Source organism: Bradyrhizobium sp. MI1.7, from assembly GCF_055811795.1.
The window spans coordinates 1-56400 of sequence record NZ_JBVVPO010000056.1 but is presented as its reverse complement, the minus strand read 5'-3'; the positions used below and the strand labels follow the sequence as shown (position 1 = coordinate 56400).

Below are 56400 nucleotides of genomic sequence, written 5' to 3'. Positions count from 1 at the left end.
GTGACGATGACAGCCTTGCCCTTGATCAGCGCTTCGAGCCGCGCATAGTCGATCTTTTCGCTCGGCCGCAGCAGGAGATCCTCGACCGCGACGGCAGTGAGGCGCGGCGCGTCGCCGCTCTCCAGCGAGGGCATGCGGTTGACGATCACGCCCAGCTTGCGCGCGCGCATCAGGATCGATTCCGGATGAGCGTCCGGCTCGAACGCGGACGGCGTCATCACCAGGCGTGCGATCGGCTTGTCGCGTTTGGCGAAGTCGCCGACGACGTCCTCGATGTCGTCGAAGTCGCCCAGCACCGGCACGTTGCGGATGAACTGGCCGCGATCGGATCTCGACGGCGACAGCACGCCCACCGGCCAGATGCGCTTGATCGCCCCGCTCTCGATGCCGCGCAGCAGCACCTCGGCATCCGCGGCACGGCCGATAAGCAGCGTCGGCGCGGCATCCTCGCCCCTCGCATGCCGCCGCACCCGCGTATAGCGGAAATAGCGATAGGCCATGCGCAACGCGCTGAGGGAGGCGATCTCGAGGAACCAGTAGAGGACGATCGTCACCTTGCCGAGGAAGAAGGCGCCGCGGACGTTGGGGGCGACGAAGATGTAGTCGAGCGCCAGGAGGGCAACCGTCAGCACGGTCGCGACCCGGATGATGTTCAGCGCGTCAGGCAGCGAGATGAAGCGCCATTTCGTCGTGGTCAGGTTGAAGACGAAGAACACGACCACGCTGAAGGCGAGGAAGTAGGGCAGGATCTGGAACAGCAGCGGCAGGCGGTCGAAGAAGCCGTCGCCGCCTTCGAAACGCAGGTAGAAGGCCGCGAACAGCGCCGCCGTGGTCGCCAGCAGGTCGTGGAGCGCGATCAGGAAATTGCGCAAGGTGAGATGCGAAAGACGCGTCATCCGCCGACCGATGAAATCCCAGTTAGGTGCAACCTGACTGCGCTGATAGCCCATCTCGACAAGACTTGCCAGTACGACAAGACTTGCCAGCACGACAAGACTTGCCAGTACAAGGCTTGCCAGCCGCGCGGCCGTTCAGGAACCGGCTTCCCCCACCTTCGCCTCGGCGTGTCGGGCCCGGATCACCATGCCGCCGGCAACGCCGACGCCGATGACATACATCCAGCCCTCGTGGAAATCGAACAGATGGGAGTTGAACAGCGAAGTGAAGACGTTCTGCACCACGACCAGCAGGCCAATCCAATGGGCCAGCCCGTCGCCGCGGAACAACAGGAGATGCAGGATCCAGATCGCGTAGAGAACGACGATGCCGATGACGCCCCATTGCACGGCGACATTCAGCGTCTGGTTATGCGGATTCCCGATCACCTCGGCAGAGGCCTGGTAGTGGCCGCTGGGCGTCGCGACCGCTTCGAACAATCCGCGCGTCGAGCCGGTGCCGTGCCCCTTGATCGGCGCCTCCGCGAAGAAGCCGAGCGATTTCCGCCAGAATTCGAGCCGCAGGCCCAGCGAGGTCGGCTCGCCCTTTTCGACATAGCGCGTGTAGTCGCTGACAAAGGTGTCGGCGGTCTTGCGCAATTGCGGCGAGGCCTGCCAGGCGAGAGCGGCGCCGGCGAGCAGAGCGGCCGAGATGATCGCGATGCTGCGCCATCTCAGATGCAGCAACGCCAACACGCCGAACATGACCGGAATCGTGACGAGCGCGGTGCGCGACACCACCACGAAGGCCATGTTGACGAAGAAGCTGAGCGCCAGCGCGGTCAGCAATCCGGCGAGCCAATAGCGCTTCTGGCGCAGCAGCATCACGATGGGATAAGCGAGCGCGACCGCGCACAGGGTGAATTCCTGGCTCTGGTCGATGTAGTTCTTGACGAAGATACCGCGTTCGAGGTGGTCGGGCTTGAGCGTCAGGTTGGGATAGAAGGCGACCAGCCACGACATCACCGAGAGCAGCGCGCAGGACACCAGGAACGCGATGAAGATCCAGTGCCCGCGCGACGAGCGCTCGAAATGATAGAGGAAGACCGGCAGCACGAGCAGCTTGACGGTCGGATTGACCGCATAGAGACGCGCGCCCCAGGCCGCATCCGACCACAGCGTGCCCACCAGCGCGAGCAGGACCAGCGCGATCGGCACGGCTGCGATCGGGCGCTTCAGCGATAGCAGGAATGCGCGGACGTCGAGAAACGGCACCATGCAGAGCAGGAACGCAACGTTGAAGATCGCCGCGAGCGAGGTCGACCAGGGCAGTGACGCCACAGTCAAGATGGCAAACAGGTCGACCGCCTCGCACCACGCCGCCGGGCTGCGAAAGCGCCGCCGCAGCATCTGGCCGGTCGTCTCCCGGGCGAGCGTCGTCGCTTGGTCCGTCACTTGCCCCCTCCCCGCGCGCGATGGACCAGCGCGGTCGTGCTGAAGCCCGGGAGGATGTCGACCAGCACGACGGTTCCGCCGGCGGCTTCGACGACCTCATGGCCGACCACCTGCTCGCGGGTGTAGTCGCCGCCCTTGACCAGCGCGCTGGGCTTGATCCGGGTGATCAAATCGATCGGCGTATCCTCCTCGAAGATAACGACGAGATCGACGGCTTCGAGCGCCGCGAGCACTTCCGCACGCGCCCGCTCGTCCTGAACCGGGCGATCGGCGCCCTTCAGCCGCCGCACCGAGGCATCGCTGTTGAGGCCGACGATCAGGCGATCGCAGGCTCTGCGCGCCGCGGTCAACACCTTGACGTGGCCGGGATGCAGGATGTCGAAGCAGCCATTGGTGAAGCCGACGCGCAGGTCCTGCCTCTTCCACTCGGCGAGCTGCGCCTCGAGCGCGCCCGGCGCGAGCAAGATCTTCTCCTCCGCCGCAAGATAGGCATGTGGCAGGATCTTTCGGCGCAGCTCGGCCGCGCTCACGCTGGCCGTGCCCTGCTTGCCCACGGCGACGGCAGCGGCGGCATTGGCCATGCGCAGGGCCGTGTCCCAGTCCGCGCCTGCGGCGAGCGAGACCGCAAGGGCTGCTGCGACCGTGTCACCCGCGCCGGAGACGTCGCGCACCTTCACGGGGACTGCCGGAACGTGAACGGCTTCGCCATTGCGCGGCACCAGCGTCATGCCGTGCTCGCCTTGCGTGACCAGGATCGCCTCGCAATCGGCGAGCCGCATCACGTCCTCGCTGGCATCGACGATGCTTTGCGGCGTGTCGGCGCGGCTGCGGGTCGCCTCCGAAAATTCCTTGCGATTGGGCGTGAGCAGCGTGGCGCCGCGATAGATCGCCCAGTTCAGGCTCTTGGGATCGACGATCACGGGCTTGCCGAGCGTTCGCGCGGCGTCGATCGTGTGGCGGATCACGCGCGCGGTCAGCACGCCCTTGGCGTAGTCGGAGAGCAGCACGATGTCGGCGCGCGCGATCTGCGGTAGGATTGCGTCGATCAGCCTGGTCTCGATGTCGTCGGAGGCAGGCACCGCCTGCTCCCAATCCGCGCGCAGCATATGCGTGGAAAAATGCTCGGAGACGAATCGGACTTTTCGCGTGGTGGGCCGCGACGGATCGCACACCAGCGCGCTTTCGATGCCGGCATGCTCCGCAAGTGCCGCTTCGAGCCGCTTGCCCGCATCGTCCTGGCCGACGAGGCCGATGAAGATGCAGCGCGCCCCGAGGGACGCGATATTGCGCGCGACGTTGCCGGCGCCGCCGATATGGATCTCGCTGCGCTGGGCGGCGATGACAGGCGCCGGCGCTTCCGGCGAGATCCGCGACACCTCGCCATAGACGAACTCGTCCAGCATGATGTCGCCGATGCACAGCACCGTACGGCCTGAGATGGCTTGCGCGAGAGCGTCGAAATCGAGAATGGGCGTCGGCATGGTCCTTGAAGCCTCAGCGGAAGCGGTCTGGCCGGTCGAGATAATCGCCGACATAGGCTTTCACCGCATCCTCGAGCGTCGTGAAGCCGCCGTTATAGCCGGCGCGGTGCAGGCGATCGACCTCGCTCTGGGTGAAGTATTGATAGCTGCCGCGGATCTGCTCGGGCATGTCGACATATTCGATGTTGGGCCTGGTGCCGAGCGCGGCATAGGCAGCGAGCATCAGGTCCCTGAAGCTGCGCGCCTTGCCGGTACCGACGTTGAAGAGGCCGGACACCGACGGCGTCGCCAGCAGCCACATGACGACGCGCACGACGTCGTCGACATAGATGAAATCGCGGCGCTGATCGCCGTCGGCGATGCCCTCGCGATGCGACTTGAACAATTGCACGACACGGCCCGCCCTCACATCGTCGAAGCGGCGCGCCAGCACGCTCATCATCGAGCCCTTGTGGTATTCGTTGGGGCCGAACACGTTGAAGAATTTCAGCCCCACCCATTGCGGCGGCAGCTCGTCGCCGCGCACGACGCGCTCGGCGACGGCGAGATCGAACAGGTGCTTGCTCCAGCCGTAGAGATTCATCGGCCGCAGTTTCTTCAGCGCGGGCAGTGAGGCGTCGTCGCCAAAGCCGTCGGCACCATCGCCATAGGTCGCGGCCGAGGAGGCGTAGATCAACGGCACCGCAGCCGCCGTGCACCAGTCCAGCAGGCGCATCGACAGGCGAAAATTGGTCTCGATCACGAGATCGCCGTCGGTCGCGGTGGTCTCGGAAATCGCCCCGAGATGGATCACGGCGTCGAGCTTGCGGCCCTTCAGCCAGTCGAGCAGCTCGGCCGGCGGGACGATATCCACAAGCTGGCGCTTGGCGAGGTTTCGCCACTTGCCCTCGGTCCCGAGGAGATCACAGACGACGACATCGCTGCGACCGGCCTCGTTCAGCGCGGCGACGACATTCGATCCGATAAAACCGGCCCCGCCGGTCACCAGCAACATTCCACCTACCCTGCCAGGTTTTGCCCTGCCCGATTTTCACGGCCAGGTCCTGCCCTAGCGCATGATCCGCCAAAGTGTAAGCGGTTTTGGGGTCGGCGCTGTCCCGGCTTTACCTGCAGGTCCGGAGCGGGTAACCGAACTGCCACATCAGCGCGTTCCCGGTCCTATTAACGAATGAACCAAGATTCGCAATTTAGCCGAGATGCAGATCGGAGCGACACCCGCCCGATCTTGATCATCCCCTATATGTGGATCGGCGATTTCGTCCGGAATCACACCGTTGTTCGGGTCCTGAACGAGCGCTGGCCCAACCGGCCGGTCGATCTCCTCACCACCTCCCTCTGCGCCCCCTTGGTCGATTACATGCCCGGCGTGCGCGATGGGCTCGTCTGGGACCTGCCGCGCAGCCGGCTGGCAGTAGGCCGCCAGTTCGGCCTGGCGAAGCTCCTGCGCGAGCGGAACTACGGGACAGCCCTGGTGCTGCCCCGGACCTGGAAGGCGGCCATCGCGCCCGCCCTGGCCGGGATTCCGGAAAGGGTCGGCTTCGTCGGCGAGTTCCGGTTCGGCCTGCTCAACCGCTGGCGCTGGGGTGAGAAGAAGCTGCCCCGCTTTATCGACAAAAACGCCGCACTGGCCCAGCCCGATGGCGCCCCCCTGCCCCCGGAATGGCCGGTGCCCCAATTGCGGGTCCCGGCCGAGGACATCGTCCGCTGGCGGCAGGCCAATGGCCTCAGCGCCGGAGCGGCGGTCGCGCTGGCTCCTGGCTCAGTCGGCGTCTCAAAGCGCTGGACCTACTATCCGGAGGCCGCCCGTTTGCTGGCCGAGCGCGGTCTGGAGGTCTGGGTGGTCGGCGGCCCCGCCGAAAAGGGCCTTGCCCAGGAGATCGTCGCCGCGGGCGGCCCGGGAGTGCGGGACCTCACCGGCAACGATCTGCGCAACGGCGTGCTGGCCATGGCCGCGGCCGGCGTCGCCATCTCCAATGATTCCGGCCTGATGCACATCGCAGCCGCCTTAGGCACGCCCACCATGGGCATCTTCGGCCCGACCAGCCCCTACCTCTGGGCCCCCCTCAACGGCCTCGCCGCGACCGTAGTCCAGGACAAGAGCGTGCTCTCATGCCAGCCCTGCCAGAGTACGATCTGCCGCATGAACGACCACCGCTGCATGCGGGACATCGCGGCTTCCGAGGTCGTGGCGATCGCGCAGCGGGTGCTCGGAGTGTGAACTCATTGACGCCATGCGTTGGTCGGGCAACTGGCAGCGAATCCAACAGCAGGTCTTTCCGTCCGCCAGCTTTAGTCAGTGACGTTGCGCTTTGCCTCAAGCAGACGAGTGCTCTGCAGAGCCTATTGACTTAGATCAACAACAGCTTCGCCAGTTCGCCGCACCCAAATACTGCTCAAGACCGATACGTAGGGCCGCGTCTTGCTGCGCCCCCATCGGCGTCGAAGAGGCTGATTTGGCGATATTGACCATTTAGTCGGAGAGTTTCATGAGGACCTTCAATCCTTTGGTGACGTTGGTACTTCTCGTGACGCAATCGGCCTCGATTCAGGCTGCGGATTTGAACGGAGCTTGGACAATCGACGCCTCGGCCTGTGGCCAAATATTCACCAAAGAGAACAACAGGCTTGCCTTCAAGAAAGATGCTGATCTCCACGCGGGCGGTTTAATCGTCCAAGGAAGGCAAGTAACCGGCACATTTGAAAAATGCACCGTCAAATCGTTGCGCGATGACGGGCCGAATATGCGAATAATCGCGTCGTGCTCGGACGGCGTCTCGATTTCAGACGTCGCATTCGACCTGACATTCTCCGGGGAGAATAATATCACACTCAGCTCCAAGGAGCCGGTGCCAGTGCAAATGCCGTATGTGCGCTGCCCAATGTGAAGTCGACCGCGACGGCCGTCGAGGCTGTGCCGATGATGACACCATGCCGGTGTTTTGCCCGACGAGTCAAATTGTTTTCGTAAAATCAGAATAAGATCATCGCCGGCCGCCAAGCCATTGATTCTGCTGGCACCGGCTACTGTGCATGGGGTTGTCTTCGCGGTTTTGCTTTGCGGCCCTGGAAACGATGCTTCAGAGCAGCGGACGATAGACCTCGCCGATCCGCGCCGCTTCGGCATCGAGGCTGAACTTCTCAAGCACGCGCGACCGGCCGCGCTCACCCATCACCGTTGAAGAGGCCACGTCGCGCATCAGCGGCTCGAGCGCCACGGTGAGCGCGCCGGCATCACCTGTCGGGATCAGCACGCCGGTGACGCCATCCTCGACCACGAGCTCGGCAGCCCCGGCACGCGCGGCGACGAGCGCGCTGCCGGCGGCCATCGCCTCGATCAGCGTCAGGCCAAATCCCTCGTTGCGCGAGGTGAAGGCATAGATCGTCAGCCGCTGGTACCAGCGCTGCACCGCTTCGATCGGCAGCTCGCCGGTGATGACGATGCGCGATTGCAGGTTGGCTGCCTCGATGCGTTTCTTCAGGTCGTTCGCGAAAGGAGTCTGCTCAGGCGTGACCTGTCCGACGATGACTGCGGTGAAGTCAGGATAGCGTGGCAGCAGCCGGCACATCGCATCGACGAACACATCGGTGCCCTTCTGCGCGCGCACCCGGCCGAAGCAGCCGATCGCGTAGCGGCCTGGCAGCGCGGCTTCCGCGAAGGCAGCGGCGCGATCTGGCGGCGGCGCATAAACGTCGGTGTCGACGCCGTGCGGGATCACCGTCGCCTTCACTTTCAGGAACGAGGCCGAGATGTCTGATGTCGCGATGATCGCGTCCATGCGCCGGATCAGCCAGCGCGTGATCCAGCTGTGATGCCGCTGCGCGGCCGACGTGAACACGAGTTTGAGCGGCCAGCCGAGCGCGCGCAGGAGCACGCCTGCGATCATCTCGTTGTTGCGCCGCGCATGCCAGATCAATGCCGTCTTGCGGCCCCATAGCCTGAGGAAATCGGCAGCGCCCAACCGCGAAATCCCCTCGGGCGCGTCCGAGCCGAACCATGCGGCGCGATAGAGCTTCGCCAGCCGCGGCGCCACCATCCGGTTGGTCGCGGTGACCCCGGAATAGCGCCTGTGCAGATTTGGCACGATCACTTCGAGATCGCCGGGGGAATTCGCCACGTCATGCTCCGTTACGGAAGCCCCCTATACGCAACATTAAGCATAGTGACCAGTTCAGGGCTGCCGAAACCCCCTCTTCACCGCGCAAACGTTAACTTGGCGCGTTGATCGAAGACGGGTGAGATCATGACTGTGCTAGTCACCGGCGGCGCCGGCTATATCGGAAGTCACACGGTCCTGGCGCTGGCGGAAGCCGGCGAGGACGTCGTCGTGATCGACGATCTCTCCACCGGTTTCTCCGCCTATCTGCCCGAGGGCGTGCCGCTGTTCATTGGCGACGCCGGCGACGAGAACCTGGTCGAGGGCGTGATCGCCCAGCACAACATCGAGAGCATCATCCATTTCGCGGGCTCCGTCGTCGTGCCGGACTCGATGCGCGATCCGCTCGGCTACTACCGCAACAACTTCATGACCGCGCGCAATTTGCTCAACGTCGCCGTCAAGCGCGGCATTAGCCGCTTCATCTTCTCCTCGACCGCAGCTGTCTACGGCAATCCGGACCTGGTGCCGGTGCCGGAGCACGCGCCGACGCGACCGCTGTCGCCCTACGGCTCGTCGAAGCTGATGACCGAGATCATGCTGCACGACGTCGCCGCCGCCTACGGCATGCAATACGTGACCTTGCGCTATTTCAACGTCGCCGGTGCCGATCCGCAGGCGCGCATCGGGCTGGCCACCGTCGGCGCCACGCATCTGCTCAAGATCGCCGTCGAGGCCGCGACCGGCCAGCGCGCCAAGATCGACGTGTTCGGCACCGACTATCCGACCCAGGACGGCAGCTGCATCCGCGACTTCATCCACGTCTCGGACCTCTCGCAGGCGCATCGCTCCGCACTCGCTCACCTGCGCAACGGCGGCGCCTCGACCACGCTCAATTGCGGCTATGGCCGCGGCTATTCGGTGCTGGAGACCATCGACGCGGTGCGCCGGGTTTCGGGGCGCAGCTTCGCCGTGCAATACGCCCCGCGCCGGCCCGGCGACATCATGACTATGGTCGCCGACACCAGCCGCATCCGCGGCCTGCTCGACTGGAAGCCGCAATACGACGACCTCGAGACCATCGCGGCCCACGCGCTGGCCTGGGAGGACAAGCTGTTCCGCGAGCGCCATGGCGAGCTCCGCCACGCCGTCTCGGCCTAGATTCCATCCCAGCGCAAGCCCTTAATTGGGCTTGAAAAGCGCGGCTTTAGCGGGCACAGAGGCCCTTCGATCCCTGACGCGCGGGCAGGCCTTTCCTTGCCCCGTCAATGGACACCGGATGGCCCAGTTTCCAAAGAAAATCACCGACGATCCCTATACGGCGGCAATCCTGATTCGCCGCCTGGTCACGGAACAAGGGGTCATCTACTGGCGGCGCTACCTCGTCGCCTTCGCGCTGATGGCGCTTGCCGCCGGATCGACCGCGGGCGCGACCTACGTGCTCGGCCAGGTCATCAACCAGGCCTATGTCGACAAGAACATCCCGGGCATCGCGATGTTCTCGGGCATCACGGTGATCCTGCTGTTCATCAAGGGTGTGGCGACCTACGGCCACATGGTGATCCTGACCAAGATCAGCAACGCGATCCTCGCCACCAATCAGCGCCAGCTGTTCGCCAAGCTGATGCGCGAGAGCGTTGGCTTCTTCTCCGAACGGCATTCGTCTGAATTCCTGGCGCGGCTGACCGCCGGCGCCAAATCCATCACCGACGTGCTCAACATGCTGGTCAACGCCGTCGGGCGCGACCTGTTGATGCTGCTCGCCATGATCGGCGTGATGGTGTGGCAAGACCCGGTGATGTCGATCATCGGCCTCGTCGTGGTGCCGCCGGCAATGCTGGTGCTGCGCAAGCTGGTCAAGCGCATCAAGGGCCTCGCCTTCAACCAGTTCACCGGCACCGCCGACATCTTGGAGACGATGCAGGAATCGCTCCAGGGCATCCGCACGGTGAAGGCATTCACGCTCGAAGACACCATGCAGAAGCGCATCGACGAGAACATCGCGATCGTCGAGCGCAATGCCAACAAGATGGCCCGCGTCGCCAACCGTTCCAACCCGCTGATGGAGATGCTGGGCGGCTTCGCGGTCGCCGGCTGCCTGCTCTACGGCGGCTACAGCGTGGTCGCGCTCAACGCCACGCCCGGCGCGTTCTTCTCCTTCATGACCGCGTTCCTGATGGCAACCGAGCCGGCCAAGCGGCTGGCGCGGCTCAACATCGATCTGAACAGCCAGCTCGTTGGCGCGCGCATGCTGCTCGAAGTGGTCGACAGCCCGGCGAGCGAACATTCCGACGACGACAAGCCGGCGCTGAAGCTGTCCGAAGCGAAGATCGAGATGCGCGACGTCAGCTTCTCTTACCGGACTGGCGAGAACGTCCTCAACCGCATGAGCTTCGTGGCCGAGCCCGGAAAAGTCACCGCGCTGGTCGGCCCCTCCGGCGGCGGCAAATCGACCGTGCTGGGGCTGCTGCTGCGCTTCTACGAGGTGACGCAAGGCGACATCGTGATCGACGGCCAGTCGATCGGCGCGGTCTCGCGCAAATCGCTGCGCGCGCAGACCGCCTATGTCGGCCAGGACGTGTATCTGTTCCGCGACACCATCCGCAGCAACATCGCCTTCGGCAAGCCCGGCGCGACCGAAGAGCAAATCATTGATGCCGCGAAAGCCGCCTGCGCGCATGATTTCATCATGAGCTTCCCGCTCGGCTACGACACCCCGGTCGGCGAGCACGGCACGCAGCTTTCGGGCGGCCAGCGCCAGCGCATTGCGGTGGCGCGCGCGCTGATCAAGAACGCGCCGATCATCCTGTTGGACGAGGCCACCGCCGCGCTCGATTCCGAGTCCGAGCGGCAGGTGCAGGAGGCGATCGAGCATCTCTGCCAGAACCGCACCACCATCGTGATCGCGCACCGCCTGCACACCATCATGCACGCCGACGCGATCCTGGTGGTCGAGGGCGGCGAGATCGTCGAGCAGGGCCGCCACGACGATCTGCTGCGCCGTTCCGGCCGCTATGCCTCGTTCTTCCGCCTCCAGCATCACGACGCCGGCGCTCTGGCGCCGATCAGCGCAACCGCATAGAGTTCCTCATCAACCTCAAGAGCAGCGAGATCGCTCCATGAACGCCGCCTCCTACGTCATCCCGCTTCCGCCACAGGCTTCGCTTCCCGTCGTCGGAGAGAGCGGCCGTTACCCGGTGCGCCGCATCTGGTGCGTCGGCCGCAACTACCTCGAGCACATCCGCGAGATGGGCAACGACGAGCGCGCCCCGCCGTTCTTCTTCGCCAAGCACGCCGACATGCTGGTGCCCGACGGCGCCACCATTCCCTATCCGCCGCTGACCAAGGATCTGCATCACGAGGTCGAGCTGATCGTCGCGATGAAGAGCGGCGGCCTCAACATCCCCGCCGACAAGGCGCTCGACCATGTCTACGGCTATGCCGTCGGCATCGACCTCACCCGCCGCGACCTCCAGATCGCCTCGCGCAAGAAGGAGCGTCCGTGGGAGATCGGCAAGTCGTTCGACGGCTCGGCCCCCTGCTCCGCAGTGCAGCCGGCCTCGAAGATCGGCCATCCCGCCAAGGGCAAGATCTGGCTGACCGTCAACGGCAAGGAAGCCCAGAAGGGCGATCTCACCGAGCTGATCTGGAACGTGCCCGAGATCATCTGGCAGCTCTCCCAGCAGGTAAAGCTCGCCGCCGGCGACATCATCATGACGGGCACACCGGCCGGCGTGTCGCAGCTCCAGCCGGGCGACAAGCTCGAATGCGGCGTCGACGGCGTCGGCATGCTGAAGGTCTCGATCGGCCAGCCGGAATAGCAAACGTGGGTTCGTAGGGTGGATTAGCGAAAGCGTAATCCACCGCTTTCGACCTTTGCCAAGATGGTGGATTACGCTGCGCTAATCCACCCTACGCACTGCAAATCGAGGCCCCGGTCGCATCCGGGGTCTTTTGCATTTCTACCAGGCCTTCACCGGCCGGTTGGCGTGGCTCGCCTGCGGCACACCGCGATTGAGCGACATGTGGGAATGCACGCACAGCCAGCCATCGCCGTTTTTCGAAAACACCATCGTTGCCCGGCCGGGCCGCGGAAACGCGCTGCCATCGGGATGATAGCCGGTGCTCGTCCACGGCGCGACCACCGTCGCCATCGTGCCGTCGGGGGCTGCCAGGACCGAGACCTGGTCAAGGACGAAGCGGAAATCGGTCGTCTTCGGCCAGACGTTATTCCATTGGGACGAGACCCATTGGTCGAGGCCGGGGATGACATCGTTATGCGTGCCGAAGGCCACCACGTCCGGGTGGAAGAGCGGCCGAGCCGACGCGTAGTCGACCTCGCGGACATAGCCTGAGAAGGTATCCAACCACTCGCGGAACAATTGCACGATCTCGGTGTTCGCAAGTGGCAACGGGGCCATTGCCTGCTCCATGTTTGGCGCTTGATCAAGGCAATGTTGTTGCCATGGGGCGAACCGTCCAGCAAGATATGTACTGAGAGCACCGGTGGCGATCGGTCGACGAACCGGTGATTTCATGGAGCCAGACTCATGAGACGCCTCTTTCTACTTGCGGCCACCGTCTTCGTCATGTGTGACGCTGCCAACGCGCAATCCAGCCAGCCCTATGCTGGCCTCGAGCAGCGCCCCATCAAGGCGCTGTCGCACCAGCAGATCGACGATCTCCAGACAGGACGCGGCATGGGCTTGGCGCTCGCCGCCGAACTCAATGGATATCCCGGCCCGAGCCATGTTCTTGAGCTCGGTGATCGCCTCGACTTGACCCCGGATCAACGCATCCGCGTTCAGGGTCTCTTCGAAGCGATGAAGCAAGAGACGGTCCCGCTGGGTAACAAGCTTGTCGAGCAAGAGAGGGAGCTGGACCGTCTTTTCTCAGCCGGCGTCGTGACGTCGGAGTCGCTCAAGGCGACCATCGCTGCCATTTCCGAAACTCAGGCACAGCTCCGTGAGAGCCACCTCAAGTACCACCTGACGACCGCTGCCTTGCTCGACCAGAGTCAACTGCAGCGATATGCCGAGGTGCGAGGTTACCAGCGCCCCGACAGCTCCAAGGGACACAAGCATCATCATTAGAAAATGCTGACGGCGTTCTTCGCTGCGGTTTCTCTTCTCTACGCGACAGTAGGTCAAGCTGGAGGAACGGCATTTCTTGCCTTGATGGCCTTTGCCTCGTTTCCTCCAAGCGAAATGCGGCCAACGGCGTTGCTGCTGAATATCGTCGCCGCCACGTATTCCACGTGGCTGTTCAATCGCGGCAGCCATATCGATTGGGCAAAGTTGAAGCCGTTTCTTATCGCCTCACTGCCGACCACCCTGGCCGGCGCATCCATTGTTCTGGCCGATGACATCTACCACACGGTGACGGGGCTTGTGCTCATCGTCGCCGCTGTCGTCCTGATGATCGGACGGAGCAACCGTGATGCGCCGGATCGCGTTACCCCGCGCTGGGCAGCGATATCCACGGGCGCAGGTGTCGGCTTCATCTCGGGGCTCACCGGCGTCGGCGGAGGCGTTTTCCTCGCTCCCATTCTGGTTGGGATGCGCTGGGCGTCACCCAGGCAGACCGCGGCGCTTTCCGCGCCATTCATCCTGGGAAATTCGGCAGTCGGTTTGATCGGCGCGCTTCACGCGGGGCAGGCACCGTCACCCCAAACGTGGCTGTATGCCTTGGGTGCGCTAGCCGGCGCGACCGTCGGAACCACGATTGGTCTGCGACGGCTTTCGCAAGCAACGACACGCTACATTCTCGCAGCGATCCTTGGCTCTGCCGGCGTTCAACTCGTAGCCTTCGCTGCCAGATGAAGCCGGAATCCTATGGCGGATTACGCTTCCGCCTTCGCTCTGCGAGCTACGGCGGACAAGTCGCCAATCCACCCTACGCACCCTGCTTCACCGCAGCGCCGACATCACGATGAGACCGAGGATCAGCGCCGTCAGCGAGTATTTCAGCGTGTAGTAGACGTTGCGGTTCCACTCCTTGACCTTGCGGCTGCCGAGATGGATCTCGTAGAGCTTGCCGAACACCTTGTTGAGCACGCCGACGCTCTCGCCATCCACGTTCTGGGTCGCCGACGCCTTGACGATGTGATGGCTGACCCAGCGGTTGATCGCGGTCATGAAACCGTACTTCATCGGGCGCTCGACGTCGCAGAACAGGATGATGCGGTTGACGTCGGTCGCATTCTCCGCGCTGTGGATGAAGGTCTCGTCGAACATGAAGGCCTCGCCGTCGCGCCAGACGCATTCGACGCCGTCGACCAGGATGCGGCACTTGTTCGAGTTCGGCGTGACGAGGCCGAGGTGATAGCGCAGCGAGCCGGCGAATGGATCGCGGTGCGCCCCTAACTTGCCGCCGGGCGGCAGCATCGCGAACATCGCACCGTGCACGCTCGGGATCGATTTGAGCAGCTCCACCGTCTTCGGGCACAGCGTGTTCGCCGACGGCAGGAAGTCGTCGTACCATTTCAGGTAAAACCGCTTCCAGCCGCTCTTGAAGAACGAGTAGAAGCCCCAGTCGTTGTTCTTCGCCGCGGCCCGAATGAAGCCTTCGTCGAACAGGCGCACCGCCTCGTCGCGAATGGTCTCCCAATTCTCGCTGAGGGGTTTAAGCTCCGGAAACTGCTCGACCGGGATCACCGGCTTGTTCGGCACGGCGGAGCCTGCGTACATCAGTACGTTGTACGGTGCGAGATAGGTCGAGTGATCGCCGAGCTGGCGCGCGAAGCGCAGTCGCTGCTTGCCGCGGAAGTGAACGTAAATGGTCGAAGCCGCGAACACATAGAGAATGACAAGTTGCGGCGCAAAAAGCTGTTTCAGCATTTCCCCAAATCCCGAGTGACCCAGCCGGGGACGTGATCTACTCCGACCCGGCCCGAGCTGCAAGATATTGGCGTGCACGCTGAGGCTGTTCCGCAGGTTGTGATTGGGACGGTCCCAAGCCGTGCCGCACAATTTGAAATCGTAGCTGACCCGCCGCCAATCCCGGCGTTGCGGTCGGTTTGCGGCATGCTATCCTGGCTCCAGGGTTGGAAAATCGGGGTGCGTCTTGGGGATGTGGCGGTCGTTGGCGGGCTCCTCGCTCGCGCTGGTTCTGCTTGGAATATTCGCACCCGTGGACGGCCAAGGCCCTTCGCCGTCACCCAAAAGCGGCAAGCCTCCGGATCCGGAGTTGCGCGGCCAGTGGCTACGGGTGGGGCAGACATTCGCCTGCAAGGTCGAAGCCGGTAAGCGCATCACCCCGCCCGATCCCGACGTGCTTAGCTTTGCCTGCCAGCGCATGGGCGCGCTCGGCGTCGGCATCTCGGAGGCCTCGCTCAAGGCCGTGCTCGGCGAGCCGCACCGCAAGCTGCCGCCGGCCGACAACGCCACGAACTATGTGTACTTCCTCGGCAAGCCAGACCAACCTCCTTACCTCGCCGCGACCGTGAAGGCGAACCGTGTCGTCGCACTTCAGGTCAGCGGGCCGGCGCCGGTCGCCACCTACAGCTTCAACCAGGTCAATCTCGGCGACAGCACCGAAAAACTGATGGCGCAGTTCGGCGGCCCATTCCACGTCGGGCCGAGCGGGCTGGAGAAGACCGAGCTCTGGACTTACGAGCCATGGCCCTTCTCATTCGAGGTGAGGCAGGACCGCGTCACCTCGATCCGGATCAGCGATCCGACCATCAAGTCGATTCGATTGCGTCCGATCAAGCCCGGGACAGCGCCTGCAGGCCTTTGAAGGTGAGGCGCTTGGGGTCGGTGACGCCGGCGAGATAGAGCCGGCGGATGAAGGCGATGACGGCGTCGCGGTCGTAATCGGTCAGCGCGACGACGGCGTCGACCGCAATCTTCTGGGCTTCCATTGGGCTCACCTCGGCCTTGCGAGTAACCCCGGCCGAGACAGGCTAGGACTCATCCGTTAAATCGGCGTTAACCGTTCTGGAACCATCGCCGATTCAGCCCGGCGGCCGTATACGCAAAACAACGCATCGGCCGTCGCCGCGCGGCCGCAATGTCTTAGCGTGCACCAAGGCTCTTCTTGAGCTGCGCAAAGTGCTTCTTCAGCCGGGGCACGGCGAAGTCGGTGAAGGCCCGTACCTTGGGCACCGAGAGCCGGCCCTGCGGGCAGATCAAATGCGCGGGCATCTCCGGATCCTCATCGCCGGCCAGCACGATCTCGAGCTCGCCGCGCCCGACCTGCTCGGCCACCTGGTACGAATACATCCGCGCCACGCCGCGCCCGGCAACCGCTGACGCCACCGCCGCATAGGTGCTGTTGACGACGAGGCGCGGCGTGAACTGGACTGTCCTGGCTGCCGATGAGCCGGCCTGTGGCGCAAAGGTCCAGGAATTGGGAAGGTGCGCCATCGCCACGATCTGGTGCTTGGCGAGATCGCCGGGTTCAGCGATGCGCGGGTGCTGCTTCAGGTAGCGGGGCGCTGCCACAACGACGCGGCTGATCTCGCCGACCCGCATCGCCACCATCGCCGAATCCGCGAGAGGGCCGATGCGAAGCGCGATGTCGACGCCCTCCTCGATCAGATTGACCGAACGGTCGAACAGCAGGAGCTTCGCCGACACCGTCGGATAGGCATCGAGAAATGCATCGAGGATCGGCCGCAACACCATCTCGCCCGACACCACGGGGGCAGTTATCGTGAGCAGGCCCCGGGGTGCCGTGCGCGGTCCGGCCGCGATGTCGTCGGCCTCCTCCAGCTCGGTGAGCACGCGGCGGCAGATCGTAACGTAGCGCTCGCCCTCCTCGCTCAGCTTGATCGATCGCGTCGTCCGGTGCAGCAGCTCGGCGCCGACCCGCTCCTCCAGGAAGGCGATGGCGCGGCTGACCGCCGCCGGCGAACGGCCGAGCTTGCGCCCTGCGGCGGCCAAGCTGCCCTCGTCCACCGCAAGGACGAACACCTTCATCGCATCCAGACGATCCATGCCTACCCGTCACCCCATCAAATTCCAGTGACAAGCTAGGCGTTCGCCCCCGCCGCGACAACCGTCGCCAAAGGCCGGTCCGGCATTCGTTCGCGCCACGTAACAGTGTCTGCCGGACAACGTGTATTCGCAGCCGGGCCGCTGCGGCGTACCTCACCACGCAAGCCAGCCGCTGCTGGCGCAGGTTCTGAAAGCAACAACAGGAGTCCGTCATGGGTATCGAGCAGAAGGTCGCCATCATCACGGGTGCATCGCAGGGCATCGGCGCCGCCCTGGTCCAGGGCTTTCGCGATCGCAACTATCGCGTTGTCGCAACGGCGCGGTCCATCAAGCCGTCGGGCGACGATGACATCCTCGCCGTTCCCGGCGACATCGCCGACCGGGCCACCGCGGAACGCGTGGTCTCGCAGGCCGTCGCGCGCTTCGGCCGCGTCGACACGCTGGTCAACAATGCGGGCATCTTCGTCGCAAAGCCGTTCACGCAATATACTGCCGAAGATTATGCGGCGGTAATGGGGACCAACGTCGCCGGCTTCTTCAACATCACGCAGCTCGCCATCGCCGAGATGGAGAAGCAGGGCTCTGGCCATGTCGTCCAGATCACGACCACGCTGGTCGATCAAGCGAACTCGAACGTGCCCTCGGTGCTGGCCTCGCTGAGCAAGGGCGGGCTGAACGCCGCGACCAAGTCGCTCGCGATCGAATACGCAAAGCGCGGCATCCGCGTGAACGCGGTGGCGCCCGGCATCATCAAGTCGCCGATGCATCCCGTTGCGACGCATGCCCAGCTCGGCGCGCTGCATCCGGTCGGCCACATGGGCGAGATGTCCGACATCGTTGGCGCCGTGCTCTATCTCGAGAGTGCCTCCTTCGTCACCGGTGAGATCCTGCACGTCGACGGCGGCCAGAGCGCCGGCCACTGAGCGCGGAGAAACACGATGCCGATCGTCACGATTCAAGTGACCCGCGAAGCAGCGACGCCGGGAGCGGCGTCGCTCACGGCCGAGGAGAAGGCCGCGCTGATCAAGGGATCGAGCCAGTTGCTGCTCGACGTGCTCGGCAAGCCGCTCGAGTCCACCTTCGTGGTGATCGAGGAAGTCGACACCGACAATTGGGGTTGGGGCGGCCTTCCCGTGCAGGACTTCCGGCGCCGCCGCGCCGCAAAGACAGGATGATCCGCGCGCGACCGCGCGCAGGAGGATGACATGACCGAACTCAACGCAAACACTGGGCACCACGCCCGGCCGCATCAGCGGCCGGGATCGGAATCGCAATCGACTTCGCGGCAAGCTTGGCGATACGCCGTGGCGGGATTGTCCGCATCACTGGTCGGGCTTGGCCTCGCCCGCTTTTCCTATACGCCGCTGATCCCGGCGCTGATCGCCGCAAGATGGTTCAGCGCATCCGACGTCGTTTATCTCGGCGCCGCCAATCTCGCCGGTTACCTCGCCGGCGCGCTCGCGGCACGCACCTTGGCCACCCGCATCGGCGCAGTCCGCGCGCTGCGGGCGATGATGCTGCTTGCAACGCTCGCCTTCTTCGCGAGCTCTACCCCGGTGTCATTTGCCTGGTTTTTCGCCTGGCGCTTTCTGTCGGGCCTCACCGGCGGAATCATCATGGTGCTGGCGGCCTCCGTCATTCTGCCGCACGTATCGGCCGCGAGGCGCGGCATTGTCGGCGGCGTGATCTTTGCCGGCGTCGGCCTTGGCGTCGCCGCGTCGGGCACGCTGGTGCCGTTGCTCCTTCAACAGGGCTTGCAGCAGAGCTGGTGCGGCCTCGGCGTGCTCTCCGCCGTGCTCACGCTCGCGAGCTGGTGGAACTGGCCTGCGGAGGCCAGGAGCGATGCCGCGCCTTCGCATCACGCGAAGTCCCATCAGGCCTCGCCCGCCGTCCGCGCGCTGCTGGTCCAGTATGGCCTCAACGCGGTGGCCCTGGTGCCGCACATGGTCTTCATTGTCGACTTCGTGGCGCGTGGCCTCGGCCAGGGCATTGCCGCGGGCTCGCGCTACTGGGTGCTGTACGGTCTCGGCGCCATCGTCGGCCCGCTCGTCACCGGCCATCTCGGTGACCGCTCGGGATTTGGACCGGCCTTGCGCGCCGCGTTCCTGATCGAGGCGGCCGCGGTGCTGCTGCCGACCGTCAGCACCGCACCTCTCTCGCTGATCGTGTCGAGCGTGGTGGTCGGCGGCTTCACACCCGGTATCGTGCCGCTGGTGCTCGGACGCATTCACGAGCTCGTGCCGCACTCGACCGAGCAGCAGCGCGCGACATGGAGCCACGCCACCACCAGCTTCGCGCTGTTCCAGGCGGCGGCAGCCTACGGCTTCTCCTGGATCTACGCGCAGACCGGCGGCGATTATCTGGTCCTGTTCGGACTTGGCGGCGCCGCCGTGGTGCTCGCGCTTGCGATCGATCTTGGGCTCGCGCTCACCACGCGCAAGGCATAAAGCGGGCGGCGGCGTGATCAGGAATACTGCATCACGCCGTCGTCGATCTTGCCGAAGCGCAAGGAGACGATGTCGAGCGCGTAGTTCTGGTACAGCCGCCATGGCTGCTTCGAGCCCTGCTTCGGCATCTTCGCGACCGAGCGCTGCACATAGCCCGAGGTGAAATCGAGCGACGGCTGCGCGGTGATTTCAGGGTCGTCATTGTGCGGCATGCACTGGCGGAAATTGTGCCGGTCCATGTAGTTGATGAGCCGGCAGACGTATTCGCAGGTGAGGTCGCATTTCAGCGTCCAGGACGCGTTTGTGTAGCCGAAGGCCGACGCCATGTTCGGCACGTCGGCATACATCATGCCCTTGTAGGTCAGCGTGTTGGCGAAATCGACGGCGCGGCCGTCGACGCTGATTTCGAGACCGCCAACGGCCTGAAGCACCAGCCCCGTCGCGGTGACGATGATGTCGGCCGCGAGTTCGCTGCCGTCCTTCAAGCGAATGCCGTCGCGCGTAAAGGTGTCGATCTCGTTGGTGACGACGGCGGCACGCTGCTCGCGGATCGCCTTGAACAGGTCGCCGTCCGGCACGAGGCACAGCCGCTGGTCCCAGGGATTATAGCGCGGCGTGAAATGGGTCGCGACGTCGTAGTCGGGGCCGAGCGCCATCTGCACGCCCTTGAGCACCAGCTCCTTGACCTTGGCAGGCCGGCGCCGGCTGAGCTGGAAGAAGAACATCCCCCACATCACGTTGCGCCAGCGGATGACATGATAGGCAAGCCGCGTCGGCAGATTGCGGCGCAATTTGTTGGCGACGGGGTCCTGCGCCGGACGCGACACCACGTAGGTCGGCGAGCGCTGGAGCATGGTGACCTGCGCCGCCTTCTTGGCGAGCTCCGGCACCAGCGTCACTGCGGTTGCGCCCGAGCCGATCACGACGACGCGTTTTCCCGCGTAGTCGATGTCCTCGGTCCATTTCTGCGGATGCACGATGCGGCCGGCGAAATCCGCCACGCCCGCAAACTCCGGCGTATAGCCCGCCTCGTATTTGTAATAGCCCGAGCACATGAACAGGAAATTGCAGGTGAAGCGCACGAGCTCGGTTGCGCCCTCGCCCGACATACGTTCCACCTCGATGGTCCAGCGCGCTTCACTCGTCGACCAGGACGCGCGCTTGACGCGATGGCGAAAGCGGATGTGCTTCTCGATGCCGTTCTCGGCTGCTGTCTCGCGTACGTAGTTCAGGATCTGCGGCCCGTCGGCGATCGCCTTCGGATCGGTCCACGGCTTGAAGGAATAGCCGAGCGTAAACATGTCGCTGTCGGAGCGGACACCGGGATAGCGAAACAGGTCCCAGGTCCCGCCAATGCAGTCGCGCCCCTCGAGAATGACGTAGCTCTTGCCCGGGCACTTGCTCTGAAGATGATAGCCCGCGCCGATACCGGACAGGCCGGCACCGACGATGAGGACGTCGAAATGTTCTTTGGCTTCGGTCATGGCGTTCTTCCCCCGGCACAGGATGGGCGGCGCCGCGCCGAATTGCAACCGTCAGGCGGTGGCGGCGTCATAGACAAGGGCTGTGTCGAAGTACTCGTAAAATTCGATCGCCTTGCCGTCCTTGAAGCGCCAGAAATCGACCTTCGGGGTCTCAACGACCTTCCCGGTCCTCTTGTTGGTCCAGGCAGTTGAGCCGCGCGCGAAAACAGCATCGCCCTGGGCGACGTATTCATTCATGGTGTAGTGCTGCATGCTCCAGTCAGCCAGCAGACCGTCGAAATAGCCACGCAGCTGGGCGCGGTCGTCATAACACTTGGCAAAGGGCACCGCCGGAGCCGCCTGCGGAAGCGAGTCGAATTTGATCTGCGCGCCGATGACGCTGTCGAACCAATAGTCGACGCTGCCGCCCTTGCTGTCGTTCCACCGACGATAGGCTTCCTTGAGCAACTGAACGTTGGCTTCGCTGGACATCGCATTCCCTCCATATGCATTTGACAATGAACGTGGGAAACGCGGCCACCCGCTTCAGAAGTGGCGGGCTTGTTCTGGCTCTACCTCCGAGCGTAGCACAACGAGGCTGCAAAAAAAGCCCCGGATCGCTCCGGGGCCTTCGTGTCGCAGCTGGTTGCGATCTCAGTAGCGGTAATGGTCCGACTGCTTCAGCCGACCTGGGTGAGCCGCGCACGGCTTGCGCTTCCCGGGACTCCGTGGGTCAGATACAATTCTGCCTGCGAGCATCGACGTCTGAGCGGAAGGGTATTCTTTGCGAACAACACTCCATTTGGGGCTGATGCTCGTGTTTGCGCTTTTGTGGAGATCGTCTCTCGCATTTGCCGGCGAAGCCCCATCTTTTGATTGCGCGAAGGCGCAACACGCCTTCGAAACTACAATCTGCAACAATCATTACCTCGCCGCACTGGACGTCGAGCTCGACCAGCTCTATCGAAACTCCCGAGCGAATAGCCCGGAACGGCGCGCGCACCGCGTGTGGAACGGCCTCCGCGACGATTGTGGATTCAATGTTGACTGCATCTTCGATCTCCAGATGCGTTCATATTCCTGGATGCATGGAAACCCGAAACCGGAGCCATGGCTGCGGGAGGCGGCGAAAGCGTTCAAGCGGCCAAGCGGCCAGAGCCGCGGCGGCGGCGATCTCGGATGGGGGCTACATTTACCAAAGACGGAAGGCGCCTGCACGCGCACATCATTCGCGGTCATCAGCGACCGCTTCGGCGAAGATCCGAAGGTCCCGAATGCCGCAGGGACATCCGCCTTGTTCAACAACGGCGGCTATGTCGTGACCTACGATAGCGACAAGGTGCTTATTGAAAGCCATGCCGGCGATGCCGTTGAAATGTGCCTCGCGTCCATCCCTGCTGGTTGCCCACGAGGCGATGAACGTGGTCGCGAATACAACATCACGAACTTGCGGACGCACGCTCATACTCGGCTTCCTGACGCCCAACACAGGTGCGGCGGCGCCTGACCTGGAATCCGAAGCAGATGTGCAAAAGCCCCGGATCGCTCCGGGGCTTTTGATTCGTATCGATAGATGCGCCGATCAGTAGCGGTAATGGTCCGACTTGTACGGACCTTCCTGCTTCACGCCGATGTAGTCGGCCTGGTCCTTGCGCAGCTCGGTGAGCTTGACGCCGATCTTGGCGAGGTGCAGGCGCGCGACCTTCTCGTCGAGCGACTTCGGCAGCACGTAGACTTCCTTCTTGTACTTGCCGTCCTTGTTGTTGGCGAAAAGCTCGATCTGCGCCAGCGTCTGGTTGGTGAAGGAGGCCGACATCACGAAGGACGGATGGCCCATCGCGTTGCCGAGGTTCACGAGGCGGCCTTCCGACAGCATGATGATGCGGTGCTTGTCGGGGAATTCGATCTCGTCGACCTGCGGCTTGATGTTGGTCCACTTCAGGTTACGCAGACCCGCGATCTGGATCTCGTTGTCGAAGTGGCCGATGTTGCAGACGATGGCGCGATCCTTCATCGCACGCATGTGCTCGATCGTGATGATGTCCTTGTTGCCGGTCGCGGTGACGAAGATGTCGGCGCGGGGCGCGGCGTCTTCCATGGTCACGACCTCGTAGCCTTCCATCGCGGCCTGCAGCGCGCAGATCGGATCGACTTCGGAGACCATCACGCGGCAGCCGGCCTGGCGCAGCGACGCGGCCGAGCCCTTGCCGACGTCGCCGAAGCCCGCGACCATCGCGACCTTGCCCGACATCATCACGTCGGTGCCGCGACGGATGCCGTCGACCAGCGATTCACGGCAGCCATAGAGGTTGTCGAACTTCGACTTGGTGACGCTGTCGTTGACGTTGATCGCCGGCCACAGCAGCGTGCCGGCCTTCTGCATGTCATAGAGACGATGCACGCCCGTGGTGGTCTCTTCGGAAACGCCCTTGATGCTCTTGGCGATCTCGGCGAAGTAGCCCTTCGGCTTTTCCTTGAGTTGCTTCTTCAGGAGCGCGAAGAAGACTTCCTCTTCCTCGGAGCCGGGCTTGTCGAGGAAGGCGGTGTCGCCGTTCTCGGCGCGCAGACCGAGATGGACGTACATGGTGGCGTCGCCGCCGTCATCGAGGATCATGTTCGGGTGACCGCCGCCGTGCCAGTCGAACAGTTTTGCGGTGTAGTCCCAGTATTCGGCCAGCGTCTCGCCCTTGACCGCGAACACCGGAATGCCGGCAGCCGCGATCGCAGCCGCGGCGTGGTCCTGCGTCGAATAGATGTTGCAGGAGACCCAGCGAATGTCGGCGCCGAGGGCTGCCAGCGTCTCGATCAGCACGCCGGTCTGGATCGTCATGTGCAGCGAGCCGGCGATGCGCGCGCCCTTCAGCGGCTGCTTCGGGCCGAACTCCTCGCGGGTGGCCATCAGGCCGGGCATCTCGGTCTCGGCCAGCGAGAGTTCCTTGCGGCCGAAGTCGGCGAGCGAAATGTCCTTGACGATGTAGTCGGTGAAGCCGGGCTTCGCATTCATAGCGGAGGTCCTGTTGTTGAATTGGTCGTTCCGGGTCGCCCTGGAAAGGCGAACCCGGAATCTCGACATGATGGATAAGGATCCCGGGTTCGCCGCTGTCGCGGCGCCCCGGAATGACGTTGGTACTTAGACTGCGCGCTTGAGCGCTTCGACCAGGTCGGTCTTCTCCCAGGAGAAGCCGCCCTCGTTGTCGGGCGTGCGGCCGAAATGGCCGTAGGCCGAGGTGCGCGCGTAGATCGGGCGGTTGAGGTCGAGATGGCTGCGGATGCCGCGCGGGGTGAGATCCATCGCCTTGGCAGCGGCCTTCTCGAGCTGGTCCTCCGACACCTTACCGGTGCCGTGGGTGTCGATGTAGATCGACAGCGGACGTGCGACGCCGATGGCGTAGGCGAGCTGGAGGGTGCAGCGATCGGCGAGACCGGCAGCAACGATGTTCTTGGCGACGTAGCGCGCCGCGTAAGCCGCCGAACGGTCGACCTTGGTCGGATCCTTGCCGGAGAACGCACCGCCGCCATGCGGGGCCGCGCCACCATAGGTGTCGACGATGATCTTGCGGCCGGTCAGGCCGGAATCGCCGTCGGGACCGCCGATGTAGAACTTGCCGGTCGGGTTGATGTGCCAGATGGTCTTCGGCGTGATCCAGTCCTTCGGCAGCGCCTCGCGGACATAGGGCTCGACGATGTCGCGGATCTGCTTCGACGAGATGTCCTCGACCAGATGCTGGTGCGACACGACGATCTCGCGCACGCCGACCGGCTTGCCGTTCTCGTACTGCACGGTGACCTGGCTCTTGGAGTCCGGACCCAGCACCTTCTCGCGGCCGGAGTGACGCGCTTCCGAGATGAGGCGCAGGATCTTGTGGGCGTAGAAGATCGGCGCCGGCATCAGATCAGGCGTCTCGTTGGTGGCGTAACCGAACATGATGCCCTGGTCGCCCGCGCCCTCTTCCTTGACTTCGCCCGGCTGCAGCGCATCGACGCCCTGCGCGATGTCGGCCGACTGCGGGTGCAGCAGGATCTCGATGTCGGCCTTCTCCCAGTGGAAGCCGTCCTGCTCGTAGCCGATGTCCTTGATCGCGGCGCGCACGACGCCTTCGATCTGCTCGTTGGTGACGGACGCGGGGCCGCGGGTCTCGCCGGCGATCACCACCTTGTTGGTGGTCGCGAGCGTCTCGCAAGCCGCGCGGATCTGCCACGGATCGATGCCGGCTTTCGGCCCTTCGCGGTAGAACAGATCGACGATTTCATCGGAGATCCGGTCACAGACCTTGTCGGGATGGCCCTCGGACACGGACTCGCTGGTGAAGAGATAGGACGCGCGCATCAGTAACCCCTTGTTCCGCCGTTAACCTGGCGGGCGTTTGCGATGTTTAACCTTGGATTATGTCAATCACGCCGTCGCGAGATGACGTAGGACTCGTCGAGAAACCAGAGCCCGTTGTACTTCCGCAGCACGTCCCGGGCGGCATCCAGAGTGCGGCCGTTTTGAGTCATTTCTGTCAATCGGTCGTCCTCGATCTGCGCCACATACACCGCCGCATTCCACGCTGCAAAGGCCGTCGAGGTTCCGATGGTACCCGTCACCTCGTTGGGCAGCGCTTCCATATCATACCTGAAGATCGAACGGTTGTCCGCATAGGCATTAAAATTTAGGTCGCGGCCCAACGATCCGAGCTCGTACTTCACCGCGCGCAATAGCTCATGACGGCTGACCGAGAAAGGATTTTCTCCAGGCCAGATCGCCTGGATCATTTCCATGCCGGGATCGTGACCATGGGAGTGAATACCGATCAGGCGCCCGCCCGGCCGAAGCGCCCGCGCCAGCGGTGCAATGATCCGCTTTGCCCGGAAATTGACCGAGGACAGGGCGCGGTAGGGCTGGGATGCAATGACCAGGTCGAAATTGGCCTCGGTCTGGCCCGGCCGCGGAATGGTCGAATCCAGCAGGAACCTGTGGTCCTCTCGGTACAGCACCAGGACGACGGGCCGCTCGTAGAGCGGCATGGCCGTCCGCGGGCTGATCGCGGCGCGCCAGTTCTGCTCCAGGAACGGCCTCAACTCGGCGATCTGCTGCTCGAACTCGCCCGACGAGGCGCCCCGTAGTGGAACCTCGTGCCAGACGGTGGCCGCCGCCGCCGCAGGCGATGCCGGCGTGAGCCAGGGCGCCTCGGAGTAGAACATGTTGGTGAAGACGAACACCGACGCCGGATGCTCGAAAATGCGGTCCGGGACCCTCTCCAGCGTCAGCCGCAGGTCCTCGAGGCTGAGCTCCTTGCCGGCCACGTAGAACGGCATGTGCGGGTAGCGCTGGTGCGTTGCGCGCAGCACCCTGGCCAGCACCGTGCCGTCGCCGACCCCCGCGTCGAAGATGCGTAGCGCTGGCGGGCGCGGATGGATGCTGGCGAGCTCCAGCGCGACGCGCTCGGCGACCACCCGCTTCTCGCTGCAGGTATGGACGAACAGCAGGTATTTTTGCCGGTTCTCGAAGAAACGGAAATTGCCGCGCGGATCGCGTTTTTCCGGGGGCACCTGGAGCCCCCGCGGCGGCGGCAGGCCGCCCGTCGTCGATGCGGCGATATAGGCCTGGATCCGATCCAGCGTGTCGATCGTGATGCGCTTTCCCTCGCGCAGGCGATGGACCAGCTTCCCATCGTTCACCGCGCGCCGGCCAAACGTCGATTCCGCCATGTCCGCCTTGCGGCAGAACTCGGTGATTTGGCTCAGGATTTCGTCGTTTTTCATGAGTGGGAAGGTGGTGGGCAGGAATATTGGGACCAGCGTCGTAGCAAAATCTGCCCACTGAGGGAATACCCTCCCCCGCTTTACCCCACGTCCAATGACGAGCGCGTGAACCCCGGCGCACCGCCGGGCAACAAACAAGCGCTTCTCCTTCAAGGGACCACCGCCATGCGCCGCCTGCTCGTCGCACTCTGCCTGCTCACAGCAGCCCTGTGGGCCGCGCCCGCCTTCGCGCAGGCGCGCAGCCAGCTCGGGCCGCTCTGCACGACCGACACCACCCCGCCAGACCAGATGATCGATGCCTGCAACAAGATCGTCGCGCTGAAGGTGTTTCGGGGCGAGCAGCTCGCGACGATCTATTTCTGGCGCGCGGTGGGCTGGAACAAGAGGGGCGACTATTCGAAGGTCATCGCCGACACCACAGAGGCGATCCGGCTCCAGCCGAGCCAGGCGGTCTACAATCTCAGGGGATCGGCCTATTACGACAAAGGCGATTACGACATCGCAATCGCCGATTTCGACGATGCGCTGAAGCTCGGACCGCCTGATGGCACTATCTTCCACAATCGCGGCAACGCCTGGCGCGGCAAGGGCGACTACGCCAAGGCGATTGCCGACTACGATGCCACGATCAAGCTGCAGCCCAAATCGACGTTCTCGTTCCAGAACCGCGGCATCGCGAAGGAGGCGCTCGGCGATCTCGACGGCGCGCTGGCCGACATCAACCAGGCGATCCGGCTCGATCCGACGCTGCCGCAGCCGCTGATCAATCGCACCGCGATCTGGCGCGTGCGGGGCGATCTCGATCGCGCCATTGCCGATGGCAGCGAGGCGATCCGGCTTGCGAAGGAGAAGCCGCCCGTCAACATCATGACGCCGCCGAACAGCGTGCTGATCTCCGGCTATGTCCACCGCGCGCTGACCTATGAGGCGAAGGGCGACTACGCGCATGCGCGCGACGACTACAAGGCGACGCTGGCGATCGTGGCTTCCGATGCCGGCAGCAAGGCCAACCAGGCCACCGCCAAGGTGCGGCTGTCGCTGGTGACGGATGCGCTCACACCCATCCCGCGCGATGCACCGTCACCGGTGCCGCAACCGGCCCCACAGCAAACGGGCGCGGCACCTGCGCCCTCGGCTGCCCCGGTGACGCCTGGCAAGCGCCTGGCACTGGTGATCGGCAATGGCGCCTATGCGCATGTGAAAGCGCTGCCCAATCCGGCCAACGATGCGCGCGCCGTCGCCAGGAGCCTGAGCGACATCGGCTTCACGGTGTCGGAGGGCATCGATCTCGACCGCGCAGCGATGCAGAAGGTAACGCGCGACTTCCTGCGCGAGGCGGCGCGGACGCAGGTCGCGTTGGTGTACTATGCCGGCCACGGCGTGCAGGTCGACGGCCGCAACTATCTCATTCCCGTCGACGTCGAGCTCAAGCCGGGCGCGGGCATGACGGAGGCGATGATCGACATGGATACGATCATGGCCGGCCTCGACGACCAGGTCCGCACCAACATTTTGATCTTCGATGCCTGCCGCAACAATCCGATGGCGCAGCAGGTCGCAGCCGCCGGCACCAACCGAGGCATCGAGGGCGCTGCGGGCCTCGCAGCTCCAACGAGCCTGGGCGCCGGTGCAACGCTAGGCGCGGGCACGCTGATCGCGTTCGCCACCGCGCCGGGCCAGGTCGCGCTCGATGGCGAAGGCGCCAACTCGCCGTTCTCCGCCGCCCTCTCCCGGCATCTCGGCACGCCGGGGCTGGAGGTGCAGCAGATGCTGACGCGGGTGCGGGCGGAAGTGGTCTCGAGCACGAAGAACAAGCAGGTGCCGTGGTCGAACTCGTCGCTGCTGGGCGAGGTTTACCTGGCGGAGAAGTGAGGGTCGGTGAGCGCACTGGTTTTCAAGGGTGCGACGCTGCCCGCCACTCACTCGGTGTCATCGCCCGACTTGATCGGGCGATCCAGTAATCCGAGACGCCAGTGATTCCCCGAGAAGACGCGGCGTACTGGATTCCCCGCTTTCGCGGGGAATGACAGCGGCCACGTGGCAAACCTAGTTGCCCCACACTTCCTTGGCGATCTCGACGGCAAGGCCGAGCTTGGCCCACTGCTCTTCCTCGGAGAGGATGTTGCCTTCCTCGGTCGAGGCAAAGCCGCACTGCGGGGACAGCGCGAGCTGCTCCAGCGGCGCGAATTTGGCGGCCTCTTCGAGGCGACGCTTGATGTCGTCCTTTTTCTCGAGCTCGCCGAACTTCGAGGTGATGACGCCGACCACGACGACCTTGTTGCCCTTGGGCAGGAAGCGCAGCGGCTCGAAGCCACCGGCGCGGTCAGAGTCGTATTCGAGGAAGTAACCGTCGTAATTGGTGCCGGCGAGCATGGTCTCGGCCACGGGCTCGTAGCCGCCCGAAGAAATCCAGGTCGAGCGGAAATTGCCGCGGCAGACATGCGTCGTCACCACCATGTCGGCCGGCTTCTCGGCCAGCGCGTAGTTGATGACGCGCGCATAGATCTGCTGGAGACCCTCGGGATTGTCGCCGCGCTCGCGCGCCTTCTGCAACTCGTCCTGCGAGCAGAGATAGGCCCACACGGTGTCGTCGAACTGAAGATAGCGGCAGCCGGCATTGTAAAACGCCTTCACGGCCTTGCGGTAGGTCTTGCCGAGGTCTTCGTAGAAGGCGTCGAGATCGGGATAGACGTCCTTGGAGATTGCCTTGCGGCCGCCGCGGAAGTGCAGCACCGCCGGCGAGGGGATCGTCATCTTGGCGGTGACGTGAGCCTGGTCGGCGGACTTCTTCAGGAAGCGGAAGTGATCCAGCATCGGATGGTCGTCGGGGAAATCGAGCTTGCCGATCACGCGGACCGCCTCATGCCGCGTCTCGACGCCTGCGAACTGGATGCCCGTGTCCGGGTGAAACATTTCGCAGCCGGTGAGCTTGGCCAGGAAATCGAAATGCCACCAGGAGCGGCGGAATTCGCCGTCGGTCGCGAGCTTCAAGCCGATCGAGGCCTGCTTGTGCACGACCTTTTCGATCTCCAAGTCCTCGATCTTGCGCAGATCGTCAACCGAGATCTCGCCCTTCTCGAGCCTGGCGCGGGCTTCCTTGATCTTCGCGGGACGCAAGAGGCTGCCGACCTCGTCGGCGCGGAAGGGGGCTTTGGTTCGCTGCATTTTCTACTCCCGGGATATTTTAGTGGGCCGCCGCCCCTGCGACGCCGAGGTGGCGCTCCAGGACCGACGGGTCGGCCTTCAGCGCGGCGCTCGGGGCGTCGTGGACGATCGTTCCGCGCTCCAATATCACAACACGGTCGGCGAGCCCCAGAATCTTTTGCGCGTTCTGCTCGACGATGATCGAGCAGATGCCGCCCGCCCGGGTGATGGCCCCGATCGCCTTCAGAAGCTCCTCGACGATGATGGGGGCGAGGCCCTCCGTCGGCTCGTCCAGCAGCAGGACCTTCGGGTTGAGGGTCAGCGCCCGGCCGATCGCCAGCATCTGCTGCTCGCCGCCGGAGAGCTGGTTGCCAAAATTGCTCCGCCGCTCCTTCAGCCGCGGGAACATCTCGTAGACCCTCTCGACCGTCCAGGGGCCGGGCTGCGCCACCGCGGTCATGTTCTCTTCCACCGTCAGCGAGCGGAAGATATTGCGCTCCTGCGGCACCCAGCCAATGCCGGCCCGCGCCCGCTGATCGGGCCGCAAGCTCGTGACATCGGTGCCGGCGAGCGCGACCGAGCCGGAAAAGCGGCGGGTCACGCCGACGATGGAGTTGATCAGCGTGGTCTTGCCGGTCCCGTTGCGGCCCAGCAGCGCAAGCACCTGCCCCTCGGCGAGGCGCAGGGACATGTTGGGCAGCACCACCGCCTCGCCATAGCCCGCGCGAAGTGCGTCGATCGCGAGCAGGTCAGACATTGACCGCCTCCTCGCCGAGATAGACGGCCTTGACCTGCGGGTCGCGCGCGACCACGTCGGGCGGACCTTCGGTGAGCAGCGCGCCCGAGACCAATACCGAGATGCGGTCGGCGAAGGAGAAAACGAGGTCCATGTCGTGCTCGATCAGGAGCACGGTGACGTCGCGCGGCAGGCTGCCTACGACGGCGAGAATGTCGTGGCGTTCGCTCTCGGGCACGCCGGCGGCGGGCTCGTCGAGCAGCAGCACGCGGGGCTTGGCGGCGATCGCGACCGCGATCTCGAGCAGACGTTGCTTGCCGTAAGGCAGCGTCACGGTCTCTTCGTTCATGACGTCGAGCAGATGGAAGCGCCTCAGGAGATCGGCGATCTCGCCATTGACGTCGCTCCGCGTGCCCATCCGCCGCCACCAGTCGCCGCCATGGCCGAGGCGTTCGGAGACGGCGAGGCCGATGGTCTCGAGCGGGGTCAGGTCGGGATAGAGCTGGTTGATCTGGAAGGTGCGCGACAGGCCGCGCAGCACGCGCTTGTGCACGGGCAAATCCGTGATGTCCTGGCCTTCGAGCAGGATACGGCCCGAGTTCGGCTTGAGCACGCCGGTGAGCTGGTTGATGACGGTGGTCTTGCCGGCGCCGTTCGGGCCGATCAGCGCGTGGCGGGCGCCCTGCTCGATCTTGAGCGACAGGTCCCGCGTCACGCGCAGCCCGCCGAACTGCTTTTCGAGATTTTGGGTTTCGAGCGCGATGGTCATGCGTCGCTCTCCGGCACGGCAACGACGGCCTTGCGTCCGGCAACCTGTTTGATGACCAGGTTCGGCACGTACAGCACCCAGCGATGCAGGCGCTGACGGCCGACCAGCACGATCACGACCAGCACGAGACCGATCCAGAACTGCCAGTATTGCGGGGTGATGGTAGAAAACACTTCCTGGAGCATGCGGAAGATTACCGCGCCGACCAGCCCGCCATAGAGATAGCCGGTGCCACCGATCACGAGCACCAGCATCAGGTCAGCGGAGCGCTCAAAGGCGAAGACGTCGAGGGAGGCGATCGCGGTGGTCTGCGTGAACAGGGCGCCGGCGATGCCAGCATAGAACGCCGCGAGCGTGTAGATCGCGATCAGGCGGCGGTTGACGGGGATGCCGATGGCAGCTGCGCGCAGCGGATTGTTCTTGATCGCGCGCAGCGACAGCCCGAACGGCGAATGCACGACGCGGCGAGCGAACAGGAACAACAGGAACAGCACCGCCAGCGAGTAGAAGAAGCCGGTCTTGCCGAACATGTCGAACGCAATCTCGCCGAAGATCGGCTGCATCTCGATGCCCTGAAGGCCGTCGGTACCGCCGGTGATGTTGGAGAAGCGCTCGGCGAGTGCCTCGAGCAGCAGCGCGATGCCGAGCGTGACCATCAGCCGGGTCAGGTCTACGCCGCGGATCACGAGGAAGCTGGTGGCAAAGCCGAGCACCATCGCGGCCAACCCTGCGGCGATCAGCGCCAGCACCGGCTCATTGATGATCCCATGCAAGGCGAGAAGCCCCGCAGCGTAGGCGCCGACGCCGAAGAATGCGGCGTGGCCGAGCGAGACGATGCCGGCATAACCGAGGATGAGATCGAGCGACATCGCAAACAGCGCCAGCCGCAGGATGTCCGTCATGATCAGATAGCGCGTGGGAAAAACGAAGCCGCAGGCCAGCACGACGAGCCAGAAGGCGACTTCGCCATAGCGCCAGCGCGCCTGGCGCTGGGCGTGATAACCGACGTCGGAGGAAGCGCTCATCGGCGGCCTCAACGCGCGGCCGTACGGCCGAACAGGCCGTTCGGGCGCCAGATCAGGATCACGATCATCATGGTGTAGATCACGAAGGGGCCCATCTTCGGCACGTAATATTTGCCGGCGACGTCACCGATGCCGAGCAGGAGCGAGGCCAGGAACGGCCCGGTGATCGAGGACGAGCCGCCGACGGTGACGACGATCAGGAAGTAGATCATGAACTTCAGAGGGAAATACGGATCGAGGCCGAGGATCTCGGCGCTCAGCGCACCGCCGAGGCCGGCAAGCCCGCAACCGAAAGCGAAGGTGAAGGCGAACACCTGCGGCACGTTGATGCCGAGGCCGCTCGCGGCACGGGGATCATCGACCGCGGCGCGCAGCCGGCTGCCGAACCGGGTCTTGGCCAGCACCATCTGGAGACCAATCGTGAGCAGGCCGCAGATCACGATGATCATCAACCGGTAGCGGCCGATGCCGACGCCGAACACGTCGAACTGGCCCTGGAGCGCAGCCGGCAAATTGATGAACACGCGCGACGAGCCCTGGATGTAGTCGACGGCCGCGACCGACATGAACGTGAGACCGATCGTGAACAGCACCTGGTCGAGATGGCTGCGCGCATAGAGATGGCGGTAGAGCGTTCGCTCGAGCACGATGCCGATCGCAGCCGACGAGACGAAAGCGAGCGGCAGTGCTGCGAAGAACGGCCAGCCCATCCGGTTGACCAGGACCATGCAGACATAGCCGCCGGCCATGGCGAAGGCGCCGTGGGCGAGGTTGACGAAGTTCATCAGGCCGAGCGTGACCGCAAGCCCGCAAGCGAGCACGAACAGCAGCATGCCGTAGGCAACGCCATCGAACAGGTTGGTGAGGATCGAGGTCATCGGAAGCGGGTGAACCCTGGTAATCACTCGTCATTCCGGGGCAGCGCGCAGCGCTGAACCCGGAATCTCGTTTCAACAATTTTGAGATCCCGGGTTCGCGCTAATGCGCGCCCCGGGATGCCCCGCTTTCGCGGGTCACTTCTTCGTCTTGCCGAGATCCTTGACGGCTTCGAAGGTCGCGAACTCGACATTGTAGAGCTCGCCGTCGACCTTCTCGACCTTGCGGATGTAGATGTTCTGCACGATGTCACGGGTCTCGGGATCGATCGAGATCGGGCCGCGCGGGCTTTCCCACTTCTGGCCCTTCATGGCTTCGACCAGCTTGGTGCCATCGGTGTCGCCATTGGTCTTCTTCAGCGCCTCGTAGATGAGGTGGATGCCGTCATAGCCGCTCACGGCCATGAAGCCCGGACGGTTACCGAAGGCTTTCTTGTAGGCCGCGACGAAATCCTTGTTCATCTGCGAGGGATGCGCCGCGGAATACAGATGCGCGGTGACCGTGCCGAGCACGGCGTCGCCCATGTTGTTGAGGAGGTCGTCGTCGGTGACGTCGCCCGGTCCGATCACCTTGATGCCGGCCTTGTCGAGGCCGCGCTCGGCATACTGCTTCATGAAGTTGCCGCCCTGGCCGGCCGGCACGAACACGAAGATCGCGTCGGGCTTGGCGTCCTTCATGCGCTGCAGGAACGGCGCGAAGTCGGGGTTGGCGAGCGGCGTCTTCACCTCTTCGACCACCTCACCGCCGCCGGCGGTGAAATTCTGCTTGAAGAAGTTCAGCGCGTCGTTGCCCGGCGCGTAGTCGGAGGTGAGCGTCGCCACCTTCTTGATGCCGTTCTTCACTGCCCAGTCGGCGATGATGGTCGAGGACTGCGCCAGCGTGAAGCTGGTGCGCACGATGTAGGGCGAGCGCTCGGTGATGATGGAGGTGCCGGCCGCCATCACGACTTCCGGGATCTTGGCCTGGGTTGCGAGCGGCGCGGCCGCGAGCGCGGCTGGCGTCACGCCGAAGCCGGCGATGAAATTGACCTTGTCGTTGACAATCAGCTCCTGCGCGGCCGTCTTGGTCTTGTCCGGAATCGCGGCGTCGTCCTTGAGGATGATCTCGATCTTCTTGCCGGCGACAGTGTCGCCCTTCTGCTGCATGTAGAGCTTGATCGCGTTCTCGATCTGCTTGCCGGTCGAGGCCTGGCCGCCGGTCATCGGCAGGATCAGGCCGACCTTGACGGTGTCCTCGGCCTTGGCCGGCACGACGGCCGCAAGGCCGGCGATAGCGGCCGCTGCTGCGGTCCAAGAGACCTTGTAAGAAAACGTCTTCCGTTCGAACATCAGATGTCCCTCCCCTTCATTCCTGACCTCTTGTGCGCCGGACCGAGTGCCCGGTCCTTGGCTCAACCCCTCACGCATGCGCGATGTCGCGCCACATGGCGTCTTTCGCGCCCTTATTGTCAATCGGACGTTTGGCGACCATTCGGCGCAAGCCGCGCGTCCCGATTGCCGACGACGGGAGCGATGCCGTGGTTACGTCGGGGTAACCCGAGCATCCCCATCCTGGCCGCTCCTATTTGTACGATTGTACAAATAAAATGGACATGTCAACGAAAAAGCCCTGCCGCCGACCAAGCCAGTTTGTCGCGTGCCCCTTGCCACAGTCTAGAAAGCGACCGGCCGCGTGGATGGAGGATTTCGTCTTTCTTTTGCAGAATTCGGACACTGGCGAGGCTTCCGTGCAGCGCAAATCGGTAACTAATTACCCACCTCGAATAAGTCTATTTTACCTTGTTGAAGACTACTCTTCCCGCGCCAGCCTAACCCGGCGTCCAACCTGACCGAATTCGCGCGCGCACAATGCTCAAGCCCTTCCGCTCCGTCCTCACCCTCGTTGCGCTCGCCGCGGGGCTGTCCGGCTGCGGCACCGTCAACGAAAAGCTGTCCGCCGGCATGGGCGACTACGTCCCGCAATGGGCCGGTGGCCTGCCGGCCGACGCACCGCCGCGGCCCGGCACGCCGCAATACGATGCCTACATGAAAGAGCGCGAACGCAAGCGGCTGCTGCCGGCGGCGGATCGCGAGAAGGAAGAGCAGGCGCGGAAGGGTGCGACGGGGTCCACGTCGGGCGGCGCGGTGCGCTGAGGGAGCGAATGGCGAATAGGGAGTGGCGAATATCGCCACCCTTTTCTATTCGCTACTCGCCATTCGCTAGTCCACAAACACCACGGTCTTGCGGCCGTTGAGGATGACGCGGTCGTCGAGGTGGTAGCGGATCGCGCGGGCCAGCACGCGCCGCTCGATATCGCGGCCCTTGCGGACGAGATCCTCCGGCGTGTCGCGGTGGCTGATGCGCTCGACGTCCTGATCGACGATCGGACCTTCGTCGAGGTCGCGCGTGACGTAATGGGCGGTGGCGCCGATCAGCTTGACGCCGCGCTCATGGGCCTGGTGATAGGGCTTTGCGCCCTTGAAGCCGGGCAGGAACGAGTGGTGGATGTTGATGCAGCGGCCGGAAAGCTTGGCAGAAAGATCGTCCGACAGGATCTGCATGTAGCGGGCGAGCACGACGAGATCGGTTCCGGTCTCGGCGACGAGATCGAGGATCTGCGCCTCCTGCTCGCGCTTGGTCTCCTTGGTGACAGGCAGATGGTGGAACGGGATGCCGCCGAAATCGAGCCCAGCATAGACCTCGCGCGGATGGTTGGAGACGATTGCGGTCGGGACCATCGGCAGCTCGCCGGTGCGCCAGCGATAGAGGATGTCGACCAGGCAATGGTCGGACTTCGACACCAGCAGCATCACCTTGCGATGCGCGGCACGGTCGCGCATCTGCCACTCCATGCCGAAACGCTCCGCGATCGCGGCAAAGCCGGTCTGGAGCGCCGACAGCTCCACGGCGAGATCGGCCGCGGTGAACACCACCCGCATGAAGAACTTCTTGGTCTCGACGTCGTCGAACTGCTGGGCATCGAGAATGTTCTGTCCGTTATGGGCCAGAAAGGTCGACACCGCCGAGACGATGCCGGGACGATCCGGACAGGACAGGGTCAGGACATATTGATGATCGGGCATGGCTCTTGATGAAGGTTTGGGCAGCGACTGCGGAACGATCCGCGATTTGCGCCCTGCTCTATCACCGACCCCGCCCTTGCGCCAATCCCGACCGCGGAGTCAGGATGAACAGACGATTGCGAATTTTGACCGGAGCATCCCCATGGCCGACCGCTTGAACGGCTACCGCATCCTGATCCTGGAAACCCGCGAGGAGGCGCAGTTTTCAAAGCTTTTGGCCGAGCAAGGTGCCAATGTCGTGCAGTGCCCGATGTTCACCATTCACGACGCGCCCGATCCCGCCCCGGTCGAGGCCTGGATCCGCCGCGCCATCGACCAGCCCTTTGACGACCTCGTGCTGATGACGGGCGAAGGCCTGCGGCGGATCATGAAGCTCGCGCGGACCCGTGGTCTCGACCAGGCTCTGGTCGCAGCCCTCGCCAAATCGCGAAAATTCACCCGCGGCCCGAAGCCCGGCAAGGCGTTGCGCGAGATCTCCCTCGATGCGCAGCAGACCGCGGAGAAGCCGACCACCGAGGGCGTGATCGAAATGCTGGGCAGGCTCGACCTGAAGGGGCGACGCGTCGGCCTTCAGCTTTATCCTGACAAGGACCATAGCGTCCTAACCGGCGCACTTGCCGCGCAAGGCGCCGATGTCGATGCCGTGCTGCCTTATGCCTACGATTCCAAGGCAGCGGATGCCAACATCGTCGCCGCCATCGACGACATGGCCGAGGGGCGGATCGATTCCATCGCGCTGACCAATCTTGGCCAGGTCCGCCGCCTCGTGGAAGCCGCGAAGGCACATGGCAGTGAGGCGAAGTTGCGCGCAGGGTTGGAGCGGACGCTGATTGCGTCAGTGGGCCCCGCGGTGTCGGGAGAGCTCGCCGCGCACGGCCTGCGCACGGACATCGCGCCGGCGGAAGATCACTATTTCATGCGCCCGCTGATCTCGGCGATGGCGGCAGCGCTCGCCGAGAAACGGCCGAAGGTGGCGGGTTAGTCACCAGCCGACGATGCCTAGCTTGCCACCTGCGAGGCGGCCGACATCAACTCCTGAGGGTTCGGAGCCCCGAACATGCGGTGGCCGCCTTCAGGAACCTCGGTAAAGGTCCAGCGCACGATCCCCTCGCGATCGAGCAGGAACTGGCCGAACAGCTGGCCCTGGCCGGTTGCCGCCATGCGCTGATCGGCCTCCATCATCTCGTAGCCGTCCTTGTTGTTGAGGTACTCGGCAGCCGCCAACCGATTCATCGACCCCGACGTTTCGCCGGGCACATCCACCTGCATGCTCTTGACGACGTCCATACCCACCTTACGCGGCCACTCGGTTTCGTTCTCCGTAAACTCGATAGTGGGCAGGCCGAACGCGCGGTGCGAGACCCGCTCGGGGTCGGACGCGGCGAGCAGATTGGGCAAGGGATGATAGCGGAAGTAGAGCCGCGCGCGCTCGATGGGCGTATTCACGACCGTGAGACTTTCGACGCCCTTGTCGCGCAGGGCTGCGTCAAGTTGCGCCTGTGCCGCGATATGACGCCGACAGAACGGGCAGTGCAGCCCTCGAAACAAGCCGATCAATATCGGGCTATGCCCGCGAAAATCCTGGAGCGCGATCGTTCCATCGCGTGTGATGGCGTCCAACACGATGTTCGGTGCGCGATCGCCCGGTTGAAGCGGTCCGTCGACATGAAGTTCTGACATGGTTGAACTCCTTCATATGACCTAGTCAAGAAATGGCAGTACGATCAGCCCGGCGGGATCGAGCCCGTGGCGAGCGCAGACATCATGCGCCAGCGCGAAATATCGGTCGGCCTCGGGCATGTCGCCTCGATCAAGGCTCAGCGTGGCAAGACCATCATAGCATGGAAAGAGCTGCTGCGGCTCCCCGGTTTCGTTCGCCACCTCGATTGCCTCATTGTAGCAAAGGGCGGCCAGATCGGGGCGGAAGTGGCATTGATGGATTTGCCCGAGAACGATCAGAGGCACGGAGAGATGCTCGCGCTGATCGAGCGCACGGTCGATTTCGATCGCCTTCTCGGCAGCCGGCACGCCTTCCTCGGTACATCTGTCCGTGAAGGTGCAACAGGCAACGGCAAAATTGGCAAGGAGGCGCGCCTGGAAGCCGAGATCCCCGATCCGACGCGCGACATCGAGTCCACGCCGGCAGACCTCCACGGCTTTCGCCGGGTCGACGATCGTGTAGAGCACACCGAGATTGGTGTAGCCGCGGCAGGCTACGTTGAGGAGGCCGGCTGCTTCGGCGGCTGCAACACTTTGCTCCACCTCGCGCACCGCCTCCTCGTGTCGTCCAAGTCGCGCCAGCGCAACGCCCTTGGTGTTGAGGGCCTCCGCAATGGCACGTGCCGCCTCGAGCCCGCCCTGCTCGTCGGCCGGTACGGACCGTGCATAGCCGAGCGCCTCGTCTGCCCATCTTGCAGCGGCCACGTGGTCGCCGGTCCGAAACGCGAGACGGCCGCGCTCCTGCAGGAGATGCGCCCACTCGATGGGCGCGTCGGTCCCTCCAAGCAGGTTGGCCGCCTCGGCGTAATGCGTCTCTGCCTTGATCCGCTTGCCGGCGTCCCACAGCAATCGGCCAAGCTTGCGAAGAATTCGTGCTTCGCCGATCCCGTCCTGTAAGGCGCGGTGCCCCTCCAACGCGCTCTGATAGTGCTCCTCGGCCGTGTTCCGGCGGCCGGCCGCGCCACAAAGGTCCGCAATCCGCTCGTACAGGACCAGACGTTCCGGCTCCCGTTCGCCGCCGGTCAACAGCACGGCGAGGGCCTGTTGGTAGAGACGGATGGCATCGTCGTTCGCATAGCTGGCGCGTGCGCGATCGCCGGCCGCGCGCAGATGGCGCGCACCTTTCGGCTTGCTCGCGCTCAGACTGAAGTGATGTCCGAGCAGTATGAGATCTTCGAGGCGCTCGGGCTCATGGCCATAGAGCCTCTCCAGCGCCCCGCCGATCCGTCCATGAAGCTCGATCCGGCGCTGCAGAAGCAGGTTTTGATAAATTACGTCCTGAAGCATGGTTTGCGTGAAGCGATACGTCCGCAGCGAAATCGAATTCGCGCCCGCGATCTCCTCGATGATCTCCGCGTCGCACAGAAGCTCGAGCCCTGCTTCAACCCTTGCCGGCTCGGTTGCCGCCGCACCGAGAGCAACCGCATCAAAACGCGGGCCGATCACGGCGGCCTCCTGTGCCAGGCGGCGCACCCGATGCGGCAACCGGTCGAGACGCGCCAGCAACAACGCCTGAATGCTTGCCGGAATATCGGCGGCGGCTTCATCCGACTTGATCCGCCACTGCGCACCGTCGCGCTCCAGGGTGCCGGCTTCGATCAGGCCGCGTATGATCTCCTCGAGGAAAAGCGGATTGCCGCCGGCGCGATCGAGGATTCGACCGAACAGACCTCCCGGTGGTTCACGCCAACCGTGACTGAAATAGGCCGCGAGCAGCCTTTGTCCGTCGGCGTCGCCAAGCGGGGGCAGCCGAAGGGTTGTGTGACTGATCCTGCTCGAACCGAACTGGTCCAGCTCCAGCATCGGCCGATGCGTAAACAGCAGCATCAGCCGCGTCCGCTCCAGTCGGTCCATCAGGAACCGCAACGCTTCAAGCGACACCGCGTCGGCCCAGTGCAGATCCTCGACGATGATCAGCAGTGGCGACAGTGCCAGGCGGCGTTCGAAGACGGTGCGAATCGCGAAGAATATCTGCCGGCGGAGCTGTTCGGGCTCGACATGCCTGAGCGCGGCGTTGGGGTCGCCGAGGCCGAGGACGTGCAGATAGAGGGGCATCAGGCGGTCGGCCTCATCGGTCGCGAGGCCAAGCTCCGACAGCGCTTCGGCGACCTTCGCCTCCGCCTCTGCGGCGCCCGCCTTCTGCGCGATGCCATAGGCGCTGCGCAGCACGGCGGCGAGAGTGCCGTAGGATTGTTCGCCGAGCGGCGAGCACGCCGCGTGCCGGATCGCCACGCCGGCGAATCGATCCTGGTCGTGGATGCGCGCGACGAACTCGCTGACCAGGCGCGTTTTCCCGATGCCGGCTTCACCGACCAGCCGCACCAGTTGAGCCGCGCCGCCGCACGCGCGATCAAGGCTGCCGATCAGGCGCGCAAGCTCGGCGTCGCGCCCGATCAACGGCGCATTGAGGCCCAGCGTGTCGAGCCCCCGTGCCGCACGGGGCGTGTCGAGCGGCTCCTTCAGACGGTGGACCAGCACGCTGCCCATCTTGCCCTTGAGCGAGACCTCGCCAAGCGAGTCATAGGAGAACGCATGCCGCGTCAGACGGTGGGTCAACGGCCCGACCAGCACCTCGCCCGGAGCCGCCATCGATTGTAGTCGCTGGCCGGTATTCACCGTGTCGCCGGTTACCGAATAGGATTTGGCAACGCCCGCACCGAGCCCGCCCGCGACGACATGCCCGGTGTTGATGCCGACATGGAGTAGCAGCGGTGAACCGGCATACGTCTTCGCGCGTTCGCTGAGGCGCGCCGTCCGGCCGATCATGTCGAGGGCAGCGCGCACCGCCCGCTCCGGGTCGTCCTCGTGCGCCGCCGGCGCACCAAACAAAGCCAGCAGCGCATCACCGATGAATTTGTCCACGAAGCCGCCAAAGCTTTGCACCGCGGCCGTCAACTCCTCGAACAATTCGTTTTGAAGCGTCTGCATGACCTCGGGGTCGAGCCGCTCGCTCATCGCAGTGAAGCCGCTGAGGTCGGCAAACAGCACGGTGATGGTGCGGCGGTTCGCCTCGCTGTCGATCTTGTCCAACGGAGCTCGAAATGCGGCTTGAGCCTCCTCCGCCGGCACGAGCGGCGGAGAGGAGGACCGGATCGGGAGCGTCGTCGGGCTCGTCCGCGCCGATGTCTGCCCGCCTGTGGAGACCTCAGAGACGAAGGCGCCGCATTTCGGGCAATAGGCGAAATCCGGCGCGCATGGAAAGCCGCAGCCGGGGCACGCGTTCGGCTGCTTCGTGCCGCACTTCGGGCAGAAGGCAAAGCCGCTCTGGACCTCTAAACCACAGCAAGAGCAGTTCATGGGTCAGAACCTCGCGGAAGCCGCGATGGCGCGAGCTCCTGGACCTGCCGGATGGGCCCAGGAACCTGGCAAGCATGGGCTCGTCGCACGGGAAGAGCAAGCGGTGGTTGGTCGACCTCTCCGTATCGGCTGGGCGACGAAGCGATGCTACGGGCGCACTGGCGCACCGCAAATCGTCGGCAAGCATAGCGGCATGCGGTAGCGCCAATTGACAGGGGCATTGCTGCGACTACCCTTCCGAACAGAAGAACGAATAATAAAGGCAGGGAATCGCCGTGAAACCCGTCATCGCATCTTGAGCACACCCGCACGACCTTCCGCACTCGCGCCATTCCGCATCCGCAACTATCGCTTCCAGTGGCCGTCCGATCTGCTCACCTCGTGGGCGTTCGAAGTGGAGACGCTGGTGCTCGGCTGGTACATCATGGTCGAGACAGGCTCCGTGCTGCTGCTCACCGTGCTTGCGTCACTGCAGTTCGTCGGGACCCTGGTCGCACCGGTGCTCGGCATGATCGGCGACCGGATGGGTCATCGCGATCTCCTGGTCGTGATGCGCCTGGCCTATACGGCGCTCTCGTCGACCATCATGGTTCTGGCGCTGACCGGTCATTTGTCGCCGCTGAGCGTGATGATCATCGTCGCGCTCATGGGCCTGATCCGCCCCTCCGATCTCGGCGTTCGCGGCGCGCTGCTTGCCGAGATCATGCCGGCCGAGCAACTGGTGGGCGCCATCAGCGTTGCGCGCACGACCCAGGACAGCGCCCGCATCGCCGGAGCTTTGACGGGTGCCGGGCTGTTCGCCGTCCTCGGCATCGGCCTCGTTTACGTGGCGATCGCCTGTCTGTATCTCGCGGCCGCACTTCTCATGCTCTGCCTGACCCGGCCGAAAAGGACCATCACCACGAGCGATCTTCCGGCGAACAGCCACGCGGTCTCGCGATTGCTGGGCGACCTCAAGGAAGGGATCGTCTACGCCTGGAGCGGCCCGGGAATGCGCGCGGCGCTGTGCGTCGCCTTCCTCGCTAATCTCACTGCCTTTCCGTTCACCGGCGGATTATTGCCATACATCGCACGCGAAATCTTTCATACCGACCAGACGGGCCTCGGCTATCTCTCGGCGAGCTTCGCAGTGGGCTCGCTGATCGGCTCCATCACGCTCAGCCTGGTCAGCGGACTGCGCATTGCCCGGCTTCTCATCGGCGCGACGCTGGCCTGGTACGCCATGCTGCTGGTGTTCGTCGAGATCAGGACCATGCCGGTGGCGATGGCCTGCCTGGTTCTCGCCGGCATCGCCCAGAGCATGTCGATGATATCAGCTGCCGTGATCCTGATGCGGACGGCGAGCGCGCATCTGCGCGGCCGCGTGATGGGCGTACGCATGATGGTGATCTACGGACTGCCGCTCGGATTGCTCGCGGCCGGCAGCCTGATCGACATCATCGGCTATTCCGCGACGGGTTCGCTCTACGCCGCCGCGGGCTTCATCGCGATGCTGGCGATCGCGATCCGCTGGCGCGCCGACCTCTGGCCGGTCCACGCCCCGGCCAATGCGCGCTAGTCCCCGTAGCCACGCAGGCGCTCGACATCGAGAATGGTGACGCCGCCATATTCGAGCCGCAGCAGCCCCTCCTTCTCCAGACGGTTCAGGGCGCGGTTGGCGTTCTGCCGTGACATGCCCGAAAGCGCGCCGATCTCCTCCTGGGTGATTTCCAGATGTGCAGAGGATTCCGGATAGAGGATCGGATTGAACAGCGAGGCGATGCTGCGCGCGAGGCGTGCGGTGGCATCCAGCGTGCGGTTGACCTCGAGCATGCCGATGAACTGGCCGAGCCGCTCGTTGAGCTGGCGCACCAGGAAGCGGTTGAACCCGACGCTGTTCTCGAACAGCCACATGAAGGCGCTGCGTTCCATCAGTGCGACGCGGCTGTCGCGTAGCGCGACCACGTCGTAGCGACGCGGCTCGTTCTTGAGCACGCTGCCCTCGCCGAACCAGGCCCCGGCCGTCAGCCCCGCAAGGCTCGTCTCCTTGCCGTCGCGCGAGACCCCGCCCATCCGTGCCAGGCCGCTCACCATGCCCGCCCAATAGCCGAACGTATCGCCGCGCATGAACACGGTCTCGCCGGTGCGGTAGGACCGTTCCGTGATCCCGGTGCGAGCGACCTCGATCTCCGCTTCCGTGAGCTCGCGCGACCAGGCGGCGACCCGCTTCAGTTGATCCTCTGAAATCATGATGCCGAAGCCAGCCGCACCGTTCGCCACCCAATCTCTCTGCTGCACTGCAACACGATCGCTTCGACCACCATCCGACGAAAGATGAAGGCCACTCCCGCCTGAAAAAACTTTGTCGCAGAATTGTCAGGCCGGAGACATTTCAAAATAGCGCTTTCCCCTATTGAGGACCACCTTGGGTGATGCGGCTTTTGATCCCGATCGGGAGCAAGAGTAGCGCGGCGCCGGTCGAGACCATTAGCTGCATGGCCTCACCGGCACGGCCGTACTAGGATCGCCCGACAGGAACGGACGAAGAGCGCCGCTGAATGCGCCATCACCGGGAGGGATTTGTTTGGTGGCTACCAGTCTCGAAGTGCGCGGCGTGTCCCTGCGATTCGGCGGCGTCCGTGCGCTGACCGATGTCAGCTTTGCCATCAATGACGGCGAGCTGTTCTCGATCATCGGCCCCAACGGCGCCGGCAAGACCTCGATCGTGAATTGTATTTCCGGCCGCTACAAGCCGACCGAGGGCCAGCTGTTCTACCGGGGCCGCGACATCACAGGGCTGACGCCGAACGCGCGCCCTACGCTCGGCATCGGCCGCACCTTCCAGAATCTGGCCCTGTTCCACCACATGAGCGTGCTCGACAACATCATGGTCGGGCGCCATCACCTCCTGAAGAACAATTTCCTCACGGGATCGCTGTACTGGCTCACCGGCGCGCGCAAGGAAGAACTCGAGCACCGCCGAAAGGTCGAGGAGATCATCGACTTCCTCGATCTCCAGTCGGTGCGAAAGGCGCAAGCCGGCACCCTCTCCTACGGCCTGCGCAAACGGGTCGAGCTCGCCCGCGCCATGGCGCTGGAGCCGCGCCTCATTCTCCTCGACGAGCCGATGGCCGGCATGAACTTCGAGGAGAAGGAGGACATGGCCCGCTACATCGTCGACCTCAACGAGGAGTTCGGGATGACGGTGGTGATGATCGAGCACGACATGGGCGTGGTGATGGACATCTCCCACCGCGTCATGGTGCTCGATTTCGGCCGCAAGATCGCCGAGGGCGATCCGGCCGCCGTGCTCGCCGATCCCCACGTCAGGCGCGCCTATCTCGGCGAGGAGGACGAGGTGCTGGTCGATCCGGACGATGCTCCGCCGGCGCAGGAGAGTGCGGCATGATGGATTACGCGGGCCGCGTCGCGCAGGCCGACACCTATCCGAAGATGCTGCGGCTCAATGCCAGGGAGCACGGCAACGAGATTGCGTTGCGCGAAAAGGATCTCGGGCTCTGGCGCGTCTTCACCTGGAACGACTACCACACCCGCGTACGCGACTTTGCGCTCGGCCTCATCGAATTGGGCTTGGGGCGCGAGGACGTCATCGGCATCATCGGCGACAACCGGCCGGACTGGGTCGCAGCGGAAGTGGCGGCCCACGCCATCGGTGGATTGAGCCTTGGGCTTTATCGCGACGTGCTGGACGAGGAAGCCTCCTACCTCCTCAACTATGGCGAGGCGCAGGTCGTTTTCGCCGAGGACGAAGAGCAAGTCGACAAGCTGCTCGCGCTTGCCGAGCGTGTCCCGCGGCTGAAGCACATCATTTATTCCGATCCGCGCGGCATGCGGAAATACGACGATCCCAGACTGATGTCGGCGGAAGAGTTCGCCGAACTCGGCCGCGGCCGCGCCACGCGTGAGCCGGAGCTCTACGATCGCCTTGTCGATGCCACCAAGGGCGAGGATGTCGCGATTCTCTGCACCACGTCGGGCACCACCTCGCACCCGAAGCTCGCCATGCTCGCCGCCGGCCGCGTGCTCGGCCATTGCGCGACCTATCTCGCCTTCGATCCGAAAGGGCCGGACGACGAATACGTCTCTGTGCTGCCGCTTCCATGGATCATGGAGCAGGTCTATGTGCTCGGCAAGGGCCTCTTGTGCCGGATGAAGATCAACTTCGTCGAAGAGCCCGATACGATGATGAACGATCTGCGCGAAATCGCGCCGACGTTCGTGCTGTTTGCGCCGCGCGTCTGGGAATCCATCGCCGCCGACGTCCGCGCCAAGGTGATGGACGCGACGCCTTTCAAGCAGCGCCTGTTCGACATCGGCATGAAAAGCGGCCTCGCCGCGCGCGCAGACGGCAAACGTTCGAGCTTTGCCGACGCAATCCTGTTCCGCGCGCTCCGCGACCGCCTCGGCTTTACCCGCCTGCGTTCGGCCGCAACCGGCGGCGCGGCACTCGGCCCCGATACCTTCAAGTTCTTCCAGGCGATGGGCGTGCCGCTGCGCACGCTCTACGGCCAGACCGAACTGCTAGGAGCCTACACGTTGCATCCCGAGGGCAAGGTCGACCCCGACACGACAGGCGTGCCGATGGCCGACAGCGTCGAGATCCGCATCGACAATGCCGACGTCCATGGCGTCGGCGAGATCGTGGTGCGGCATCCCAACATGTTCCTCGGCTACTACAAGAACCCCGAGGCCAGCGTCGCCGACATCAAGGACGGCTGGATGCTGTCCGGTGACGCCGGCTACTTCAACGACAACAAGCAGCTCGTCGTCATCGACCGCATCAAGGACCTGGCCGAGACCTCGCGCGGCGAGCGCTTCTCGCCGCAGTTCATCGAGAACAAGCTGAAGTTCTCGCCCTATATCGCGGAGGCCGTGGTGTTAGGGGCCGGCCGCGACGCGCTCGCGGCGATGATCTGCATCCGTTACTCCATCATCTCGAAATGGGCGGAGAAGAGCCGGCTCTCGTTCACGACCTACAGCGACCTCGCCTCGCGGCCCGAGGTCTACGCGCTGCTCAAGAAGGAAGTCGAGACCGTCAACGCCACATTGCCGCCGGCGCAACGCATCTCGCGCTTTCTGCTCCTCTACAAGGAGCTGGACGCCGACGACGGCGAGCTCACCCGCACCCGAAAGGTGCGCCGCAGCGTCATCAACGAGAAATACGAAGGCATCATCAACGCGATATACCGCGGCGACGCCGACATCCCCGTCGACACCGTGATCCGGTTCCAGGACGGCACCACGCAGCGCGTGCGAACGACGCTGCGCGTGGTGGATCTGGGCGGGCATGGACATATGGCGGAGGCTGCGGAGTGAGCCTGCTTCGAACCGAGACCGCGCTGCCAGCCGATGCGCCCTCTCCCCTTGTGGGAGAGGGCATCTCCGCCGCTCGCCACACCCTCACTCGGGTGAGGGGTCCTCTCTCCGCACCGTCGCGGCCGAGAGAACCCCTCACCCGGCTTCGCTTCGCGAAGCCACCCTCTCCCACAAGGGGGGAGGGTGCACCGTCATCGTTTCTGCATTTTGCGCGGACATCGACATGAACACCGCCTTCCTCATCCAGCTCCTGGTCAACGGCCTCGTGGTCGGCACGCTGTATGGCGTGGTCGCGATGTCGTTCGTGCTGATCTACAAGGCGACGCAGGTCGTCAACTTCGCGCAAGGCGAACTGCTGCTGGTCGGCGCCTGGGTGTGCTGGGCGCTGCTTGCGAAGTACCAGGTGCCGTTCTGGATCGGCATGCCGATGACGCTGGTGTTCATGTTCGTATTCGGCATCGCGATCCAGGTCTTGATCCTGAGGCCAATGATCGGCGAACCCATCATCTCGGTGATCATGGTGACGATCGGCCTCTCGACCGTGCTTCAGGCCACGCTGAAATGGATGTTCGGCGTCAATCCGCAACCGTTCCCGCGCGTGTTCGAGAGCCAGTCGGTCAGCCTGCTCGGGCTTCAGATCCAGACTGTCTATGTCATGAGCCTCGTGGTCTCGGTCGCGATGATGATCGGCATGGCCTGGTTCTTCCGCGCCTCCAAGTACGGCCTCGCGATGCGCGCCACCGCGTTCAACCAGCAGGTCGCGCAGTCGCTCGGCATCTCCGTCAAGAGCGTGTTCGCGATGGCCTGGGCGATCTCCGCGACAGTGTCGGCGGTCGCGGGCGTGGTGGTCGCCGTCGTCAACGGCGTGTCCTCGGGACTTGCGGCCTACGGCATCAAGGTGTTCCCGGCGGCGATCCTCGGCGGGCTCGATTCCGTCGGCGGCGCCGTGCTCGGCGGCATCATCATCGGCTTGCTCGAGAACATCGCGCAATATGTCGACAGCGAGTATCTGCACTGGGGCAATCTCTACGAGATCGCGCCGTTCTACGTCCTCATCATCGTGCTGATGATCAAGCCCTACGGCCTGTTCGGCACCCACGACATCGAGCGGATCTGATCCATGGCCGGCCCTGCCCTCATCCCTGCTGGTGATTTCCGCACCTCCTACGCGGCGGACACCACGATCTTCCCGACCACGACCAGCCGCAACTTTGCGATCATCGGCGTGCTGTTGCTATGCCTCGTGCCGCAAATCCTTGGCGGGTACTGGCTCAGCATCCTGATCCAGATCGGCATCTTCTCGATCGCGGCGCTCGGCCTCAACATCCTGGTGGGCTTCACCGGCCAGATCTCGATCGGCCATGCCGCCTTTTTCCTGCTCGGCGCCTTCACCTCGGCCTACATCTCCAACAACGCGCCGATCCCGGTGTTCTTCGCGATCCCGCTTGCGGGCGTCGTCACCGCGCTGGTCGGGCTGATCTTCGGCATCCCGGCGGCGCGACTGAAGGGGCTCTACCTCGTCATCGCGACGCTGGCGGCGCAATACATCCTGCTCGACTTCTTCTCCCGCGCGGAGTGGTTCACCGGCGGCTCGGTGCCGGCCAGCGCCAATCCGTTCTCGATCTTTGGCTTCACCCTGCGCGGCGACAGACAGTATTTCTATGTCGTGCTGGCCTACGTGGTCGCGAGCTACGTCCTCGTCACCAATCTGATGCGCACGCGCGATGGCCGCGCGCTGGTGGCGATCCGCGACCATTATCTCTCCGCCGAGATCATGGGCATCAACCTCACCAAATACCGCACGCTGTCGTTCGGGCTGGCCGCCTTCTTCGCCGGCATCGCCGGCGCGCTCTATGCGCATTACCAGCTCGTGGTCTCGCAGGAGGGTTTCGGCATCGAGCGCTCGATCCTGTTCCTCGCCATGATCATCATCGGCGGCACCGGTTCGATCATGGGCACGCTGATGGGCACCGCCTTCGTGGTGCTGCTGCCTGAGACGATGGAATTCATCAGCCTCTACCTGAAGGGCGGCGCGATCGACAAGGCGCTGTCCCTCAACACCAACATCACCTTCCTGCGCGAGATCGCGATCGGAGTGATCATCATCGCGTTCCTGATGTTCGAGCCGGACGGGCTCGCCCATCGCTGGCGACAGATCAAGGCGTACTGGAAACTCTACCCGTTCTCGCATTGAGCACGGGCAATTCTCTAACCAACGAAGAAACAGGAGGAGGCAACCAATGAAGACAAAATCCCTTTTGAGCACGGCATCGCTCGCGCTGGCAATCGCCGCATTCTCGGCCGGCGCGCAGGCGCAGATCGCGATCGGCCATCTCGCCGATTATTCCGGCGGCACCTCCGACGTCGGCACGCCCTACGGCCAGGCCGTCGCCGACACCTTCGCCTGGGTCAACAAGAACGGCGGCGTGGGCGGCAAGCAGCTCAACGTCGATACCAACGACTACGGCTACCAGGTGCCGCGCGCGATCGCGCTCTACAAGAAATGGTCGGCGCCGGACTCCAAGGTCGCCGCGATCATGGGCTGGGGCACCGCGGACACCGAAGCGCTGACCGGCTTCCTCGCCCAGGACAAGATCCCCGACCTCTCCGGCTCTTATGCCGCAGCCCTCACCGATCCCGAAGGCGTCAGCGGCAAGGCCAAGCCCGCGCCCTACAATTTCTTCTACGGCCCGAGCTATTCGGACTCGCTGCGCGCGATGCTGATGTGGGCAGCCGAGGACTGGAAGGCCAAGGGCAAGGCCGGCAAGCCGAAGTTCGTACACATGGGCGCCAACCACCCCTATCCGAACGCGCCGAAGGCCGCAGGCGAAGCCATGGCGCAGGAGCTCGGCTTCGAGGTGCTGCCGCCGCTGGTGTTCGCGCTCGCGCCGGGTGACTACAGCGCGCAGTGCCTGAGCCTGAAATCCTCGGGCGCCAACTACGCTTATCTCGGCAACACCGCCGCTTCCAACATCTCGGTGATGAAGGCCTGCAAGACCGCCGGCGTCGAGATCCAGTTCCTCGGCAATGTCTGGGGCATGGACGAGAACGCCGCCAAGACCGCCGGCGATGCCGCCAACGGCGTGATCTTCCCGCTGCGCACCGCGGTGAGCTGGGGCGGTGATGCGCCCGGCATGAAGACGGTGATGGAGATCTCGAAGATGTCCGACCCCACCGGCAAGGTCTACCGGCCGGTGCACTACATCGCCGCTGTGTGCTCGGCGCTCTACATGAAGGAAGCGCTCGACTGGGCCGCCAAGAACGGCGGCGCCACCGGCGACAACGTCGTGAAGGGCTTCTACCAGAAGAAGGACTGGGTGCCGTCGGGTATGGAAGGCGTCTGCAATGCCTCGACCTGGACCGACAAGGACCACCGCGGCACGCTGAAGGTCGACCTCTATCGCACCAAGATCGCGGGCGCGACCGACGGCGACCTCAACGACCTCATGGCCAAGGGCACGATCAAGCTCGAGAAGGTCAAGACCATCGAGCTGCCGCGCAAGCCGGAACTGCTGGGGTGGTGAGCGCAATCTCCGACGTCATGGCCGGGCAAAAGCGCGAAGCGCGTCTTCGCGCAGGCGTCCCGGCCATCCACGTCTGACCACGCGGCATGAAGAACGTGGATGCCCGGGACAAGCCCGGGCATGACGACAGTAGCAGATTGGCGGCATACCCAATGACCGAAATCATCGAAGCAACACGTCCCTCCCCCAGCGCCGTGCCCGCGCCGCCCCTCCTCGCCGTCCGCAACATCGAGGTCGTCTACGACGACGTCATTCTGGTGCTGCGCGGCCTGAGCCTCGACGTGCCCAAGGGCGCGATCGTGGCGCTGCTGGGCGCCAACGGGGCCGGCAAGTCGACGACGCTGAAGGCGATCTCGGGGCTGCTCAAGACCGAGGACGGCGAGGTCACGCGTGGCGAGATCCTGTTCGAGGGCTCCGCCATCGCCGGCATCGATCCCGACAAGATCGTGCGCCGCGGCATCTTCCAGGTGATGGAGGGCCGGCGCATCGTCGCGGACATGACATCGCTCGAAAACCTCAAGCTCGGCGCCTTCACCCGCAGGGATCGCGAGGTCGATGCCGATCTCGACATGGTCTTCAACTATTTCCCGCGCCTGAGGGAGCGCACCGGCCTTGCCGGTTATCTCTCCGGCGGCGAGCAGCAGATGCTCGCGATCGGCCGCGCGCTGATGGCGCGCCCGAAGATGATCTTGATGGACGAGCCCTCGATGGGCCTGTCGCCGCTGCTGGTGAAAGAGGTGTTCTCGATCATCCAGAAGATCAACCGCGACCTCGGCGTCACCATCCTGCTGGTCGAGCAGAACGCCCGCGCCGCGCTGTCGGTGGCGAGCCACGGCTACATCATGGAGCAGGGCAAGGTCGTGCTCGACGGCACCGCGGACGAACTGCGCGACAACGAGGACGTCAAGGAGTTCTACCTCGGCGGCGCCGGCGATCAGCGCAAGAGCTTCAAGAACCTCAAGAGCTTCAAGCGGCGCAAACGGTGGCTGTGAAACTCAGCTCAGTACCTGCTCCGCTTCCGTGACTGCGCAGAGAACATGATAGAACGACGACGCAGGAATGGTGTCGACCAGCGATTTGCCGTCGCGATCGAACTGGTCGTACCAGCCGCCCTTCACGGGATGGCTGAGATAATGCCGTTCGAGCCGCACCAGCGCCGCGCGCGCCTCGTCCGCCGCGCCCGCCTCGCCGGACTCGGCCTGCGCGATCCACGCCTTGGCCATCTCGGTCTGCGGCCACAACCGGCGCGTGCTGCGACGGATGCTGCCGCTGGCATCGCCCTCGTCGACCATGCACCCCGTGGCCTCGTCGCGATAGCGCAACGCGGTCGCGAGCAGCTCGGCGCGGCGCTGGCCGGTCGGGCAGCCCGTGATGCGTTCAAACCCCTTCAGCAGCCAGACCCATTCGGCCTGATGGCCCGGCTCGACGCTGACCGGCTCGATCTTCGACCAGTCCTCCTCGAAGTACTCCGTCAGGATCCGCTTCTGCTTGTCGTAGAGATTGGCGAGGAACAGCGCGAAGAACTTGCCGGCGCGATTCTGGAACGACAGATCGTGGGTCGCATCGAAGCACGCGATCATCGCCTCGAACAGATGCATGTGCGGGTTCTGCCGGCGCGGCAGCGAGACCGGCAGGCCTTCATGGACGCCGCCATGCGGCGAGCGCAGATGGCCGTCGAGGAAGCCGAGCAGCGCGTCGATCTCGGCGCGAATTTGCGCATCCTGGTCGAGCCCGTAGACGGCCGCGAGCGCAAACAGGATGAAGGCGTGGTCGTAAGCATCGCGCCGGCCGTCCAGCACGGCGCCGTCCGGCGTCAGCCGGTGCACATAGCCGGGCCGGCCGTCGGGCGCCTTCGCTTTGCTGAGCAGATGCTCCAGTCCCTTCAGCGCGATGCCGCGCCCCTCAGGATACCAGCCCATCTGCGCCGCCTTGGCGTAGCACCAGATCTGGCGCGCCTGCACGAACACGCGCCGCGGCGCGGCCGTGTCGGCCGTGCCGTCAAGCTGCAGCCGGTCGATGAAACCGCCTGCCGCATGGTCCCAGCCGACGGACGACCACAGCGGCAGCGCCTCGTCGATCATGCGGCGCTTCAGGCGCGCAACGACGTCCGCCGCCTCCTCCGCCGCAATGATGCCTTCGTCCGCCATCGCGTCCTCTCCACGCCTCGACACTGGCCGTCTGATACCCATGCCGGCGGCCGCGTGCAACGGATGCCAACCCGGAAAGACCAGCCATGACCGCCCATTACGACGCCCGCGAGACGCGCGAACCGGCCGTGCGCGAGGCGGAGCTGTTCTCCCGCCTGCCGGACATACTGCGCGGCGCGATGGCCGCGCCCGCCTACGCCGAGCGGCTGAAGGGCATAGATCCGGCCGCCGTGACCTCCAGGGCGGCGCTGGCGGGCCTGCCGGTGCTGCGCAAGTCGGAGCTCCCCGCCCTGCACAAGGCCTCTGCGCCCTTCGGCGGCTTCGTGCCGGCAGCCCCGGGATCGTTCGCCCGCCTCTTCACCTCTCCCGGTCCGATCTTCGAGCCTGAAGGGCGGCAGGCCGATCCCTGGCGCGGTGCGCGGGCGCTGTTCGCGGCCGGGTTCCTCCCCGATGACATCGTGCTCAACACCTTCAGCTACCACCTCACCCCCGGCGGCTTCATCTTCGACGCCTCGGCGCGCGCGCTCGGCTGCGCCGTGATCCCGGCCGGCCCCGGCAATACCGAACAGCAATTCGAGCTGATCGAGGCCTACCGTCCTGTCGGCTACAGCGGCACGCCGGACTTTCTGAAGATCCTGCTCGATGCCGCAGCAAGCTCGGGGCGCGACGTCTCATCAATCAAGCGCGCGCTGGTCTCGGGTGCGGCCTTCCCGCCCTCGCTCCAGGCCGAAATCAAGGCACGCGGCATCGACGCCTACCAGGCCTTCGGCACCGCCGACCTCGGCCTCATTGCCTTCGAGACCGAGGCGCGCGACGGCATGGTCGTGAACGAGGATCTGATCATGGAGATCGTCAAGCCCGGCACCGGCGATCCCGTCGCGCCGGGTGACGTCGGCGAGATCGTGGTGACCTCGCTCGATCCGCACCATCCCTGGATCCGCCTCGCGCTCGGCGACCTTACCGCGATGTTGCCGGGCCCGAGCATATGCGGCCGCACCAACATGCGCATCAAGGGCTGGATGGGCCGCGCCGACCAAACCACCAAGGTCAAGGGTATGTTCGTCCGACCGGAGCAGGTCGCCGAGATCGGCAAACGCCATGCCGCGCTCGGCCGCCTGCGCCTCGTCGTCATGCGCCAGGGCGAGGCCGATGCGATGACGCTGCGAGCGGAAACTGCGGCCGCGAGCGACGCCCTGCGCGAGGAAATTGCAAGCACCTTGCGCGCGGTAACGAAACTCGGCGGTAATGTCGAGCTGGTCAGCCCGGGCGCGCTCCCGAACGACGGCAAGGTGATCGTGGACGAACGGTGATAGACCGATCATCCAATGTGCGCCACGGCGGCATAACAGGGAATTTCTCAAAAAGATGGACTAAAAACAGGTTCTCACCAAGTCCACAAATATAGGGACTAGCCCGCTTTGGCTAGTCACTCGGTGATCGCGCGCACAAGAGCGTCAACAGTTTTAAAGCAGGCCACCAAGCGACGCTCACGGGTCGCTTCTGAAAATCTTATGGTTCGCTTCACTTTGCCGTCGGTGGCCATCAGAACATAACCCAGTATGCCTTGGTTATGCTCAGAAAGCCTGATGCAGCGAGCCGAGGTTTTAGGTGCATTGAGAGAGCCGCGGATTGGCTGGGAGATGGCAGTGTGTCCACTCAAACCGCGCAATGCGGAGCGTACCCAATCACTGCGAGGCTATAGGGCTGTTGGTCCTATCCGGCCGTGTCGGTGCGATGAGGACCAGGGGACTGATTTTTCAACAATGGAGCAATGAATGCATGGAGGTTTGCCCCATCAAAAAGATAAGCTGCGATGCCCGCCGCTTGCGCCGCGGCAAGATCGCTCTGCTTATCGCCGATCATGAAGCTAGCGCCTATATCTACCGGATACCGCTCAAGCAGAGCTCTAATCATCCCCGGCTGCGGCTTACGACAGTTGCAGAGGACACGGTAACGCTCAATCAGGCCCTCGGGGTGATGTGGGCAAAATTCGAACGCATCGATATGCGCACCTACAACAGCAAGTTCACGCGACATCCATTCGTGCAAATTGCGAACATGCCGCTCCTCATAAAACCCCCTGGCGATACCTGATTGGTTCGTCACAACGAACGCGAGATAGCCTGCATCATTGACTGCCTTGACGGCCCGCCGGGCTCCCTCCACCCACCGGAGCTTATTCGGATCAAAAGTATAGCCCTCATCCTCGTTGAGGACGCCATCGCGATCAAAAAAAACTGCCGGGCGCATCAAATCTCACTGGCCTAAGCTGAACGGAAGACAGACATCTTCCGACAATCACGGCCGCTTTTCAACATGCCGCCGGGTTTGGCACGATCATGCTCTGCCAGCGTCGCCTCGCGTCTTTCTTGCTGCTCATGCTTTGATTGGCTTCGTTTTGTTACTTTGCTGCCGCAGCCAAGAGCTGCATTCGCAACGCGACAATAGAGATCCCGGTGGCTTCCGTCCAAGCAAATGGCGCCGATGCGCCAAATCATATCCTCAGGTTCAATCCGAATGACCAACGCCATTTCATTGGCGGCTCGGACGCCCGCATCGTCATGGGCGATGATCAAGACGCCCTTGTTCGACTGTGGCGAGAGAAGCGTGGGGAGGCCGAACCGGAAAACCTCTTGGACAACCTCATCGTTCAGCTCGGCACAGTGACCGAAGTCTTGAAGATCACTTGCGAGCGCGTTCTTGCGAACGTATTCAGTCGCCGCGCGCCACCGTCTTTGGGCACATGGTGAAAGCGATAGCTTGATGTAGGGAGCAGAACGTCCAAGCCTGGACTACGCCAGGATTGCTGCCAACCTACGCGTGATGACGAACTCCATGACGACAAAGGCTCATTGTTTGGCGACTACCGGCAAGGCGACGCTTCCTTCGAGAGTATCGTAAGAAAGATCCACGGGAGATTCGCTATTTTCTGTCGGCGCTCCACTTCGAACATTGGGTTCGCGATCTTGAAACGACCTCGACGCAGCAAGCGGTCGTACACAGGGCAACTCTTTGTGTTTCAACAATTGATCGCCAATGAAGGAACATTGCTCGTGTTAGACTCCACCGCGATCATCACGAGCCTCCGACGATCTTTCCTCGCTACGCAATTCGCTCTGGAGCACACATTAGTTGAATGCTCGCGTTCCGCGACACAACTTGCCGCGAAGAGGGGCTGAAGATTCGCCGCATCCGTTGCCGCCACGATCCATCTGAAACTCCTACTATGTTGATGAGGCTGAACATTCCCCTTGGGCGGCCACTCAAGACCAGGAAGCGCTGCGGCAGCTCCTGACTCTTGGCTTCACCTCATTACTAGCAAGTCTTGTCGAGATGGGCTATCAGCGCGGTCAGATTGCACCTAACTGGGATTTCATCGGTCGGCGGATGACGCGTCTTTCGCATCTCACCTTGCGCAATTTCCTGATCGCGCTCCACGACCTGCTGGCGACCACGGCGGCGCTGTTCGCGGCCTTCTACCTGCGTTTCGAAGGCGGCGACGGCTTCTTCGACCGCCTGCCGCTGCTGTTCCAGATCCTGCCCTACTTCCTCGCCTTCAGCGTGGTCGTGTTCTTCGTCTTCAACCTGACCACGACGAAATGGCGCTTCATCTCGCTGCCTGACGCGCTGAACATCACCCGCGTCGCGACCGTGCTGACCGTTGCCCTCCTGGCGCTCGACTACATCTTCGTCGCTCCCAACGTTCGCGGCGCATTCTTCCTCGGCAAGGTGACGATCGTCCTCTACTGGTTCCTCGAGATCGCCTTCCTCAGCGCCTCGCGCATGGCCTACCGCTATTTCCGCTATACGCGGGTGCGGCGGCATGCGAGGGGCGAGGATGCCGCGCCGACGCTGCTGATCGGCCGCGCCGCGGATGCCGAGGTGCTGTTGCGCGGCATCGAGAGCGGGGCGATCAAGCGCATCTGGCCGGTGGGCTTGCTGTCGCCGTCGAGATCCGATCGCGGCCAGTTCATCCGCAACGTGCCGGTGCTGGGCGACATCGACGACATCGAGGACGTCTTCGCCGATTTCGCCAAACGCAACAAGGCGATTGCGCGCGTGATCATGACGCCGTCGGCATTCGAGCCCGAGGCGCATCCGGAATCGATCCTGATGCGGGCGCGCAAGCTGGGCGTGATCGTCAATCGTATGCCCTCGCTGGAGAGCGGCGATGCGCCGCGCCTCACGACCGTCGCGGTCGAGGACCTCCTGCTGCGGCCGAGCGAAAAGATCGACTATGCGCGGCTCGAAGCGCTGATCAAGGGCAAGGCTGTCATCGTCAC

Annotated in this window: 51 protein-coding genes and 1 pseudogene; 25 read left to right on the top strand and 27 right to left on the bottom strand. The window is 64.1% G+C overall.

Annotated elements, in window-relative coordinates:
- The 4 genes from AC0L3X_RS35315 to rfaD all read right to left on the bottom strand — a co-directional run.
- Positions 1 to 896 (bottom strand): nucleoside-diphosphate sugar epimerase/dehydratase (locus tag AC0L3X_RS35315; RefSeq protein ID WP_473317202.1); only part of this gene is annotated, 896 nt, incomplete at its 3' end.
- Positions 897 to 1031: 135 nt separating this feature from the next.
- Positions 1032 to 2285: an O-antigen ligase family protein gene (locus tag AC0L3X_RS35310; protein ID WP_473317200.1), complete on the bottom strand. Its 1254-nt coding sequence runs from the start codon at positions 2283 to 2285 to the stop codon at positions 1032 to 1034.
- Between the two features lie 41 nt (positions 2286 to 2326).
- Positions 2327 to 3811 (bottom strand): D-glycero-beta-D-manno-heptose-7-phosphate kinase, encoded by a 1485-nt coding sequence (gene rfaE1, locus AC0L3X_RS35305; protein WP_473317198.1) that lies wholly within the window; start codon positions 3809 to 3811, stop codon positions 2327 to 2329.
- Between the two features lie 13 nt (positions 3812 to 3824).
- Complete coding sequence (gene rfaD / locus AC0L3X_RS35300) at positions 3825 to 4805, bottom strand: ADP-glyceromanno-heptose 6-epimerase (protein WP_473317197.1); 981 nt, start codon at positions 4803 to 4805, stop codon at positions 3825 to 3827.
- A 174-nt stretch (positions 4806 to 4979) separates the two neighbouring features.
- On the opposite strand from rfaD, the gene waaF reads away from it, so the two are divergent.
- Positions 4980 to 6029, top strand: a complete 1050-nt coding sequence (waaF, locus tag AC0L3X_RS35295; protein ID WP_473317196.1) for a lipopolysaccharide heptosyltransferase II — start codon at positions 4980 to 4982, stop codon at positions 6027 to 6029.
- A 268-nt stretch (positions 6030 to 6297) separates the two neighbouring features.
- Positions 6298 to 6696 carry a hypothetical protein gene (locus AC0L3X_RS35290; protein ID WP_283017097.1) on the top strand — a complete coding sequence of 133 codons (399 nt, stop codon included), beginning with the start codon at positions 6298 to 6300 and terminating at the stop codon, positions 6694 to 6696.
- 192 nt (positions 6697 to 6888) lie between these two features.
- Here the strand turns inward: AC0L3X_RS35290 and AC0L3X_RS35285 are convergent, their stop codons facing one another.
- A complete protein-coding gene (locus AC0L3X_RS35285; protein ID WP_473317195.1) occupies positions 6889 to 7926 on the bottom strand; it encodes a glycosyltransferase family 4 protein in 1038 nt (345 codons plus the stop codon).
- Between the two features lie 126 nt (positions 7927 to 8052).
- On the opposite strand from AC0L3X_RS35285, the gene galE reads away from it, so the two are divergent.
- From galE to AC0L3X_RS35270, 3 genes are all read left to right on the top strand, one after another.
- Positions 8053 to 9066, top strand: coding sequence for a UDP-glucose 4-epimerase GalE (gene galE / locus AC0L3X_RS35280; RefSeq protein WP_473317194.1), 1014 nt, complete (start codon positions 8053 to 8055; stop codon positions 9064 to 9066).
- 118 nt (positions 9067 to 9184) lie between these two features.
- Positions 9185 to 10987: an ABC transporter ATP-binding protein gene (locus AC0L3X_RS35275; RefSeq protein ID WP_473317193.1), complete on the top strand. Its 1803-nt coding sequence runs from the start codon at positions 9185 to 9187 to the stop codon at positions 10985 to 10987.
- Between the two features lie 37 nt (positions 10988 to 11024).
- The gene (locus AC0L3X_RS35270) at positions 11025 to 11726 is read left to right on the top strand and encodes a fumarylacetoacetate hydrolase family protein (RefSeq protein ID WP_473317192.1); all 702 of its coding nucleotides are present in this window, start codon (positions 11025 to 11027) and stop codon (positions 11724 to 11726) included.
- Between the two features lie 141 nt (positions 11727 to 11867).
- Here AC0L3X_RS35270 and AC0L3X_RS35265 read toward each other — a convergent pair whose 3' ends face one another.
- Positions 11868 to 12326, bottom strand: a complete 459-nt coding sequence (locus AC0L3X_RS35265) for a YybH family protein (protein ID WP_473317190.1) — start codon at positions 12324 to 12326, stop codon at positions 11868 to 11870.
- A gap of 129 nt (positions 12327 to 12455) precedes the next feature.
- Here AC0L3X_RS35265 and AC0L3X_RS35260 point away from each other — a divergent pair, with 129 nt between their 5' ends.
- The gene (locus AC0L3X_RS35260; RefSeq protein ID WP_473317188.1) at positions 12456 to 12998 is read left to right on the top strand and encodes a Spy/CpxP family protein refolding chaperone; all 543 of its coding nucleotides are present in this window, start codon (positions 12456 to 12458) and stop codon (positions 12996 to 12998) included.
- A gap of 3 nt (positions 12999 to 13001) precedes the next feature.
- On the top strand, positions 13002 to 13727 hold the full coding sequence (locus tag AC0L3X_RS35255) for a sulfite exporter TauE/SafE family protein (protein ID WP_473317187.1): 726 nt from the start codon (positions 13002 to 13004) through the stop codon (positions 13725 to 13727).
- Between the two features lie 87 nt (positions 13728 to 13814).
- Here AC0L3X_RS35255 and AC0L3X_RS35250 read toward each other — a convergent pair whose 3' ends face one another.
- The gene (locus tag AC0L3X_RS35250) at positions 13815 to 14744 is read right to left on the bottom strand and encodes an aspartyl/asparaginyl beta-hydroxylase domain-containing protein (protein ID WP_473317186.1); all 930 of its coding nucleotides are present in this window, start codon (positions 14742 to 14744) and stop codon (positions 13815 to 13817) included.
- A gap of 232 nt (positions 14745 to 14976) precedes the next feature.
- Here AC0L3X_RS35250 and AC0L3X_RS35245 point away from each other — a divergent pair, with 232 nt between their 5' ends.
- Positions 14977 to 15645 (top strand): hypothetical protein, encoded by a 669-nt coding sequence (locus AC0L3X_RS35245; RefSeq protein WP_473317185.1) that lies wholly within the window; start codon positions 14977 to 14979, stop codon positions 15643 to 15645.
- On the opposite strand, the gene AC0L3X_RS35240 is transcribed toward AC0L3X_RS35245, so the two are convergent.
- Positions 15614 to 15769, bottom strand: a complete 156-nt coding sequence (locus AC0L3X_RS35240; RefSeq protein ID WP_209957160.1) for a hypothetical protein — start codon at positions 15767 to 15769, stop codon at positions 15614 to 15616. The genes AC0L3X_RS35245 and AC0L3X_RS35240 overlap by 32 nt on opposite strands.
- 154 nt (positions 15770 to 15923) lie before the next feature.
- Entirely contained in the window at positions 15924 to 16847 is a 924-nt protein-coding gene (locus AC0L3X_RS35235) for a LysR family transcriptional regulator (protein ID WP_473317184.1), read from the bottom strand.
- Positions 16848 to 17059: 212 nt separating this feature from the next.
- On the opposite strand from AC0L3X_RS35235, the gene AC0L3X_RS35230 reads away from it, so the two are divergent.
- The 3 genes from AC0L3X_RS35230 to AC0L3X_RS35220 are packed head-to-tail and all read left to right on the top strand — an operon-like array spanning position 17060 to position 19294.
- Entirely contained in the window at positions 17060 to 17770 is a 711-nt protein-coding gene (locus AC0L3X_RS35230; protein WP_445216583.1) for an SDR family NAD(P)-dependent oxidoreductase, read from the top strand.
- Positions 17771 to 17785: 15 nt separating this feature from the next.
- Positions 17786 to 18022: a tautomerase family protein gene (locus AC0L3X_RS35225; protein ID WP_473317183.1), complete on the top strand. Its 237-nt coding sequence runs from the start codon at positions 17786 to 17788 to the stop codon at positions 18020 to 18022.
- Between the two features lie 30 nt (positions 18023 to 18052).
- On the top strand, positions 18053 to 19294 hold the full coding sequence (locus AC0L3X_RS35220; protein WP_473317182.1) for a YbfB/YjiJ family MFS transporter: 1242 nt from the start codon (positions 18053 to 18055) through the stop codon (positions 19292 to 19294).
- Between the two features lie 17 nt (positions 19295 to 19311).
- Here the strand turns inward: AC0L3X_RS35220 and AC0L3X_RS35215 are convergent, their stop codons facing one another.
- Both AC0L3X_RS35215 and AC0L3X_RS35210 read right to left on the bottom strand, forming a co-directional pair.
- Positions 19312 to 20778, bottom strand: coding sequence for a flavin-containing monooxygenase (locus AC0L3X_RS35215; protein WP_473317181.1), 1467 nt, complete (start codon positions 20776 to 20778; stop codon positions 19312 to 19314).
- Positions 20779 to 20829: 51 nt separating this feature from the next.
- Positions 20830 to 21249 (bottom strand): nuclear transport factor 2 family protein, encoded by a 420-nt coding sequence (locus AC0L3X_RS35210; protein WP_473317180.1) that lies wholly within the window; start codon positions 21247 to 21249, stop codon positions 20830 to 20832.
- Between the two features lie 310 nt (positions 21250 to 21559).
- Here AC0L3X_RS35210 and AC0L3X_RS35205 point away from each other — a divergent pair, with 310 nt between their 5' ends.
- On the top strand, positions 21560 to 22264 hold the full coding sequence (locus tag AC0L3X_RS35205) for a lysozyme inhibitor LprI family protein (RefSeq protein WP_473317179.1): 705 nt from the start codon (positions 21560 to 21562) through the stop codon (positions 22262 to 22264).
- 75 nt (positions 22265 to 22339) lie between these two features.
- Here the strand turns inward: AC0L3X_RS35205 and ahcY are convergent, their stop codons facing one another.
- From ahcY to AC0L3X_RS35190, 3 genes are all read right to left on the bottom strand, one after another.
- On the bottom strand, positions 22340 to 23761 hold the full coding sequence (ahcY, locus tag AC0L3X_RS35200; protein ID WP_063982186.1) for an adenosylhomocysteinase: 1422 nt from the start codon (positions 23759 to 23761) through the stop codon (positions 22340 to 22342).
- Positions 23762 to 23887: 126 nt separating this feature from the next.
- Positions 23888 to 25084 (bottom strand): methionine adenosyltransferase, encoded by a 1197-nt coding sequence (metK, locus tag AC0L3X_RS35195; protein WP_028151996.1) that lies wholly within the window; start codon positions 25082 to 25084, stop codon positions 23888 to 23890.
- A 62-nt stretch (positions 25085 to 25146) separates the two neighbouring features.
- Complete coding sequence (locus AC0L3X_RS35190) at positions 25147 to 26502, bottom strand: hypothetical protein (RefSeq protein WP_354095674.1); 1356 nt, start codon at positions 26500 to 26502, stop codon at positions 25147 to 25149.
- A 165-nt stretch (positions 26503 to 26667) separates the two neighbouring features.
- Here AC0L3X_RS35190 and AC0L3X_RS35185 point away from each other — a divergent pair, with 165 nt between their 5' ends.
- On the top strand, positions 26668 to 28374 hold the full coding sequence (locus tag AC0L3X_RS35185) for a caspase family protein (RefSeq protein WP_473317178.1): 1707 nt from the start codon (positions 26668 to 26670) through the stop codon (positions 28372 to 28374).
- Positions 28375 to 28548: 174 nt separating this feature from the next.
- On the opposite strand, the gene AC0L3X_RS35180 is transcribed toward AC0L3X_RS35185, so the two are convergent.
- The 6 genes from AC0L3X_RS35180 to AC0L3X_RS35155 form a co-directional block, all read right to left on the bottom strand.
- Positions 28549 to 29667 (bottom strand): cobalamin-independent methionine synthase II family protein, encoded by a 1119-nt coding sequence (locus AC0L3X_RS35180; protein ID WP_473317177.1) that lies wholly within the window; start codon positions 29665 to 29667, stop codon positions 28549 to 28551.
- Positions 29668 to 29686: 19 nt separating this feature from the next.
- Positions 29687 to 30403 carry an ABC transporter ATP-binding protein gene (locus AC0L3X_RS35175; protein ID WP_071912048.1) on the bottom strand — a complete coding sequence of 239 codons (717 nt, stop codon included), beginning with the start codon at positions 30401 to 30403 and terminating at the stop codon, positions 29687 to 29689.
- Entirely contained in the window at positions 30396 to 31151 is a 756-nt protein-coding gene (locus AC0L3X_RS35170; RefSeq protein WP_014493881.1) for an ABC transporter ATP-binding protein, read from the bottom strand. The genes AC0L3X_RS35175 and AC0L3X_RS35170 overlap by 8 nt, the downstream gene beginning before the upstream one ends.
- Entirely contained in the window at positions 31148 to 32176 is a 1029-nt protein-coding gene (locus tag AC0L3X_RS35165; RefSeq protein WP_473317176.1) for a branched-chain amino acid ABC transporter permease, read from the bottom strand. The genes AC0L3X_RS35170 and AC0L3X_RS35165 overlap by 4 nt, the downstream gene beginning before the upstream one ends.
- Before the next feature lie 8 nt (positions 32177 to 32184).
- Positions 32185 to 33054 carry a branched-chain amino acid ABC transporter permease gene (locus tag AC0L3X_RS35160; protein ID WP_007612509.1) on the bottom strand — a complete coding sequence of 290 codons (870 nt, stop codon included), beginning with the start codon at positions 33052 to 33054 and terminating at the stop codon, positions 32185 to 32187.
- Between the two features lie 135 nt (positions 33055 to 33189).
- On the bottom strand, positions 33190 to 34380 hold the full coding sequence (locus AC0L3X_RS35155; protein WP_473317175.1) for an ABC transporter substrate-binding protein: 1191 nt from the start codon (positions 34378 to 34380) through the stop codon (positions 33190 to 33192).
- Positions 34381 to 34899: 519 nt separating this feature from the next.
- Between AC0L3X_RS35155 and AC0L3X_RS35150 the strand changes: the two genes are divergently transcribed.
- Positions 34900 to 35184: a hypothetical protein gene (locus AC0L3X_RS35150; RefSeq protein WP_473317174.1), complete on the top strand. Its 285-nt coding sequence runs from the start codon at positions 34900 to 34902 to the stop codon at positions 35182 to 35184.
- Between the two features lie 66 nt (positions 35185 to 35250).
- Here the strand turns inward: AC0L3X_RS35150 and purU are convergent, their stop codons facing one another.
- Positions 35251 to 36114 (bottom strand): formyltetrahydrofolate deformylase, encoded by an 864-nt coding sequence (purU, locus tag AC0L3X_RS35145; protein WP_354095648.1) that lies wholly within the window; start codon positions 36112 to 36114, stop codon positions 35251 to 35253.
- A gap of 142 nt (positions 36115 to 36256) precedes the next feature.
- On the opposite strand from purU, the gene AC0L3X_RS35140 reads away from it, so the two are divergent.
- Positions 36257 to 37096, top strand: coding sequence for a uroporphyrinogen-III synthase (locus AC0L3X_RS35140; protein ID WP_473317173.1), 840 nt, complete (start codon positions 36257 to 36259; stop codon positions 37094 to 37096).
- A gap of 17 nt (positions 37097 to 37113) precedes the next feature.
- On the opposite strand, the gene AC0L3X_RS35135 is transcribed toward AC0L3X_RS35140, so the two are convergent.
- Both AC0L3X_RS35135 and AC0L3X_RS35130 read right to left on the bottom strand, forming a co-directional pair.
- Positions 37114 to 37794 carry a redoxin family protein gene (locus tag AC0L3X_RS35135; RefSeq protein ID WP_473317172.1) on the bottom strand — a complete coding sequence of 227 codons (681 nt, stop codon included), beginning with the start codon at positions 37792 to 37794 and terminating at the stop codon, positions 37114 to 37116.
- 21 nt (positions 37795 to 37815) lie between these two features.
- Positions 37816 to 41130, bottom strand: coding sequence for an adenylate/guanylate cyclase domain-containing protein (locus tag AC0L3X_RS35130; RefSeq protein ID WP_473317171.1), 3315 nt, complete (start codon positions 41128 to 41130; stop codon positions 37816 to 37818).
- A 295-nt stretch (positions 41131 to 41425) separates the two neighbouring features.
- Between AC0L3X_RS35130 and AC0L3X_RS35125 the strand changes: the two genes are divergently transcribed.
- On the top strand, positions 41426 to 42688 hold the full coding sequence (locus tag AC0L3X_RS35125) for an MFS transporter (protein WP_473317170.1): 1263 nt from the start codon (positions 41426 to 41428) through the stop codon (positions 42686 to 42688).
- On the opposite strand, the gene AC0L3X_RS35120 is transcribed toward AC0L3X_RS35125, so the two are convergent.
- Entirely contained in the window at positions 42685 to 43359 is a 675-nt protein-coding gene (locus AC0L3X_RS35120; protein ID WP_473317199.1) for a Crp/Fnr family transcriptional regulator, read from the bottom strand. The genes AC0L3X_RS35125 and AC0L3X_RS35120 overlap by 4 nt on opposite strands.
- A 337-nt stretch (positions 43360 to 43696) precedes the next feature.
- Between AC0L3X_RS35120 and AC0L3X_RS35115 the strand changes: the two genes are divergently transcribed.
- The 6 genes from AC0L3X_RS35115 (at position 43697) to AC0L3X_RS35090 (ending at position 50962) form a co-directional block, all read left to right on the top strand.
- Entirely contained in the window at positions 43697 to 44518 is an 822-nt protein-coding gene (locus AC0L3X_RS35115; protein ID WP_014493868.1) for an ABC transporter ATP-binding protein, read from the top strand.
- Positions 44515 to 46446 (top strand): AMP-binding protein, encoded by a 1932-nt coding sequence (locus AC0L3X_RS35110; protein WP_473317169.1) that lies wholly within the window; start codon positions 44515 to 44517, stop codon positions 46444 to 46446. Before AC0L3X_RS35115 ends, AC0L3X_RS35110 begins: the two co-directional genes overlap by 4 nt.
- A 223-nt stretch (positions 46447 to 46669) precedes the next feature.
- A complete protein-coding gene (locus AC0L3X_RS35105; protein WP_014493866.1) occupies positions 46670 to 47563 on the top strand; it encodes a branched-chain amino acid ABC transporter permease in 894 nt (297 codons plus the stop codon).
- A 3-nt stretch (positions 47564 to 47566) separates the two neighbouring features.
- The gene (locus AC0L3X_RS35100) at positions 47567 to 48640 is read left to right on the top strand and encodes a branched-chain amino acid ABC transporter permease (RefSeq protein ID WP_014493865.1); all 1074 of its coding nucleotides are present in this window, start codon (positions 47567 to 47569) and stop codon (positions 48638 to 48640) included.
- Positions 48641 to 48686: 46 nt separating this feature from the next.
- On the top strand, positions 48687 to 49970 hold the full coding sequence (locus AC0L3X_RS35095; RefSeq protein ID WP_445216617.1) for an ABC transporter substrate-binding protein: 1284 nt from the start codon (positions 48687 to 48689) through the stop codon (positions 49968 to 49970).
- A 152-nt stretch (positions 49971 to 50122) separates the two neighbouring features.
- Positions 50123 to 50962: an ABC transporter ATP-binding protein gene (locus AC0L3X_RS35090; protein ID WP_473317168.1), complete on the top strand. Its 840-nt coding sequence runs from the start codon at positions 50123 to 50125 to the stop codon at positions 50960 to 50962.
- Between the two features lie 3 nt (positions 50963 to 50965).
- Here the strand turns inward: AC0L3X_RS35090 and AC0L3X_RS35085 are convergent, their stop codons facing one another.
- The gene (locus AC0L3X_RS35085; protein WP_473317167.1) at positions 50966 to 52117 is read right to left on the bottom strand and encodes an AGE family epimerase/isomerase; all 1152 of its coding nucleotides are present in this window, start codon (positions 52115 to 52117) and stop codon (positions 50966 to 50968) included.
- A gap of 86 nt (positions 52118 to 52203) precedes the next feature.
- Between AC0L3X_RS35085 and AC0L3X_RS35080 the strand changes: the two genes are divergently transcribed.
- A complete protein-coding gene (locus AC0L3X_RS35080) occupies positions 52204 to 53427 on the top strand; it encodes a phenylacetate--CoA ligase family protein (protein ID WP_473317166.1) in 1224 nt (407 codons plus the stop codon).
- 403 nt (positions 53428 to 53830) lie between these two features.
- On the opposite strand, the gene AC0L3X_RS35075 is transcribed toward AC0L3X_RS35080, so the two are convergent.
- Positions 53831 to 54370: a D-glycero-alpha-D-manno-heptose-1,7-bisphosphate 7-phosphatase gene (locus AC0L3X_RS35075; protein ID WP_473317165.1), complete on the bottom strand. Its 540-nt coding sequence runs from the start codon at positions 54368 to 54370 to the stop codon at positions 53831 to 53833.
- Between the two features lie 11 nt (positions 54371 to 54381).
- Complete coding sequence (locus AC0L3X_RS35070; protein ID WP_473317203.1) at positions 54382 to 54693, bottom strand: hypothetical protein; 312 nt, start codon at positions 54691 to 54693, stop codon at positions 54382 to 54384.
- Between AC0L3X_RS35070 and AC0L3X_RS35065 the strand changes: the two are divergent.
- Both AC0L3X_RS35065 and AC0L3X_RS35060 read left to right on the top strand, forming a co-directional pair.
- Positions 54616 to 54795: pseudogene (locus AC0L3X_RS35065) on the top strand (YqaJ viral recombinase family protein); the annotation flags it as partial. The gene AC0L3X_RS35070 and the pseudogene AC0L3X_RS35065 overlap by 78 nt on opposite strands.
- A gap of 709 nt (positions 54796 to 55504) precedes the next feature.
- Positions 55505 to 56400 (top strand): nucleoside-diphosphate sugar epimerase/dehydratase (locus tag AC0L3X_RS35060; protein WP_473317164.1); only part of this gene is annotated, 896 nt, incomplete at its 3' end.

Excerpts from the sequence above, each read along its gene's own strand:
- AC0L3X_RS35310 (WP_473317200.1), bottom strand. The coding sequence starts at position 2,285 with ATGCTGCGGCGGCGCTTTCGCAGCCCGGCGGCGTGGTGCGAGGCGGTC.
- rfaE1 (WP_473317198.1), bottom strand. The coding sequence starts at position 3,811 with ATGCCGACGCCCATTCTCGATTTCGACGCTCTCGCGCAAGCCATCTCA.
- rfaD (WP_473317197.1), bottom strand. The coding sequence starts at position 4,805 with ATGTTGCTGGTGACCGGCGGGGCCGGTTTTATCGGATCGAATGTCGTC.
- waaF (WP_473317196.1), top strand. The coding sequence starts at position 4,980 with ATGAACCAAGATTCGCAATTTAGCCGAGATGCAGATCGGAGCGACACC.
- AC0L3X_RS35290 (WP_283017097.1), top strand. The coding sequence starts at position 6,298 with ATGAGGACCTTCAATCCTTTGGTGACGTTGGTACTTCTCGTGACGCAA.
- galE (WP_473317194.1), top strand. The coding sequence starts at position 8,053 with ATGACTGTGCTAGTCACCGGCGGCGCCGGCTATATCGGAAGTCACACG.
- AC0L3X_RS35275 (WP_473317193.1), top strand. The coding sequence starts at position 9,185 with ATGGCCCAGTTTCCAAAGAAAATCACCGACGATCCCTATACGGCGGCA.
- AC0L3X_RS35270 (WP_473317192.1), top strand. The coding sequence starts at position 11,025 with ATGAACGCCGCCTCCTACGTCATCCCGCTTCCGCCACAGGCTTCGCTT.
- AC0L3X_RS35265 (WP_473317190.1), bottom strand. The coding sequence starts at position 12,326 with ATGGCCCCGTTGCCACTTGCGAACACCGAGATCGTGCAATTGTTCCGC.
- AC0L3X_RS35260 (WP_473317188.1), top strand. The coding sequence starts at position 12,456 with ATGAGACGCCTCTTTCTACTTGCGGCCACCGTCTTCGTCATGTGTGAC.
- AC0L3X_RS35255 (WP_473317187.1), top strand. The coding sequence starts at position 13,002 with ATGCTGACGGCGTTCTTCGCTGCGGTTTCTCTTCTCTACGCGACAGTA.
- AC0L3X_RS35250 (WP_473317186.1), bottom strand. The coding sequence starts at position 14,744 with ATGCTGAAACAGCTTTTTGCGCCGCAACTTGTCATTCTCTATGTGTTC.
- AC0L3X_RS35245 (WP_473317185.1), top strand. The coding sequence starts at position 14,977 with ATGTGGCGGTCGTTGGCGGGCTCCTCGCTCGCGCTGGTTCTGCTTGGA.
- AC0L3X_RS35240 (WP_209957160.1), bottom strand. The coding sequence starts at position 15,769 with ATGGAAGCCCAGAAGATTGCGGTCGACGCCGTCGTCGCGCTGACCGAT.
- AC0L3X_RS35235 (WP_473317184.1), bottom strand. The coding sequence starts at position 16,847 with ATGGATCGTCTGGATGCGATGAAGGTGTTCGTCCTTGCGGTGGACGAG.
- AC0L3X_RS35230 (WP_445216583.1), top strand. The coding sequence starts at position 17,060 with ATGGGTATCGAGCAGAAGGTCGCCATCATCACGGGTGCATCGCAGGGC.
- AC0L3X_RS35225 (WP_473317183.1), top strand. The coding sequence starts at position 17,786 with ATGCCGATCGTCACGATTCAAGTGACCCGCGAAGCAGCGACGCCGGGA.
- AC0L3X_RS35220 (WP_473317182.1), top strand. The coding sequence starts at position 18,053 with ATGACCGAACTCAACGCAAACACTGGGCACCACGCCCGGCCGCATCAG.
- AC0L3X_RS35215 (WP_473317181.1), bottom strand. The coding sequence starts at position 20,778 with ATGACCGAAGCCAAAGAACATTTCGACGTCCTCATCGTCGGTGCCGGC.
- AC0L3X_RS35210 (WP_473317180.1), bottom strand. The coding sequence starts at position 21,249 with ATGTCCAGCGAAGCCAACGTTCAGTTGCTCAAGGAAGCCTATCGTCGG.
- ahcY (WP_063982186.1), bottom strand. The coding sequence starts at position 23,761 with ATGAATGCGAAGCCCGGCTTCACCGACTACATCGTCAAGGACATTTCG.
- metK (WP_028151996.1), bottom strand. The coding sequence starts at position 25,084 with ATGCGCGCGTCCTATCTCTTCACCAGCGAGTCCGTGTCCGAGGGCCAT.
- AC0L3X_RS35190 (WP_354095674.1), bottom strand. The coding sequence starts at position 26,502 with ATGAAAAACGACGAAATCCTGAGCCAAATCACCGAGTTCTGCCGCAAG.
- AC0L3X_RS35185 (WP_473317178.1), top strand. The coding sequence starts at position 26,668 with ATGCGCCGCCTGCTCGTCGCACTCTGCCTGCTCACAGCAGCCCTGTGG.
- AC0L3X_RS35180 (WP_473317177.1), bottom strand. The coding sequence starts at position 29,667 with ATGCAGCGAACCAAAGCCCCCTTCCGCGCCGACGAGGTCGGCAGCCTC.
- AC0L3X_RS35175 (WP_071912048.1), bottom strand. The coding sequence starts at position 30,403 with ATGTCTGACCTGCTCGCGATCGACGCACTTCGCGCGGGCTATGGCGAG.
- AC0L3X_RS35170 (WP_014493881.1), bottom strand. The coding sequence starts at position 31,151 with ATGACCATCGCGCTCGAAACCCAAAATCTCGAAAAGCAGTTCGGCGGG.
- AC0L3X_RS35165 (WP_473317176.1), bottom strand. The coding sequence starts at position 32,176 with ATGAGCGCTTCCTCCGACGTCGGTTATCACGCCCAGCGCCAGGCGCGC.
- AC0L3X_RS35160 (WP_007612509.1), bottom strand. The coding sequence starts at position 33,054 with ATGACCTCGATCCTCACCAACCTGTTCGATGGCGTTGCCTACGGCATG.
- AC0L3X_RS35155 (WP_473317175.1), bottom strand. The coding sequence starts at position 34,380 with ATGTTCGAACGGAAGACGTTTTCTTACAAGGTCTCTTGGACCGCAGCA.
- AC0L3X_RS35150 (WP_473317174.1), top strand. The coding sequence starts at position 34,900 with ATGCTCAAGCCCTTCCGCTCCGTCCTCACCCTCGTTGCGCTCGCCGCG.
- purU (WP_354095648.1), bottom strand. The coding sequence starts at position 36,114 with ATGCCCGATCATCAATATGTCCTGACCCTGTCCTGTCCGGATCGTCCC.
- AC0L3X_RS35140 (WP_473317173.1), top strand. The coding sequence starts at position 36,257 with ATGGCCGACCGCTTGAACGGCTACCGCATCCTGATCCTGGAAACCCGC.
- AC0L3X_RS35135 (WP_473317172.1), bottom strand. The coding sequence starts at position 37,794 with ATGTCAGAACTTCATGTCGACGGACCGCTTCAACCGGGCGATCGCGCA.
- AC0L3X_RS35130 (WP_473317171.1), bottom strand. The coding sequence starts at position 41,130 with ATGAACTGCTCTTGCTGTGGTTTAGAGGTCCAGAGCGGCTTTGCCTTC.
- AC0L3X_RS35120 (WP_473317199.1), bottom strand. The coding sequence starts at position 43,359 with ATGATTTCAGAGGATCAACTGAAGCGGGTCGCCGCCTGGTCGCGCGAG.
- AC0L3X_RS35110 (WP_473317169.1), top strand. The coding sequence starts at position 44,515 with ATGATGGATTACGCGGGCCGCGTCGCGCAGGCCGACACCTATCCGAAG.
- AC0L3X_RS35105 (WP_014493866.1), top strand. The coding sequence starts at position 46,670 with ATGAACACCGCCTTCCTCATCCAGCTCCTGGTCAACGGCCTCGTGGTC.
- AC0L3X_RS35100 (WP_014493865.1), top strand. The coding sequence starts at position 47,567 with ATGGCCGGCCCTGCCCTCATCCCTGCTGGTGATTTCCGCACCTCCTAC.
- AC0L3X_RS35095 (WP_445216617.1), top strand. The coding sequence starts at position 48,687 with ATGAAGACAAAATCCCTTTTGAGCACGGCATCGCTCGCGCTGGCAATC.
- AC0L3X_RS35090 (WP_473317168.1), top strand. The coding sequence starts at position 50,123 with ATGACCGAAATCATCGAAGCAACACGTCCCTCCCCCAGCGCCGTGCCC.
- AC0L3X_RS35085 (WP_473317167.1), bottom strand. The coding sequence starts at position 52,117 with ATGGCGGACGAAGGCATCATTGCGGCGGAGGAGGCGGCGGACGTCGTT.
- AC0L3X_RS35080 (WP_473317166.1), top strand. The coding sequence starts at position 52,204 with ATGACCGCCCATTACGACGCCCGCGAGACGCGCGAACCGGCCGTGCGC.